Here is a 53,876-nt window from a genome sequence, read left to right as displayed (position 1 = left end):
CGATCGCTTTACCGGGCCGCCGCGGCTGGCCAACTGGATCTGCCGGGCAGACGACTTTGCCCCGCACCGCACCGTGACCGGCCCCGCCCATGCGCTGACGCGCGGGGACCTCAGTTGGCAGATCACCGTGCCAGATGACGGCGCGCTACCCTTTGACGGCGCGTTCCCGACCTTGCTGCAATGGGTCCCCGGCACCCGCCATCCCGCCACGCGGCTGCCCGACTGCGGTCTGCGCCTGACCCAGTTCGAGGTGCATCACCCCGCCGCTGGCGTCATTCAAGAGATCGTGCCAATTGCTGACCCGCGCGTGACTTTTGTGAATGGGATCAACGGCTTCCGTGCAGCCTTTGCGGGGCCGGACGGCGAAAAGGTGCTGACATGATCCGCCCCGCGACGGCCCAAGACGCAGAAGCGATCTGTGCAATCTGGAACCCCGAAATCCGGGACACGCTGGTCACCTTCAACAGCGTCGAAAAGACCCCCGCCGACATCCATACGATGCGCGCTGACAAGGGCGACGGCTTTCTGGTCTGCGCCGATCAGGTGGGCGACATCCTTGGCTTTGCCTTCTACGGCCAGTTTCGCGGCGGCATCGGCTATCGGCACACTGCCGAACATACGATCGTTCTTCACGCGGATGCGCGCGGGCGCGGGGCAGGGCGCGCGCTGATGGATGCGATCTGCGAACACGCACGGGGTGCGGGCTTTCACAGCCTCATGGCCGGGGTCAGCGCAGGCAATCCCGATGGCGTGGCCTTTCACGCGCGGTTGGGCTTTGTCCAAGTTGGTCACCTGCCGCAGGTTGGCCGCAAGTTTGATCGCTGGATCGACCTTATCCTGATGCAAAAGTTCCTTTAGGCTGCCCCCATGTCGATCTGGTCCCGCATTGCTGACGCTATCGCCGCCCTTGCCACGGGCGAGGGGCTGACAGCCGTCTTTGACAAACTCCGCACCAGCCCTGACCGCACCGTGGCCTTTACCATCGCAGTGATCGCGCTGGGGGCGAAAATGGCCAAGGCCGATGGCCACGTCACCCGGGACGAGGTTACCGCCTTTCGCGAGGTGTTCCACATCCCGCCGCAAGAAGAACCCAATGCCGCGCGGGTCTTCAACCTGGCCCGGACGGACGTTGCGGGCTTCGAGGATTATGCATCCCGCATTCGCAACATGTATCCACCCGGTGACCCGACCCTGTCTGACCTGATGGAGGGGCTGTTTCACATCGCCATGGCCGACGGCGAATACCATCCGGGCGAGGATGAGTTTCTGCACCGCGTGGCCGAAATCTTTGGCTTCGATGATGCCCGCTTTGCCCGCATCCGGGCGCAATTCGTGCCCGACGCCGAACGCGATCCTTATGATGTGCTGGGCGTGTCGCCTGACGCCGACATGGACACGATCCGCGCCGCCTGGCGCGCCGCCGTGCGCGACACCCATCCCGACCAGATGATCGCGCGCGGTGTGCCCGAAGAAGCGGTCAAGCTCGCTGAAAAGCGCATGGTCGCGGTCAATCGCGCTTGGGAACAGGTGCGCGAGCAACAAGGATGAGGATCGCCACCTATAATGTCGAATGGTTCAACAGCCTCTTTGATGACGATGGACAGTTGATCAATGATGGCGGCTGGTCATCGCGCTGGGATGTGACCCGCGCCGACCAGACAGCCGCCCTTGGGGCTGTGTTTCAGGCGCTTGATGCCGATGCAGTCATGGTGATCGAAGCCCCCGACACCTCGCGCTATCGCGATGGCAAAAAGGCGCTAGAAACTTTTGCAGAGGCTTTTGGCTTGCGCGCCGACACGGCGCTGATTGGTTTCCCGAACAATACCCAGCAGGAAATCGCACTGCTTTATGATCCGCGCAAGATCACAGCGGTCCACAAGCCACTTGAAGACGGCCCCGCAAACCCCCGTTTTGATGGGGAAATGCCCTTTGATCTTGATGTGGACGCCGCCCCCGAACCGGTGCGTTGGTCCAAGCCGCCGCTTGAGGCGGAACTGACCTATCAGGGCAATACCCTCAACCTCATTGGGGTACACGCCAAGTCCAAAGCACCGCATGGCGCGGGCAATGATGCCGAAGCGACCCGCATCGCCATCGCCAATCGTCGCAAGCAGTTGGCGCAATGCATCTGGCTGCGCAAACGGGTCGATCAACTGCTGGCCGCGGACGCACGCCTGATGGTCATGGGTGACTTTAACGATGGGCCGGGGCTGGACGAATACGAAAAGCTCTTTGGGCGTTCGGGCGTGGAAATCGTGCTCGGCGAAGGGCAACAGACCAAGCTTTATGACCCCCATGCCCGCTTGGCGCTGGGGCGGCGTATTGGGGCCATGCCCAGCACCGCGCGGTTCAAGAAAAAGGGACAGCCCTATTTGTCTGCACTGCTCGACTACATCATGGTCTCACCCAACCTGCGCGGGGCAGCACCGCGCTGGCAAATCTGGCACCCGTTCGATCACCCCGAATGCTATGCCGATGCCGACCTGCGGCAGGCGCTTCTGACCGCTTCTGACCACTTCCCGGTGGTCATTGATCTGGCGGATTAGGGCCACCTGACGCATTCCCCCTTTGGGATCGCCCGCGCACCTTCTATATTGACCTCATGAAACAGATCGCATGTGCACTTGCCCTTACACTCTCTGCCGCATCAGCCAGCGCGCAGGACACCGACGAAGGCCTTGATTTGATGGAAGAAGGGGCCAAGCTTTTGCTGCGTGGCCTGATGACCGAAATGGAACCGGCCCTGCGCGAACTTGAAGATTTCGCAGACGAAGTCGGCCCCGCCATGAAACTGCTTGCCGATGAAATGGGCCCCGCCCTGGCAGAGCTGATGGCCCAGATCGACGACATCCGCAATTACGACCCGCCCGAGATCTTGCCCAACGGTGACATCATCATCCGCCGCAGGCCCGACGCGCCGGTTTATGAACCCGGAGAAGAGATCGAGCTTTAGCCGCCTTGCCCCGTCGCACCACCGGTGCGGCGGCGAAAGCTGACCTTGACCTCTGCATCCAATGCGCCCGCCAGCCCATTCAGCCGTGACTGCGCCACCTCGCCAAACAAGGGCTTGGCATCGGGGTCCAACATCAGCTTGAGTTGGCGTGATTTCGGCTTCCAGCGGATCTCGCCGGGCGGGGTGTCGCCCGCCATCCACAACATCGCACCAAAGCGCATCGCGCGGCCCAGAATATCAGCCTCGCGGCGCTGATCCTCTGTCAGCAGGCTGAAGTATGGGTCCAGATGTGTGCCAATGCTCTTGTTGGTGTAGCGCGTCATTAGCGCCAGCCCCAGCATCACCCGTTCGGCATGTTTCAACCCGCCCAGATTGGCGCGGGTCACATTGTCGAACGCGACCTCGTGGCGGTAATCGGGGTGGCCGCGCCAGCTGACGTCATGCAGCAAACAGGCGGCCCGGATGATCCGTTTGCGTTGCCAACCCGCGCGCGGAAACAGCGGCATGACAAAGTGATAGAGCTTACGGCCAAAGCCCGGATTGCGCGCATCCTTGTTCTCCGCAAAGCGGCACGCTTCGATCAACGGGTCACGTTCGCGCAGGGCTTGCGGCATTTGTTCATACAGCATCCCCTCGCGGATGCCATAGGACGACACGGTGACATCCTTGGGCCTGAAGGTGCGCACCAACTCTTTCAGGACCAGCGATGCCAGCGGCACCAGCGACATCCGCTGTTCCGAGATGCTGCACCGACTGCGCAGGTCGGCCAGATCGCTGTCAGCGATGAACGACACCGTGTTGCCGATCCGCCGGGCCGTCATGCGGTACTCGTGCAGCACCGTCAGCGGGTATTGGCGGCGCTCCATGTCCACGCGGGCAATCGCGCGCCATGATCCGCCCACCAGAAACAGCCGCTTGCCGGTCTCATTGCCCATACGGTCATGCAGATCGCTGATGACCGTGCGAATATGCGCCTTGATCGCCTTTTTGCCGCCCTTGATGTCGCGCAGCTTCAGCGGCCCAAGGGGTGAGGTGACGCGCCGCCCCACGCGACCTTCGGCCAGATCGGCCAGTTCCATGCTGGACCCGCCGATGTCACAGACCAATCCGTAAGACCCCGGCCAGCCCAACAGCACACCTTGCGCTGACAGCCGCGCCTCTTCCTCGCCGTCAATGATCCACAGCTTGATGCCAGTCTCGCGCTCCACCTCGGCCCGAAACTCCAGCCCGTCGCTCGCCTCGCGCACTGCCGCCGTCGCCACAGCCGTCAGCGGCGTGATTCCCATGCCGTCGGCTAGGGCGGCAAACCGGCGGATCGCATTCAGCGCGCGCACTCGGCCCTCGGGGTTCAACCGTCCGGTTTCCGACAGGCCCGCACCAAGGCTTGCCATGATCTTCTCGTTGTAGAAGTAGGCTGGCGACCGTGCAGCACCATCAAACACCACCAACCGGACAGAGTTTGACCCCACATCAATCACGCCCACCCGGCTGAGTTTCTGGCTCGCGGGGTCGTCAAACAGCGGGCGGCCGAACGGGCCCCAGTCAATGGGCGCATCTGCGGTCATAATGGTGTGGCCCCTCGGGTTCGTGCGGGCCGACTTTGGCCGATGGGCGCGGGGGCGTCAATCAACTGACCCGGAAAATGGCGGTTTGCTAGTCCTCTGTATGGGTCAGTTTGGGCACATCGGATGCCCCTGCTGATCCGCGCCCCGACAGCGACGGATTTTCCATAAAGAAGCGGTGGCAGTTGAACGCAAATTCGCCTTCCGGCACTTCGGCCCGCGCAAAGGTGCCATCGGCCTTCATCACCCAGCTTTGCGCCACATCGGCCATATTGGCCGCCATGATCTGGCTGACGATCTGCGCCTTGACGGTTGCATTCTTGATCTCGACCAGCGTTTCGACGCGGCGGTTCAGATTGCGCCCCATCCAATCGGCAGAGCTGATGTAGACCTTGGCCTTTTTGCTAGGCAGGGTCTGGCCATTGCCAAAACAGACGATCCGGCTGTGTTCCAGAAACCGGCCCACAATGGATTTCACGCGGATATTCTCCGACAGCCCTTTCACGCCGGGGCGTAGTCCGCAGATCCCGCGGATCACAAGATCAATCTTCACACCAGCCTGGGACGCTGCATAAAGCGCGTCAATCACGTCTTCCTCGATCAGGCTGTTCATTTTGGCCCAGATCACCGCCGGTTTGCCATTCGCGGCATTGGCCGCCTCTTCAGCGATGCGTTCCAGCAGCGTGGATTTGAGGTTCAGTGGCGCAATCGCAAGGTTTTCCAGCGCATCAGGCTGGGCATAGCCTGACAGATAATTGAACACCTTGGTCGCATCCCGCCCCAACTTGGCGTCACAGGTGAAAAAGCTCAGGTCGGTATACACGCGCGCGGTGATCGGATGGTAATTGCCCGTACCGTAGTGGGTATAGGTCACCAGCCGGTCGCCCTCGCGGCGGACCACGGTGCTGATCTTGGCGTGGGTCTTGTAGTTCAGAAAGCCATAGACCACATGCGCGCCCGCCCGTTCCAGCCTGCGTGACTGGCGAATATTGGCGGCCTCATCAAACCGCGCTTTCAATTCCACCAGCGCTGTCACCGACTTTCCGTCCTCTGCCGCCTCGCACAGCGCCTCGACAATGGGTGATCGTTTCGAGGTCCGATAAAGCGTCTGCTTGATCGCCACGACATCGGGATCGCGCGCGGCCTGCGCCAGAAACCGGATCACCATGTCAAAGGTCTCATAGGGGTGATGCAGCAGCATATCCTTCTGCCGGATCGCGGCGAACATATCGCCCTCAAAATCCTGCACCCGTTCCGGCACGCGCGGGGCGAACGGCGGCCACAGCAGATCAGGCCTGTCATCCAGCACCAGCTCGCTCAGGTCCGCAATCCCGATCAGCCCATCCACCTCGACCACTTCGTCGTCGGTGACGCGTAATTCCTGCATGATCATCCGGCGCAGCCCGGCGGGTGCATCGGCACTGATTTTCAGGCGCACAACTTCGCCTCGGCGGCGGCGCTTCAGCGCGGTCTCAAACTCCCGCACAAGGTCCTCGGCCTCGTCCTCGACCTCCAGATCACTGTCGCGCAGCACCTTGAACGCGCATTGTCCTTTGACCTTGTGACCGGGATAAAGACGGCTGACATAAAGCAGCAGCAGTTCTTCCAGCGGCAGGAACCGCGCAACGTCACCCGGCAAACGGACAAAGCGGTCGATCTGTGCGGGCACCGGCAGCAGCGCGCGCAGCGGCAGCTTGTCCTTGGTGCGTTCCAACTGCAGCGCCAGCGCAAAGCCTGCGTTGGGCAAGAACGGAAACGGGTGCGCAGGGTCAATCGCCAGTGGCGACAAAACCGGGAACACCTGATCCAGAAAGACGTCATCCAGATAGGCCATGTCCGCTTCGGTCAGGCCGTCGCGGCCCATGATGTGGATGTCAGCGGCGGCCATTTCCTCTGCCAGCGCGCGATAGACATCCTGTTGCCGCGACAGCAATGCGCGCGCATTCACATCAATCAGCGCCAATTGTTCAACCGGGGTGCGCCCGTCGAGACCGGGCATCGTGTTGCCCTCATGGGCCAACTCGCGCAGGCCCGCGACGCGCACAGTATAGAATTCGTCCAGATTGGTGGCCGAGATCGACAGGAACCGCAGCCGTTCCAGCAGCGGAACGCGCGGATTCTCCGCCTCTTCCAGCACCCGCCAGTTGAAAAACAGCCAACTGAGTTCCCGGTTCACATAGCGTTCCGGGGTGGTCACATCGATATCAAGGTCAACAGGGGCGGCAGGCGCTCCTTGTAGAAAATCAGCTTGCATCATCGGGCTTTCATCACTGCAAACCATTGCAGTTTCATGACATTATCACGCAAGCGGCGTGTCTTTGTCCAGCAACTCGCCTGCCAGTTTGCGGCTGATCGGCTTTTTGCGGCGCAGGGCCTCGGCGTCCAGCCGTGCGACGATATCGGCCGCGGCAGCAAAGGAGCGTTCGATCCGCAGCGACAGGTAATCAACCACCGCAGGCGGCGGCATGATCTGGCGGTCGGCGAAAAGCTTCATCAGCAGCGCTTGCAACAACGCATCATCGGGGTCACTGATTGCCACCGGCGTGGTGGCCTGCATCCGGCTGGCCAGATCGGGCAGGGCGATGTCCCAGCGGCTGGGCGGTGTCTGGGCGGTCAAAAGCAGCGGCAGCCGTGCGGCGCGCAGGTTGTTGTGCAAGTGAAACAGCGCCTCTTCGCAGGCGCGGGGCAGGGTGTGGATATCCTCGACCACCACCGGGCCGTTGGGGTGCACATCGTCCAGATCACGCGCGTTCATGATCCGCGCGCCGTGACCGGCCTGAAACACCCGCGCCAAATGGCTCTTGCCCGCGCCCGCAGGCCCTACAAGGCACAGCTTGCCCTCGGGCCAGCTATCGGGGGCCTCCAACATGGCAAAGGCCTGCGCATTTGCGTTCGAGACAAAGAAGTCCTCTGGCCCAAGGGCCACGCCCGTGGGCCAGTCAAAAATCAGCTGTTCAGGCATCCGGGTCCTTGCCCGCTTGCCCCCGGTAAAGCGTGCTGCGCTGGTATTGCCCGATGGCAAAGCGCACCAGCACCCCGATCATTGCCGCCAGCGGCACGGCGACCAGCAGTCCGACAAAGCCGAACAAGGCACCAAAGACCGACAGCGCCAGCAACAGCCAGACTGGGTGCAGCCCCACGGATGTCCCGACCAGTTTGGGCGTGAGGATATTGCCCTCGACGAACTGGCCCGCCTGAAAAATCAGATAGATGCCAATCACATAGAACCAGTTCACGCCCGCCACAGCGCCATCGACACCGTTGGCCACATCCGCGGCAGACCCGGTCCAAGTCTGAAAGATCGCGACACCCACCGCCAGCGCGCCACCAACAATGGCCCCAACATAGGGGATAAATGTCACCAGCCCCGCAATCGCGCCAATCACGATGCCAAAGTTCAGCCCCGCAATCATCAGTGCTGTGGCGTAAAAGACGCCCAAAATCAGGCACACCGTGCCTTGTCCGCGAATGAAACTCGCCAGCGTCGCATCCATCTGCCGCGCCAGATCGCGGATCACGGGTGCGTGGTCGCGCGGCAGCAACGCATCAATCCGCGCAGTCATGTTGTCCCAATCCACCAGCAGATAGACCGCCACCACAGGCACGATCAGGAACAGGACCACCACGTTCAAAACACCGGAAAAGGATGACAGAACCGTGCTCAACAGCTCACCACCTCGGCTTTGCAGGGATGCGGCGATGTTGTTCAGCTGCTGCCGGATCGCGCTGTCCTCGACCATCAGCTCGGGGAAGCGTTCGATCAGCCAATCGCGCAATTGCTTGAGGTATTCAGGTGCCGCCGCCACAAGGGCCGACCCTTGGGTGATCAGCGTCGGGATGATCAGCAGGACCAGCACAACAAAGATAAGCAAGGCCACCACGGTGATCACCGCCACCGACAGGGCCCGCGACAACCCCCAAGATTCCAGCTTGTCCGCAATCGGATCAAGGCAATAGGCAATCGCCCCGCCCAACACAAACGGCAGGATCACATCCCCCAGCGCCCAAAGCACCACCAGAAATGCCACCGTGGTGATGCCCCAGTACTTGGCTTGATCTTTCATCGGCAATGCCATCTGCGACCCCTTTGCTTGCGTTCTTCCTAGATGCGGCAGGTGCGGCGTTGGTGCAAGGGGGTAGGCCGGGGTTTACCCCGGCGCGCCCTTTGGATAGCGCACATAGGCAAAGCGCCCGCCCTCGGGATGCCAGCACGGCACGTTGATGCTGCCTTGCCCGCCGTTGAACGCCGCCAGCGCGCGGATATTGCCGCCCGTCGCGTCCATCAGGCGCAGCTCCACCGGCAAATCGCCGGGGTGGCCTGTCGTGCCTTCGGGATAGGCCAGATATAGCACGTCGCGGCCATCCGGGCTGGGGTGCGGAAACCATTTGACCCGTTCGTCATCGGTCATTTGTTGCAGATCGTCACCATCGGGCCGCATCCGCCACAGGTCCGCACCGCGCCCGTGATGATCCGAGTTGAACCAGATCCAGCGCCCGTCGGGCGTGTAGTCCGGCCCGTCCCGGTGGCCGGGTCCATCTGTCAGGATGACTTCATCTGTGCCATCTACCGCACTGGTACATATGTGAAAAATGCCTTTCCGCCTGCCGACATAGGCAATCCGCGCGCCATCCGGTGACCAGCCGTGCCAATAGCTGGGTGCCAACGGCGTAACCCGCTCTGGCGCGCCGCCGCCAATCGGCAAACGATAGATGATCGAGGTGCCGCGCCCCGGACTGTCCGAAATCATCAGCTTCAACCCATCGGGCGAAATCCCGTGGTCATTGTTGCAATGGGTGCAGGCACCGGTGTCGATCCGCTGCAGCACCTCAGGTGCGGCCAGATCGACCCGCAAAATCTGCCCGCCGCTATTGATCACCAAAAAGCCGCCGCAAGGCGACCAGTTCGGGGCCTCAAAGTGCACATCGGCGCGGTGGATCACATCCTCCGCGCCGGTGGCCGTGTCGTGTATCACAAGTTCAGAGATCATCCGCCCTTCATGGCGCATCCCTGTCAGGCGGGCAATATCCCCGGCTTAGTGGCAGGCCGGGCGCGTGCCGGGCAGCAGCACCTTGTCGATCACGTGGATCACGCCGTTGTCGGCCTCGATATTGGCGATCACCACATTGGCGACCTCGCCTGTGCCATCCGCAATGGTCACGCCGGAATGGCTGGTGATGCACAAACGTTCAGTGGCAAGGATCGGCTTATAGTAATTGGCCCCTGCGGCGAAATGCTCTGCCGTCAGCTTGCGGTCATCCACATGATAGAGCAGCACATTGGTCAGCTGATCCTTGTTCTCGGGCATCAGCAATGTTTCAACCGTGCCTTCGGGCAGGGCGGCAAAGGCGTCATTGACCGGGGCGTAAACGGTGAACGGGCCGGGGCCGGACAGGGTTTCGGCCAGACCGGCAGCGGTCACGGCAGCAACCAGCGTGCTGAACCGTTCGTCGCCTGCAGCGATATCAACGATTGTGTTGGCCGATGCGACCGTGGCGGCAGCGCCAAAGGCGGCGGCAAGGATAGTTGTGCGGAACATGATGTGTCTCCCTCTCGGTTGAACAAGCTTTTTGCTTGCTGTCAGGGATTACGCCGCAACCGTCCATTTGGGTCACTGTTGTCACGCAGGTGTCAGAACACTGTCATGAATGATCTGACCCGCGATCTGCGCCGTAACGCGCGGGCGCAATCACTTGGCGCAGCAGGCTGATCTTGTGAAGGGCAAGGCGATGCCCTAGGACTTGGCAAACTCCAGCTACAGGTTCCCGCCCATGCGCCTTTCCCGCTACTTCCTGCCCGTCCTCAAAGAAACCCCGCGCGAGGCGCAGATCGTCAGCCACCGCTACATGCTGCAGGCGGGCCTGATCAAACAGGCCAGCGCCGGCATCTATTCCTGGCTGCCGCTGGGCTTCAAAATGCTGCGCAAGCTGGAAAACATCGTGCACGAAGAACAGGCCAAGGCAGGTCATATCGCCATGCTGATGCCGACGCTGCAATCGGCGGACCTGTGGCGCGAAAGCGGCCGCTATGACGGTTATGGCGAAGAAATGCTGCGCATGAAAGACCGGCACGACCGCGACATGCTGTTTTCGCCAACGGCTGAGGAAATGTTCACCGACACCTTCCGGTCTTACGTCAAATCCTACAAAGACCTGCCGCTGACGCTCTACCAGATCCAGTGGAAATTCCGGGATGAGGTGCGCCCGCGGTTCGGCGTCATGCGCGGGCGAGAGTTCCTGATGAAAGACGGCTACAACTTTGACCTCACCAAAGAAGACGCGCTGCACGCCTACAACCGCCACCTTGTGACCTACCTGCGCACCTATGAACGCATGGGGCTTCAGGCGATCCCGATGCGTGCTGATAGCGGGCCCATTGGCGGCGACTACACCCATGAATTTCTTGTGCTTGCGGACACCGGTGAATCAGAGGTCTTCTACGACAGCGCCGTCACCGACATCTCGCTCGGTCAGCGCGACGTGAATTTCGACGACGTGGATCAATGCCAGTCGATCATGGACGAATTTACCTCGCTCTACGCCCGCACAGATGAAACCCACGAAGAAGACCTGTTCAACGCCATCCCAGAGGATCGCCGCCGCGTCGCCCGTGGCATCGAAGTGGGGCAGATTTTCTACTTCGGCACGACATACTCTGAACCCTTGGGTGCTACCGTCGATGACGGCAAAGGCGGCCAAACTCCCGTCCACATGGGCTCTCACGGCATCGGCGTTTCCCGCCTGCTTGGGGCCATTATCGAGGCGAGCCATGACGACAAGGGTATCATCTGGCCCGAAGGCGTCACGCCCTTCCACTGCGGCATCCTTAACATGCGCTCCGGCGATGATGCCTGTGACGCCGCCTGCGAAGACCTCTATGCGCAGCTTACCAACGCAGGTCTGGAACCGCTCTATGACGACCGTGACGAACGCGCCGGGGCCAAATTCGGCACGATGGACATGATCGGCCTGCCGTGGCGGATCACCGTCGGTCCGCGCGGGTTGAAAGAGGGCAAGGTCGAACTGACCAGCCGCCGCACCGGCGAAAGCACTGAAATGTCCCCCGCCGATGCGGTGCAGCGTATCGTAGACATCTACGCCGCGCTCTAGGCCGGGCTTCAGACCGGCATCACCGGCTTTTGCCCGATCAGAAAGACTGACGCATCAGGCCGGGGCCGGAATTCATCGACAATCTCCAGCCCCGCAGCCCGATGGGCCGCGATCAGGTCATCGCGCTTGACCAGCAGCACCTTGGGGATCAGCCCCAGCTTGCCGATCCATGGCACGACCTTTGGCATCAGCCCGGTCATATCCCCCATGCACACGGTTGAGGTGACGACGTAGCCCCCCGGTTTCACCTGACCCGCCAACGCCGCCACACCAGCGCCGGCATCATCCAGCAGATGCAGCAGCGACAGGCCAAGCGCCATATCGTACTGCGGTGTGGCGGGCAGGTCCGCAAAGCTGCCGATGCGGAAATCCACATTGCTGATCCCCCGGCTTGCAGCCTTGTCGCGGGCAATGCCGATCATCGCCTTGGAAAAATCCAGCGCGTCAATCTTTGCGACCTTGGGCGCGTGATACAGCGCCGTGGTGCCGGTGCCGCAGCCCATTTCCAGCAGGTGCATTTCGGGGCGCAGTAGCGCCTGGGTCATCGCCAGCTTGCGCTCATAGCTGGGTTGATCCGCAACCGGGTCGCGGGCGTATTTTTTGGCAATGACGTTCCAGAATGTTTCGCGGGCCATAGTGGGGCCTCCTTATGTGTGGATCTGAATGGGGGCAGGGCGGTTGATCCGGCGGATCACCCATTCGCCTGCGGCAATCGACAGCGCCCATGAGGCGACGACCGTCAGATCGGACATCACGCCAACGGGCGGCTCGCCGGTGATCAGGTAGATCGGGAACAGGATGAATGCGATCAGCGACTGGCCCATGCCAATGGCATAGGCGCGGATCATCCAGGCGCGGTGGCGCGGGATATCGCGGTCCATGACCGCGCGGATCGCCAGCGCCAGCGCCACCAGCAAGACTATCCCGCCCAGCATCCGGGCCACATCTATGATCAGCGTCGATGACCCCGGAAAGGCCAACAGCAGCCGCAACCCCGACAGGCCCAGCACAACGCCTGCGGCCACAAAGATGCGCCCCAAAAACTTGTGCAAGCGCCCGAACCGCTGCGCCAGCGCGCGGCCAAACTGCAACGGCCCCAGCAGGCCAAAGGTGGCCCCAGCGGCCGCATGCAGCCAATAGGGCAGCGGCTGCGTCATCAGATAGGCCACGTCCTGTGGCGTTGTCCCGGCGGGAATTTGCACCACCCGGACCCCGGCCATCACGGTGGGGATGGCCGTCAGGAAAAGCAGAAGTGCAGGCACAGAAATGGCGTTCACGGAACGGCGTCCCATGTTGGTCTCCTTTATAAAACAGTTGGTTAGACGCTAGTCTTCAGGTGCGTCGTATTGAAAAACCTCTTCAAGCGGCTTGTCGAAAGCCTTGGCAATCTTGAACGCCAGCTCCAACGTGGGCGAGTATTTGGCGTTCTCGATTGCCACAATCGTCTGGCGCGTGACACCCACGGCCTCTGCCAGACCCTTTTGCGTCATCTCACCGGTTTCAAAGCGAAGCCGGCGGATGGTGTTGCTGATCGGCGGCGCGCCCATCAGTAGCCGCGCCGGTAGAAAAAGAGTTTGACCAGATTGCCCGCAACGTCTGAAAACCACGCCGCCAGCAACATCAGGTTCAGGGTCTGCAGCGCGGAATATCCCAGCGCCAGCAAGACGACCGCAATGATCCAGCCCGTTGAAAACACAGCCTGCGTCACCCGCATTCCGCGCAATCCAATATGGCGATCCCGCTCATCCTCTTTCATCGTCAAATCGTCACCCCCGGTGAAGATGCCGTAGACGATATTGGCCAGAATGACAGTGACGATCACCATCACAATCGCCATCGGGATATATGTCAGCACCCGCCGCGCCCATGTTTGCAGGCCCTCCGGCCCGTCAAAAGCGCCCAACACGGTGGCATCATAAATGCGCGTGCCAAAGATCAGCATGACGGCCAGGCTGACCAGCAGGTAGACCCATGTGTTGCGTTCCTCAAATGCCATCGCTCTTGTCCTTCCGCGAATCGATGTGTCTGGTTTGTTGTACCTTATGTATGTTTCATTTTACCCCATGTCAAATAAACCGGACACGATGAATTTGCCAGATAGACGGACTGCCCGCGGTGCGGCATAGTGCGGAAAAACAAAATAGACCTGAGGCACGACATGGTTCTGAACATGCGGACACACGCGCGATCTGCGCGTGAATGGCGCTGATGCGGCGCGCTTTGGCACTGGCGGGCGGCGTTGCGGGGGCTGCGGTCCTGTCGCAATACCCCGCGTTTTCGCAGCAATACCTGCAACGGCTGGCCGGGCAGGTCGATGCGCTGACCGTTGTGGTCAAGGACTTTGACGCCTCGGCTCTGGCCTCTGGCCTTGGTCGGCAAGAGGCGCTGGACCAGATGACCGGCACCGCATTCCTGCAAGCGCGGGCCACGGACATGCGCCAGACTTTTGTGCGTCACGCGCGCCTGTCCGACAATCTGACCGCCCTGCGCGCGGCCACACCGATGGAACGGATCGCCATGCCGCAACGCATGTCCGACCCCGCGACGCTCGCGGCTGCCTGGGCCGACTTTGAACCGGCGATGCCGCTTTCCGCGCCCGGTGCGGTCACGGCAGGTGCGGGCTTTGTCACCGGCTGGGCGGGCATCGCCGCACTCTTGGCGTTGATCACCGCCCCCTTTCGCCGCCGCAAGGCCCCCGCACGGCAAGAACCGCGCGTGGCCCGCCCGGCACCGCAACCCAACCTTCCCAAACTGCAAGGAGTCCGCAGATGAAAGCTTTGATTACATGGGGCGGCTGGGACGGCCATCAGCCCGACAAGGTCGCCGCGATCTTCCGCGACATCCTGGTCGGGGCAGGGGCAGACGTCACCGTCACCGACACGCTTGATGCCTTTGATGACCCCGACTACCTGCAAACCCTCGACCTGATCGTGCCCGTCTGGACGATGAGCAAGACAACCCGCGAAGCTGCCACCAATGTGTCAGAGGCCGTGGCCCGTGGCACCGGCCTTGCGGGCTGTCATGGCGGCATGTGTGATGCGTTCCGCGACATGCCACTTTGGCAATTCATGACCGGCGCCAATTGGGTGGCCCACCCCGGCGGCGACGGCGTGAAACACCGGGTGCAGATCACTTCGGATGATCCTTTGGTCGCGGGCATCCCCGATTTCGATGTCGCGACAGAGCAGTATTACCTGCACACCGACGCCGCCAACACAGTGCTCGCCACCACCCGCACCGATGTGGTGACCTGGTATCACAGCCCCAATGGCCCGGTGGACATGCCCGTGGCATGGACCCGCCACTGGGGCCACGGCCGCGTCTACTACAACGCGCTGGGCCATCAGGCCGACGTCATCGCCGAGGGCCCCGCGCACGAAATGCTGCGCCGTGGATTGATCTGGGCTGGGTCCGGGCAAAAGGGTCAGGATGTCAGCGCCCTGCAATCCCCCGGCAATCACTGGTAGCCGCGAAAAAGCGAAAAATTTTTTGAACCCCTGTCGATTTGGGCGGGCCTGCCGCGTCTGGTATGTAAGGGGCGCGCGGTTGCGCCCTGCAGACAAGGAGAAACAAAATGCAATTTATGTGCTTGATCTATTCCGCCGAAGGAACTGGCCCGCAGCCCGGAACACCCGAATTCGGCCCCTTCATGCAGGGCTATCAGGATTTCACCAAAGACATGCAGGACAGCGGCAAGATGGTCGCCGGTGACGCGCTGCAATCCGTTTCAACCGCTACCACAGTCACCGTGCGCGACGGCAAGACCGAAACGATGGACGGCCCCTTTGCCGAAACCAAAGAACATCTGGGCGGCTACTACCTGCTCGACTGCGCTGATCTGGACGAGGCACTGAAATACGCAGCACAGATCCCGACCGCGCAATATGGCCGGATCGAGGTGCGCCCGGTTGTCGTCTGGGACAACTGATCGCTGATGCCGCCCCCATCTCAACACGCCATCGAAGCTGTGGTGCGCAAGGATTGGGGGCGCATTCTGGCATCGCTCGTCAAGACGTTGAGCGACTTCCAACTGGCCGAGGATTGCCTGCAAGACGCGCTCGTCTCAGCCCTGACGCACTGGGCGCGCAACGGTTTGCCGCGCGCGCCCGATGCCTGGCTGATCACCACCGCCCGGCGCAAGGCCATTGACCGGCTGCGGCGTGCGGCCACGCATAACACCCACGCAGCCGAGCTGTCTTATCTGGCGGACCTTGCCAATGAACCGATAGAGGATGTCGTGATCCCCGATAAACGGCTGGAAATGATCTTTACCTGCTGCCATCCCGCAATCGAAGGGCAGGCGCAGGTCGCCCTGACCCTGCGCACGCTTGGCGGGCTGACCACGGATGAAATCGCCCATGCCTTTCTGGTCAAGCCCGACACAATGGCCCAACGTCTAGTGCGCGCCAAACGCAAGATTGCGGCCGCTGGCATTCCTTACGCGGTGCCTGACGCGGACGTGCTGCCCGCGCGGATCGACGCCGTGTTGTCGGTTATCTACCTGATTTTCAACGAAGGCTACAGCGCCACCGCCGGAACCGACCTGACCCGCCCCAGCCTCTCGGACGAGGCGATCCGCCTCGCGCGGGTGGTGGCGGGTCTGATGCCACGGGTCGCCGAAGTGCGCGGCTTGCTGGCGCTGATGCTGCTGCACGACAGTCGCCGGGCCGCGCGCACGGACAGCCATGGCCAGATGATCCCGCTTGAGGCGCAGGACCGCAGCCTCTGGGACCGCGCCAAAATTGACGAAGGCACGCAAATCATTCGCGCGGCCCTGCTGGAACAGCTCATCGGCCCCTATCAATTGCAGGCCGCGATCAGTGCCGCCCATGCCACGGCACCCGATTGGGACAGCACCGATTGGCAGGACATCGCCGGGCTTTATGGCCTGCTCTGGAAGGTGCAGCCGACGCCCGTGGTGCAGATCAACCGCGCGATTGCGGTGTCCTATGCCCAGGACCCCGCCGCCGGACTGGCGCTGTTGGCGCAAGTACAGGACGACCAGATCGCCAGCTACCAACCCTATCACGCGGCCCTTGCTGATCTTTCTGCACGTGCGGGCGACATCGCGGCGGCGCATGACGCTTATGCCCGCGCCATCGCCTTGTCGCAAAACGCGCAGGAACGCGGCTTTCTGACCGCGCGGCAATCGGCGCTGGGCCGCACCCTGCATTAGGGTCAGGACCCTCGGCAACCTCCGGCTAAATCACCCCGGTCTGCATTGACCCGCGCGCCCGCATCCCCCAATGTCCGCGCGAGCAGACAAAAGGCAGCAAATGGCCCGCACCGCCCCTTTCGCAAAATTCGAATGGATGATCGCCTGGCGCTATATCCGCGCCAAACGCGCCGAAGGTGGCGTCAGCGTGATGACCTGGATCAGCCTCGTGGGCGTGACCCTCGCCGTCTTTGCCCTGATCGCCACACTGGCCGTGCGCTCTGGCTTTCGGGCCGAATTTGTGGACACGATCCTTGGCTCCAACGCCCACGTCACCGTCTATCAACAGACAGAGATTGCAGGCACCACGCAGGTCAGCCGGCTGATCACCGACTATGACCAGCTGACGACCGATCTTGCCGCAATCCCCGGTGTTACCCGCGCCGCCCCGCTTGTGCGCGGGCAGGTCCTTGCCAATCGCGGCAATCAGAACACGGCGGCTGACGTCTATGGCATAGCACCTGCGGACCTGCTGACCATTCCGCGCATCGCCAATCCCGAAGACAGCATCGGCGACATCGCCAATTTCGCGGACGGCATCGCGATGGGCTCTGGCGTCGCGCGCGAATTGGGCGTGACGGTCGGCGACCGCGTGCGCCTGATTTCACCCAATGGCGCGCGCACTGCGATGGGCACCGCGCCGCGCACCAACGCCTATGACGTGGTCTATATCTTCACTGCCGGGCGCTATGACATCGACCGCACCCGCGTCTACATGCCGCTGCCAGAGGCGCAGTTGTTCTTTAACCGTGACGGCGTCGCGGACGAGATTGAGGTTATGGTCGCCGACCCTGACGCCATCGACGACCTGATCCCCGCGATCTTTGACGTGGGCGGGCAGGGCACGCTGGTCTGGACATGGCGTGACAGCGCAGGCGCGTTTCTGCGGGCACTTGCGGTAGAGGATAACGTGATGTTCGTGATCCTCTCGATCCTTGTGCTGATTGCCTCGATGAACATCATCTCGGGCTTGATCATGCTGGTCAAAAACAAGGGCCGCGACGTCGGCATCCTGCGCACGATGGGCCTGACCGAAGGCTCGATCCTGCGCATTTTCTTTATCTGTGGGGCGGGCATCGGCACCGTTGGCACGATCTTGGGTGTGATCATCGGCTGCCTCTTTGCGATCTACATCGACCAGATCTTCAGCTTCGTGAACTACATGGCCGGTGGCGGCGTCTGGGACCCGTCGATCCGGGGCATCTACGCGCTGCCTGCGGAATTGCACCTTTCTGATGTGCTGAAATCCGTGGCCCTGTCGCTGGGTCTCTCCTGGATCGTCACGATCTTCCCCGCCCGTCGCGCCGCGCGGATGAACCCGGTCGAGGCGCTGCGGTATGAGTGATGTGCTGACCCTCACCGGCCTGACCAAAGGCTACAACCACGGAAAACCCTCCGAGGTGACCGTGCTGCAAGGCGCAGACCTGACCGTGGCGCAAGGAGAGGTCGTGGCCCTTGTCGCACCCTCAGGCGCAGGCAAATCCACGCTTTTGCACATCGCGGGGCTGCTGGATACGCCGGATGCGGGCAGCGTGGCGATCGGTGGCACCGATATGACAAAACTATCTGACCGCAAACGCACCGCTGTGCGCCGCGCTGATGTCGGGTTTATCTACCAGTTTCACCACCTGCTGCCGGAATTTACCGCGCTTGAAAATATCGTGCTGCCACAGCTTGCCAACGGCGTGGATGCCGCCGCGGCAGAGGCCTATGCGCTCGATTTGCTGGACCGCGTCGGCGTGCAGCCCCGCGCCAGCCACCGCCCCGCGGCCCTGTCAGGTGGCGAACAACAGCGCGTTGCCTTCTGCCGTGCGCTGGCCAACCAGCCCAGCCTGCTGCTTGCGGATGAACCCACCGGCAACCTTGACCCGGCGACCTCGGACCGGGTGTTTGATGCGCTGATCGCACTGGTGCGCAGCACGGGGCTGTCGGCGGTGATTGCCACCCATAACCTCGATTTAGCTGCGCGGATGGACCGGACGGTGCGCCTTGTCGACGGACGTCTCAATTAGCGGGCCTCGATTATTCGTCGAATAATCGCCACCGACAAAAGGAAACCACATGCCCCAAGTCACCCCCGCACAGATCCATACCGCCACCCATGCAGCCCTCGTGGCCCATGGGGCCAGCGATCACGCAGCCACCCTTGTGGCCCGCGCCACCGCCGATAGCGAGGCGCATGGCAATACGATCTGCGGCCTGTCTTACGTGGAAAGCTACTGCGCCGCCCTTGAAACCGGTCGCGTGGATGGCACCGCCACGCCTGTGGTCAGCACGCCGCGTCCCGGCGCGGTGACCGTCGATGCAGCACAGGGCTTTGCGCAACCGGCGTTCGACGCGGGCCTGCAATCTGCCGTCGCCGCCGCCCGCACCAATGGCATCGCAAGCCTTGCTGTGGCGCATAGCCACACCTGCACCTCGCTTGGCTATTTCACCGCCCAGATTGCGGCTGCTGGGCTGGTGGGCCTTGGCTTTACCAATGCCTCCCCCGTAGTTGCCCCACCGGGTGGCGCGAAGCCCGCCCTTGGCACCAACCCCATCGCACTCTCCGTGCCCGGTGACGGCAAAATGGCGCTGCACTTCGACAGCTCCACCTCTGCCGCCGCTCTGGGTGCCATCAAAGAGGCGAAAGCCGCAGGCACGCCGATCCCTTCCGGCTGGTGCGTTGACGAAAACGGCGATCCCACAACCGACCCTGCCGCCGCCTTGCGCGGTGGCATCCTGCCATTGGGCGGGGCCAAGGGTTTCGGCTTTGGTGTCATGGCAGAGGTGATGGCCGCCGCCCTGACCGGTTCGGTCAATTCGGTCGATGTGGCAGGCCTCAAGCTGGGCGACGGCCCGCCCCATGATCTGGGTCAGTTCTACGTCCTGATCGACCCCGGCACCCACACCGATCATTGGGCCGCGCGCATCGCCCGGCTGGCAGGGGCGGTCTCGGATCAACCCGGCGCGCGCCTGCCCGGATCAACGCGGGTTCCGATGGACACCGTCGCTGTGCCCGATGCCCTGTGGGACCGGATCACCGCACTGGCCTAGGCCTTCTGCGTCACGAACACCCCAGCCGCCATCAGCGCAATCCCTGCTGCACGGGTCAGCGTCAGCGGTGACACCTGTGCTGTGAACAGCCCGAAATGGTCAATGGCAGCCGCTGCAATCAACTGCCCCAGCAGCACAAAGAACACCGCATTGCCCACGCCAATGATCGGCGCGATCCAGGTGATCGTCAGCACATAGAACGCAATCAGCACCCCACCCAGAAACAGATGCCTTGGCGCCATTCCCAGCTTGGCCACCGCCCCCGGTGCTGTCAGCGCCGCAGTCGCTGCCGCCACTCCAAAGGCCACCGCAAACAGCACCGTCGCGGCCACTGCAGGTGATCCGATCGTGCGCCCCAAGGCCGCGTTCAACGCCGCCAAAACCGGCACCCCGATCCCGGCCAGCAGCATGATGCCCGCATATTGCATATCGTCCCCTCCTTGGTTGACCCGCACACTGACGCAGCCCATGATCTGGATCAAGGCGGGGACCTCACCACCTGCTAGTCTTGCGGCAAAAGGAGCTTTCACAATGCGCCCCATCACCTTGATCCCCCTGATCGCGCTCGCCGCCTGTGTCCAGGACGCGCCGGTCGACGGCAAACTGGCCTTCATGGACAATTGTGCCGCCTGCCACGGGGCATCTGGACAAGGCGACGGCCCGCTTGCGGCCAACCTGACCCCCACACCCCCCGATTTGACTCGCATCGCTGCACGCAACGGCGGGGTCTTTGATCGTGCCTATGTGGCCAGCTTCATCGACGGGCTGGACCGGGGACAGCACAACGCGGATGTGATGCCAGAGTTTGGGGCAGGGGACCTTGGCCCGCTGGTCACCACGGACGAAGACGGCGTGCCTGTGCCGATCCCGCTCAAGCTTCTGGTGCTGACCGACTACGTCGAAAGCATCCAGCAGTGATGCAGGTGTAGGCCGGGGTTCACCCCGGCGCACTTATTCAACCAAGGCCACATCCACCCCCGGCATCTGGCCCGAGATTTCCAGAAAAATCTTGCGCTGCACGGCCGCGCCAAAGGTCTCGCGGCTTTCGGCCGTGACCATAAAGGCACCGGGGCCGCCGATGATCCGCGCCTGATATTCCGCCTCCAGATTGGCGCCCGCGCGGCGCCCGCTGTCGGGCCGCAGGATCGGCAGCGCATTGATGACCGTGCCGCGGGACAAGACCTCTTGCCGTGCCTCTTCAATCGGTGGCCCGTTTGAATTGCCGATACTGTCGCCGGAAAAGTCGATCACATGGCGGAAGCCGTCAAACTGGTTGATGTCGATTTGCCGCTGCCCTTCCAGCAAGGCCGCCCCAATCGCATTGCGCCCGAACACCTGCCTTGGTCCTTCCAGCTTGGCGGCAAAAGCCGCCGCCGCCTCTGGCCCGTCAATCAGCGTCCACTCCGCGACCACCGCCTGATTGATCGCCCATTCCACATAAGCCACCGCAATATGCCCGTAGGCTGTGTCGGCAATTGCCGCCAATACCTCGGGGCTTTGGATTGCATCCGCATAGCCCTGTCGCTGAAACGCAAGCTCGGCCTCATCAATCGACCCCGACCCATCCGCCAGAAACACCAGTTCCAACGAGGTTTCGACCATTTGCGCCTGCGCGGCACCGGCCCACAGGCAAAGGGCAACTGTCATCCGCATGAATCCAAACATAGCTTCATTTCACCCCGTGACAATCGCGTGACGCGGGCGTGAGGGGCGGCGAAACCGATCCGCAACCTGCTACGTGTCTTCCAACACCTCGGAATGGAGAGACCGAACATGATCAAATACGCCGCCCTCAGCCTTGCCCTTGTTGCCACACCGCTGGCCGCTGGCCCCGTCAGCTTTGCCAATGGCTGGCAGGAACAGAAGCTGTCGCTTTTCTCAAGCAACGACTACAACTTCGGCAATACGCTCTCGATGGTCTCAAACGGCTCTGTCAGCATCGCCTGGACCCGCCTGCCGCAGTCCGAATGGGGGGCAAATGCCGCGTCCTGGGCCTGGACGGTGGACCAATCGGTGCCCGCCACGGATCTGTCGCGCAAAGGCGGCGATGACCGGAACATCAGCGTCTATTTCGTCTTTGTTCCGGCTGAGGTGGCCCCGTCGCTGTCAGGTGCCGGCATCCGCAGCCTCTTGGGTCGCGACGATGTGCGGGTGATCCAATACGCCTGGGGCGGCAACCACAGCCGGGGACAAGTGATCAAATCGCCCTATGGCCGTGGCGGCGTGACGATCCCCCTGCGCCAAGCCAGCACCGGGTCACATAGCGAAAGCGTCGACCTCGCCGCGGACTACGCCCGCGCCTTTGGCGGCACCAAAGGCGCGCTGATCGGCATGGCCGTATCTGGCGACAGCGATGACACCGACAGCGTGATCCGTGCCGCGATTGGTAATATGACGCTCCGGTAATCCTTACTTTACGTAAGCCCATGTCATGCGCCAAGCTACCCTCGTATTATCGGGGGACACATTATGGCTTGGCGCGCGGCATCGTCACTGACGAAATTCATTCAGCAAATCAACGATCTGGCACCGGACCGGTCCAAGAAATCAGACGGCACCGTGGGCGACGCCGCCCACCAATCGCGCCAAAGCGACCACAATCCCTGGATCAAGGACGGCCCCTCCCGCGTGGTTTCTGCCGCTGACATCACCCATGATCCCGACAAGGGCTGCGACTGTCACTTGATCGTGCAATCGCTGATCGAAAGCCGCGACAAGCGGATCAAATACATCATCTGGGACAAGAAAATCTGGCGGTCCTACGACAAACCCACGGTGCAGGCTTGGGACGCGCAAGAGTATCGCGGCTCCAACCCGCATACCAAGCACCTGCACCTTTCGGTGAACAGCCAAAAGAAGCACTACGACAATATCGACCCATGGGATGTGACGCCGCTGGCGCGCTCTGCCATCGACATCGTGATCGGTAACATCCTGGCCGAGGCGGGGCTGGACCCGCAAATCGCATGGGGGGCGATGGTTTCACCCAGCTTCAAAGCCAAGGTGATCTCAATCTGCAACGGCTTGCAGATCGACCCCAACGACCTGATGGCGGTGATGGCCTTTGAAAGCGCGCGATCCTTCGCGCCGGATGTGGAAAACCCGCTGTCGGGGGCCGTGGGTCTGATCCAGTTCACCAAGAAAACCGCCGAAGGCTTGGGCACCTCAATCGACGCCCTCAAAGCCATGACCGCCGAAGAACAGCTTGATATCGTTGAGCAATACTTTCGCCCTTACCACGGGCGCCTGAATGACATCTTTGACGTCTACATGGCCGTGCTCTGGCCCCGCGCCGTGGGCAAGATGAAAAGCTATGTGCTATTCGAATACCCCTCGCGGCAATACAAATGGAACAAGGGGCTGGACGCCAATACCGACGGCGCAATCACCAAAGCCGAAGCCACCGCCCATGTGCTGGCACTGCTGAACGAGGGCCTACAATCGGATCGCGTGGGGTAGGGTGCGTGATCTCACGCACCACCGTAGGCCGGGCTTCAGACCGGACCACTGTCCCAACCCATGCCGCCCCCCGTAGGCCGGGGTTCACCCCGGCAAGCGCAACCGATCAAGAATCACAACGATCAAAGGCGACGAACTCCATCTCACCCCATCCCGCCCGGCGGCACCGGCGGGCATCGCCCGACCTCCCCCCGGAGGGCGATTTTGCAACGTTTCAAACAGCGGAACAGTCGGACCTTTGGATATGACGGATCAAGCTGCGAAGTCACAAACGCCCACCAGGTCGGGCGATGCCCTCCACAAGTTCAACGTGCCCGCTCAGCAAGGGGCTAATCATAACCCGCGCAAAAAAAGTTGATGCGTTCGATCAACAGAGAGTCCTCATCATAGCCAAGTGAAGCGAGGTCCAGCGCCGCAATACAGCCCTGGAATTGGGCTCCACTGCTCGCCTTTGAAAGATCGTTGATTTGCACGCGCACTTCTGTCGTGCCGTCAATCGTTGCCTTCACCCGAATGAGTGATCCGCTACGATGGCTCACACGTGCCAAAACCTCCTGACCAATCCGCGGAAGCGTTATGACATCCTGCTCCGACTCCACAAAGAAAACCAAGATGTCTGCCTCTCCGGGCGCAAACCAAGCATCACTTGAAAGTTGAATCCTTCCGTCAGGGTCAACTTGATCCAGCGTTTCTTCAAATGATGCCGGAGGGTGGTTCACCAGAACTTTCAGTGTTTCGGCAAATAGGGCTGATGAACAGGTGATAGCGCAGACAGTCGTTAGGCATAGGAAGCGATTTCCCCTAAACATCCAACTCTTCCACAAACCGCGCGTTCTCCTGAATATACTGGAACCGCAACTCCGGCTTCTTGCCCATCAGGCGCTCCACCAGGTCCGCCGTCTCACCCGGTTCATCGTCGGACACCGACACCCGGATCAACTTCCGCGTCTTGGGGTCCATCGTCGTCTCTTTGAGGTCCTTCGCGTCCATCTCGCCCAGACCCTTGAACCGCTGCACGTCGATTTTGCCCTTGCCGCCCAGACCCTTCTCCATCATCGCGTTCTTCTCGGCATCATCGGCCACATAGATACGCTTCGCCCCTTGGGTCAGCCGATAGAGCGGCGGGCAGGCCAGATACAAATGCCCCGCATCAATCAAGGGTCGCATTTGGGTAAAGAAAAACGTCATCAGAAGCGAGGCGATATGCGCCCCGTCCACATCCGCGTCCGTCATGATGATGATCTTGTCATAGCGCAGATCATCCAGATTGAACTTTGCCCCCATGCCGACACCCAAGGCCTCGCAGAGGTCGGAAATCTCTGCATTCGACGTCAGCTTCGACGAGGCCGCGCCCAGCACGTTCAGGATTTTCCCGCGCAGCGGCAGCAGGGCCTGAAAATTCCGGTCCCGCGCGCCTTTGCCAGAGCCACCCGCGCTGTCGCCCTCAACGATGAACAGCTCCGTCCCTTCGCGGGACTTCGATGAACAATCGGTCAGCTTGCCGGGCAGGCGCAGCTTTTTCGTCGCACTCTTGCGGGCGGTTTCCTTTTCCTGACGGCGGCGCAGCCGTTCTTCGGCTCGCAGCACCAGAAAGTCCAAAATCGCACCGGCCGATTTGGTGTCCGCCGCCAGCCAGTTGTCGAAGTGGTCGCGCACGGCGGCGTCGACCATCCGGCCCGCTTCTGTCGTGGCAAGCCGATCCTTGGTCTGGCCCACGAACTCCGGCTCGCGGATAAAGCACGACACCAAAGCACAGCCGCCTGTCATCAGATCATCGCGGGTGATGATGCTGGCCTTTTTGACATTTGTCAGCTCGCCATAGGCCTTGATGCCCTTCAGCACCGCCCCCCAGAACCCCATCTCGTGGGTGCCGCCTTCGGGCGTGGGCACGGTGTTACAATAGGACTGGATGAACCCATCGCGCGACGGCGTCCAGTTGATCGCCCATTCCACCTTGCCCGGAACGCCGAACTTTTCCTTGAACTCCACCGATCCGGCAAAGGGGCTGTCGGCATAGGTGGTCGCCCCGCCCAGCGTCTCGGCCAGATAATCCGACAACCCGCCGGGGAACTTGAACACCGCCTCTTGCGGGGTCTCGCCATCGTCAATGTCGGTCTTCCAGCGGATTTCCACGCCCGAGAACAGATAAGCCTTAGACCGCGCCATCTTGAACAGGCGCGCGGGCTTCAGTTTCAGCGACCCGAAAATCTCTCCGTCCGGGTGGAACGTTACATTGGTGCCGCGCCGGTTCGGGGCCGCGCCCACCTTTTGCAGCTTGCCTTGCGGCACGCCGCGGCTGAACTCCATCGCCAACAGCTCTTTGTTGCGGGCCACCTCCACGCGCAGATGGTCCGACAGCGCATTCACCACCGAAGAGCCAACCCCGTGCAACCCGCCAGAGGTTTCATAGGCGTCACCATCAAACTTGCCGCCCGCGTGCAGGGTGCAGAAAATGATCTCAAGCGTGGATTTCTTGGGGTCGGACGGATGCGGATCGGTCGGGATGCCGCGCCCATTGTCGCGCACCGTGACAGAGCCGTCTGCGCTCAGCTCGATCTCGATCCAAGAGGCGTGGCCCGCCACAACCTCATCCATCGAGTTATCGACGATCTCGGCCACCAGATGGTGCAGCGCGCGTTCATCGGTGCCGCCGATATACATGCCGGGGCGCAGGCGCACGGCCTCCATCTGTTCGAGCACCTGAATGCTGGATGCGTCGTAGGAAGACCCCCCTTTGGGGGACAAAAGATCGGCCATGTCGCTGCTCTTTTTAGCTGTTGTTTCTTGGCGTGTCGCATCATCGCAGAGCAAGCGGGGCAGGGCAATCGCTATCCGGTTCCACACCGCCCCGATTGACCTGCGGCGCTCAGGGCATACACTCGGGTTCATTCAAGTCAGCGTATTGGGGACGGTGGTGCGACATTCATTCATCTACATGACATTCGTCGCGCTGGTCTGGGCAAGTGGCCTTGCGGCGCAGGACAGCGCGCCGATCAGATACCCGGTCGAGGGCAACTGGGCCGTCCGCTGGCACGATGTGCAGGACGAAGACACCCCGTCCGAATTGCGGGTCACCGTGTTCCATGACCGGGTTGAACGGTGTGACGGCGACCGGATGGCAAACTGTCAGTTCGGGACCGTCGTGCAGCGCGGACATCTCAACCTGAACTACCTGATCGCCGGGGGCGGGTCCTATTTTGTGCGCGGGGTGCAAGCCAACCCGGCAGGGGCTCAGATGGACATCACCCATGCCCATGGGCTGCACGGCCATTGGGGCGGCACTGAAGCGGTCAGCATGTCGGGGCCGAACACGATGACCGGGCAATGGCAGTACAATGACACTGCCGGGCAATCCACATGGCAGCGCATCGTGCCGTTGGTGCAGCGTGTCACCGTTTTGAACCCATCCGGCCTGTCGCATATGCGGGCCAGCGAAAGGGTCTCGGACCGGCACGTCAAAATGGTTTTTGACGCCAGCTTGCCCGCCTGGTCACTGGATCAACCATTCCCCGATCAGCGCCCCTGGGTCACGGTGCGGATCACCGGGCGAGACTTGTGGGGGTTCCAGACCGCAACCTTGCTGGGGGACACGACCGGAATCGAGGTCAGCCCACCGCGTGTGGCGCGTGACCCGGCAGGACAGGATTATCTGGAGGTTGACCTGACCTTCTGGCCGGGCGCCCGCGCGGGACGGCATGTGCTGGACATCAGCGGCACCCCGGTGATCCTTGATCTGGAACTGAATGCCGGCGACCTCATCGGGCGGGCCAGCATTGACGTAGGGCCTGCGACTGCGGCGCGGCCCTATGCCGCTTCACCCGACACGAACCCAATGGTGGTGCAGCATGACTTGACCGCCACGCTGGAGGATGTCGGCAGCCGCCCCTTTACCGAAGTAGAGGCGACGTTCCGCACCACACATCCGCTTGTCTTGTTGGGCGCGCAGTCTTGCCAGAACACCGGGCCGCTGACGGTCGTTTGCCGCGCATCGGGGTCCGGCGGGCGGTTCAACTTTGGGTTTTCCTATGCCATTCAACCGGTTGCGGGGCATCAATCCATTGCCTCCCGGATCACCATGCGCGCCCGCGCGCTTGACCCTGTGACCGGCACTTGGGTCAATGCGGGTCGCAGCTTTGGCACGGTCCACGTCCGCAACTGCGACGCAGCACTCCGCAATGAGCTGGCGCAGATGCTGCCCGCGTCAGAGCTGCAGGCCATCGCCGCAGGCGCGCTGCAACCTGTCGCGGATCTACCGGGCAAGCGGCTGTTCCCCGGCCCGCGCGACGATGACGATGCAGATCCAGCCCTAACGAGCCGGGTTGAAATCCTCACCAACACGCTGGCGTCCAACAAGGGTCTTGATGCCTGGCTCTTTGCGCAGGCCCGCGCCGCCCCCAGCGTGTTTGCCCGCTTTGATACGCTCAGCACCCGCGCGCGTGGCCTGCAAAGCTGCACCGCGGATCAAGCCCTGACCGACGACATTGCGGCGGCCCGCGCGCTGCTGGACGACCTGCGACGCAACCGTGCCGAGATACAAAGCACATATCTGGGCGTGGCCGAAATGGTGACCTTCAACGAAAAGATAGTCGAGGACAGGCTCAGGGGCTTTTCGGGCTGGCTCCCGCCGACCCTGCGTACGGTTCTTGGCGTCGGTGGCTCTGCGGAAAAACCCCGCGTCGGGTCCAACATTTTTGAACGTGTGCTCCATGAATTTTCCCAGAACGGCTTCGGATGGGCGCTGACAGAACTGGGCCTTGTGTCCGCGACGGTTCTGGAACAAACCGCCGAAATCCTGAAAGTATCTTCCGGCGCGAAAAACCTTCTGCGGGCACCGTCCTTTCTTGGTGGCGTGATGGTCACCGCGCAGGCAGAGATATCAGTGGTCGACATGTGGATTCTGTTGGAGCTTCAAGGGCGCGCCGACAACATCAAAGCCTGGATGGAGGCAGAACCCTACACCCGCGCACTGCTGGCCCGTTATGACGCGCTCGACGAAAGCTACGGCGCGGCCCTCCGCCAGATGGAAGCCGCGTCCAACGCCTGTACTTGCCGCTACTGATCAGGCGGACCTGCGGTGGGGCAGATTGATCTGGTATCGGCTCGGGTGACGTTTACGGCAATCCAGCCCCACGGCGAATCCGGTGTCCCGGACAATCGTCCCGATTCGGGCCTGATTGTGGCACTGTTGGCAGGGGCGAAACAAAGCGGGGTGCCACAGGGGCCTCTGTCGCCAAGACCGCGAAAATAAACATCAAAACCTGTCTAAAGAGACAAGGTGCCTTCAGGTAAGGCCTTCGATAAACCTATGGGTGTAGTGAGGGTGACGAGTGTTATGTTTGGTCGTTGACGACCGCGGCGACACCTCGGTGTCGTCGCAGCCCGTTACAAGTTGACTGTTAGTACTTGCTGGTATCCATGTTTGGTGATGATGCGGCCCGTGTGTGAGGTGCCGCATCACGCCACCAGCCTATTCCGCCTGTTTTGTCTCAAACCGCAGCCCCGCCGCCGTGCGGTTGCCAAAGCCTGTCCAATAGGTGTGATCCTCGGTAAATGCGCCATCGTCATCGACGGCCCAGACACCATCAGCGGCATTAGGCTGCAGCATCAGGTAGTCGGCCTTTTCGGTGTCGCCTTTCAAATGCAGATCCAGATAGGCGGTGACAAAATGCGCGCTGACATTGTTCATCCGCACATTGTCCCACACCGCATCGGCGTAATGCTCAAACGGCGCCCAGCCCAGCGTCTCATTGACCGCATAGCTTTCGGCAGGGGCGGGCATCGGCGCGCCTGCGTTGTGGTTGGCCGCCTCAAACGTCAGCAGATGCCGCGTGATGCCGGTGGCTCCGTCAAAGATGCCCCGGATTGCCTCATACCCTGACACATCGTCCACCTCGCCTGCGATCAGCATCAGTGGCGTGTGGATGTCCGACAGACCAGAGGCGTCCCAGAACCCCGCATTGTTGCCCCACGGACCAAAGGCCACAAAGGCTTTGACGCGGTCATCGCGTAGGCTCTGATGTTCGGTGGTGCCCATCATGTTGCGCTCCAGCAGCCCCTGCGGCGCGCCCCATTCATAGGCGGTGGCCAGTTGCGTGACACCGGCACCCGCATAGATCAGCGCGCCATAGCCGCCCATAGAATAGCCCACCACAGCGGCGTTTTCGGCATCGGTAATCGCGCCGATCTCGTCCTTCAATGCCGCCATGCGGTCGATCACATAACGCTGGTCCCACGGCCGGTTCACCAACGTGGACCCAAACGCCGCCTGATCGGAATATGTGCTGTCTTTGTGGTCGATGCTGACCACAACGTATCCCTTGGACGCCAGATTCTCGCCCAGCCAGCCCATCAGCCAGCGGTTGCCGGGGTAGCCGTGGCTCAGGATCACCAACGGATAGCTCCCTTGGGTCGCAGGCACCGCTCCGCGCGTGGCGTAGCCTTCCAGCATCACCGTTGTGGTCCCATCGCGGATCACCGCTTCGTGCTGGCCGCCGGGCACCGTGTTGTCCAATGCCGGATACCAGATTTCCACTGTCAGCGGTCTGTCAGCGCGTGCAATCTCGCCCTCTGGTCCGGTGTTCACCACATCGACCTGATCCGTCATCGTGAACACCCGTGTGGTCACACCCACGGCCATCTCGCCATAATCAGCAAGCGCAGGGGCATCGGGTCGGATCGTGTCGATCCGGTTCTGCGCCGCGGCCGTCCCGGCAGCCAACGCCGCAGTCAATGCCAATGATGTCAAGGTCTTCATGCGGTTCTCCTTTGGTGGGGATGGACGATCCCGGCTGCGGGCGCTTGCACATGCGCCTGACGCCACTAGGCTAGCCCAGAACAACAGCGGAGCGCCAGATGCGTGTATTTTTCACCGGCGGCAGCGGCAAAGCGGGCCGTCACGCCATTACTTACCTCATGGAACAGGGCCATCAGGTCCTGAATGTGGATCAGGTGCCATCGGGCCTTGATTGCGCCGAACTGCTGGTGGATCTGTGCGATGCCGGGCAAGTGATCGGCGCGATGTCGCAATTCACCGACTTTCCCGAACTCGACGCCGGAACCGGGGTGCCGCGCTACGATGCCGTTGTGCATTTCGCCGCCGTCCCGCGGGTGATGATCGGCACCGATGGGGAATGCTTTCGGCAAAACACAACCTCCGCCTACAACGTCATTGAGGCCGCGACCAAACTGGGCGTGCCCAAGATCATCTTTGCCAGCTCTGAGACGACATATGGCGTCTGTTTTGCCGATGGCGTGGTCAAGCCAAGCTATATCCCCGTCGACGAAGAACACCCGACCGTGCCCCACGACAGCTATGCGATGTCCAAGGTCTGTAACGAGGCGACGGGCCGTTCATTTCACGCCCGAACCGGGGCGGATATCTATGGGTTGCGCATCAACAACGTGATTGAACCTCATGAATACGCTGAGAATTTTCCAGCCTTCATGTCCGATCCCGCCAGCCGCAGGCGGAATATCTTTGGCTATATCGACGCGCGCGATCTGGGTCATATGGTTGACCGCTGCCTTGCAACCGATGGGCTGGGCTATCAGGTCTTCAACGTCGCCAATCCCGATATGTCTGTGGGCGTGACCACCGATCAGATCATCGCCGATCACTATGCCGATGTGCCCGTCAAGCGCGCCCTTGGCCCGGACGAGACATTCTATGACATCACCAAGGCTCGTACGCTTCTGGGCTTTGATCCCAAACACTCCTGGCGCGAGGTGCTGGGATGATCGCCGCCTGCGCCTGTGGTCAACTGACGGCACAGGCCAGCGGCGATCCCCTGCGCGCAGTTGTCTGCCACTGCCACGCATGTCGCACCCGCACCGGCAGTGCGTTTTCGCTCAATACCCGGTTTGCGTCCGATGCGGTCACCATGCAGGGCACCTCCAAAGCGTTTACCCGCACCGGCGATGAAGGCTCACAGATCACCTACCACTTCTGTCCCGACTGCGGCGTGACGGTCTGGTACCTCAATGACCAGATCGACGGTGTGATGATTCCCGGCGGCGCGCTTGCCCCCGCTGATCTGCCTGCACCCACGCTATCGGTCTATGATGTCCGCCGCCCCGATTGGCTGCGGCTTGCAGGGATGGATGTGATGGACTGATGGCCTTTCCCAGCTACGATCTGTCCCGTTTTGCCGCTGACCCGTCCTCTGCGCGCGAGGTTGACGCGATTTGCCGCGACACCGGCTTTCTGGTGCTGACCGGCCACGGTGTGGCGCCGCAGGTGATTGATGACGTCTGGACCGCCGCTGCCGCCTTCTTTGCGCAAGACCCTGCAACCAAAGCACAGGTCCGCGCGCCATATCCGGGCTATCCCTACGGCTGGCTTGGCCCCGACAGCGAAGCATTGGCAAAATCAAAAGGTATGGACACGCCGCCGGACCTCAAGGAATCCTTTAACGGCGGGCCTTTATGGGTGCCTCTTGATGCGCCTGCCGATGCGCTGAAGTTCTGTTACCAACCCACGCTCTGGCCCGATCTGCCCGGGTTTCAGGACGCCTGGACGGCCTATTACGCCGCGATGGAAACGTTGGCCGCGCGCATCATGCAGGTCTTTGCCGTGGCGCTGGGCCGCGATGCGGATTTCTTTGCGCCATTTATCGGCAACCCGATCTCGGCCCTGCGCGCGCTGCACTATCCTGCCACCGGCGCTGCGGCGCAAAAGGACCAGCAGCGGGCCGGGGCGCATACCGACTACGGCAGCCTGACAATCCTTCTGCCGCAACCCGACCGGCGCGGGCTGCAGGTGCAGATCGCCGGTGACTGGGTCGATGTGCCAACACCGCCGGGGGCCTTTGTGATCAACATCGGCGATCTGATGGCGCTTTGGACCAATGACCGCTGGGTCAGCACGCTGCACCGCGTGGTGGCGATCCCAGATCAGCCTGCCCGGCAATCGCTCGCCTTCTTTCATCAGCCTGATTGGGACGCCGAAATCGCACCGCTTGACTCTACCATACGGGAGCGTATGGTGCGTTCCGGACCCTACCTGATGAACAAATTCAAGGCGACCGGCACATGACCCTGACCACAGCCCCACTGCCCGATGACGCGTTTCTGCACCGCTACGCGGAACGCGATGACTGTTATGCCGATTGTTACATGACCGATGCGCAGGCCCCGGATCTGGCGACCTGCATCCGCGCGTTTTACACCACGCCGCTGTTTCGCGCCGAACGGCTGATCCTTGGCGTGGTTGGGATGTCCAGCACCGACGCCGATGTGGATGCCTTGGCCGCCGGTACCGCTGATACCTTTGCCGCCTGGCGGGTCGAGGATCGCGCGGATCATCAGATCCTGCTGTCCGACAAACGCGGCTACACGCGCTCGTGGCTTTATCATCAGCCCGGTTGCCTGTTCTTTGGCTCGGCGGTGACACCGCCGGAACCGGACGCGCCGCTGGGCGTCATGGTCAACGCGCTGATGCCGTTTCACAAGGTTTATAGCCGGGGTCTTTTGGGCAGCGCCGCCCGCCGCCTCGCCTGACGGCCATCCATCACGACACCAGCAACACATCCGTAGGCCGGGGTTCACCCCGGCGCCGCGCTCAGGCTTCAGCGATCCCGATCAACATCTCATTAAGCGGCCAAAGCGTCGTGAAGGCCTTGGTCAGTTGCGCCTCCAACGGTCCCGACTCTGGCAGGTCCAGATGGCCGACCACGCCCTTCATCCGCAACAGCCGCGCGCCCGCGTGGTCCTTGTCAAAGGGCGGGGGGACGCGCTTCAGTTCAGGGTCGCGAAAATGCACGCCCTTGCGCTCCAGCCCTGTCACAACCCCCGCAATCCGATCCGTATCCAGATCGACAAACTTGCGCCAATCCGCCAGCACTGCCTTGTCGAACCCCATCATGCCAGCGCCCGCGGTGATGTAATCCAGCCCGACACCGAAAAAGAACACCGCATCCTGCCGCGCGCCTGTGTCCAGCCGCCACAGCATGTGCAGATGCGTGGTGTAGGGCGTCTTGTCCTTGGAAAACCGCACATCCCGGTGCGGGCGAAAAAGCTTGGGCACGGCCTCCAGCCCGCTCAGCGCTTTCAGCTTCGGTTGCATCTGGTCCAGCAGCGCCAAAGCGGGCGTTTTCAACTTTGCGTCATAGGTCGCCTTGTTGTCCTGCCACCAGTCGCGGCTGTTGTTCTGGGCCAATTGCCCCAGAAAGTCTCGTGCATCCCCAATCAGACTATTCAGCTCCGACATCACATTCCCTTTCGTTCCGCGGAATGTTGCCGCAGCGCGCTGCGACTGTCCATTGCCAGTGCCGTCCGGCTGGCCTATCTGCTGACATATGCGCACACCGCTTTGCATCGCCGCATTGGCCCTGACACTGACCCCGCCGCCGGCGCTGGCGCACCCGCATATCTTTGTGGGGGCCGAAGTCACTGTGGATTTCTCCGGCAGCACGCCGGTGGTGCGTCTGGCCTGGGTCTATGACGACTATTTTTCGCTGTTGATCACCGCTGATCTCGGCCTTGATCTGGACGGTGACATGCGCCTGACCCCGGCAGAGGTGCAGACGCTCGCGGCCAGCGTCACCGCTTGGCCGCCCGATTTCCAAGGCGATCTTGAGGTCATGCAGGGCGATACCTTGCTGGGACTGGCGCCCAAGCAAGACCATACCATGACGTTCGAAGATGGCCTTGTGCGCGAAATGCACAGCCGCGCCGTCACGATCGCTGACCCTGCCGCACCGCTGAACATCCGCGTCTATGACCCGTTCTACTACGTGGCCTATCAACTGGCCGCCCCGGTGCAGATCACCGGGCGCGATGATTGCACCGCTGCGATCACTCCGCCCAATCTCGACCGCGCCTATTCGCTGGTCGAAGAACTGCTTTATGGCCGCCCCGCTGGTGATGTCGGCCCGGACGAAGAGTTTCCCGAAGTCGGCGTTGAATTTGCTGAGACGATTACTGTGACATGCGCCGCGCCGCTCTGATCTTAATGGCCGTGCTGGTCGCGCTTGCGGTCTGGCTGTGGGGCATGGGCGGGGCCGATCAGGTCAGCCGCTGGGCGGCAGCGACCCAGCGCGAGGTGCAGAATGCCATGGCCGGTGCCCTGCGCGCCTTGCAAGCAGGCCAACCCGGTGCCGTGTTCACGCTTTGGGGCCTGTGTTTCACCTACGGCTTTGTGCATGCGGCGGGGCCGGGGCACGGCAAGCTGTTGATCGGCGGCTACGGCCTTGGCGCACGGGTGCCTGCCGCGCGTCTGGCCGGGCTGGCGGTGGCCTCTTCTCTGGCGCAGGCCGTGACCGCCGTGGTTCTGGTCTATGCCAGTGTCTGGGTGCTGGGCTGGGGGCGCGCGCAGATGACCGGTGTGGCCGATCAGGTGATGGCCCCGCTCAGCTATGCGCTGATCGCAGGCGTTGGGGTCTGGCTGATGCTGCGCGGGCTGCGCAAGGTGCGGCGGTACTGGGCCGCGCCGCAAGCCGCCGCTCAGCCCAACCACGCCCACAATCACGCTCACGCGCATGCCCACGATCACCACGCTCACGCGCATGCCCACGATCACCACGCTCACACGCATGATCATCACGACCACGCGCATGATCACCACCACCACCACACCGACGGCATCTGCGACACCTGCGGCCACGCCCACGGCCCAACCCCAGACCAGGCCGCTTCCGTGCGGTCGCTCCGCGATGCGGTTGTGCTGATCGGCAGCATTGCCGTGCGCCCCTGCACTGGGGCGCTCTTTCTGCTGATCCTCACTTGGCGGCTGGGCATCGACTGGGCGGGCATTATCGGCGCGCTGGTGATGGGCCTTGGCACGGCTTCGGTCACTGTCGTGGTGGCCCTTGCCGCCGTTGGCATGCGCGAAAGCGCACTGGCGCAGGCCGCATCGTCGCGCAGCACCGCGCGGCTTTTGGCGGGGGTCGAGGTGCTGGCAGGTCTGCTTGTTGCGGTCCTCGCGCTGCAATTGCTGGCCCGCACAGTCTAGGCTTTACCTGCCTCAAAACCGGGCATAGGGGTAGGGGATGCAACCCACCGCCCAGACATATCCGCAGCACTTCTCTGCCGTCCTGAAACTGGGCCTGCCGCTGATTGCGTCCAATCTGGCGCAATTTGCGATCCACATGACCGACACGATCATGCTGGGCTGGTACGATGTGACAGCCCTTGCCGCTGTGACCATCGCGGCGACCATGTTCTTTGTGCTTTTTATCGTCGGCGCAGGCTTTGGCGTGGGCGTCACAGCGCTCGCCGCCGCCGCGGCCGAGGTGGATGACACTCAGGCCGCGCGGCGCGCCACCCGCATGGCGATCTGGTTGTCGGTCTTTTACGGCGTCGCGGTCTCTATTCCCTTCATCTTTTCCGAAGCCATCATGCTCGCCATCGGGCAAGACCCGGTTGTGGCCGCCGCGGCGCAAGACTATCTGCATATCGCCGTGCTGGGCATGATCCCGGCGCTGCTGGTCATGGTGCTGAAATCCTTTCTGGCGGGGGTCGAACACACCGCGATCATCCTGTGGTCCACAATCATGGCCGCGGTGCTGAACGCTTGCGTGAACTACGTGCTGATCTTCGGCAACTTCGGTGCGCCAGAGCTGGGGATCCGCGGTGCCGCCATCGCCTCTGTCCTGTTGCAGATCGTGACGGTTGTGGTGCTGGTGCTCTACGTCCAACGCCGCCTGCCGCAGTTTGAGCTTTTCCGCAACGCGCTCCGCCCCGACCCCGAGGTGATGGCCCGCGTCTTCCGTCTGGGCGTGCCGATTGGCCTGACCTCTCTGGCCGAAGGTGGGCTGTTTGCCGCCTCTGCGGTGATGATGGGCTGGATTGGCGCGCTGGAACTGGCCGCTCATGGCATCGCGATCCAATGGGCCAGCATCATGTTCATGGTCCATATCGGCCTGTCCCAAGCGGCGACCGTGCGCGCAGGCCGCGCACTGGGCCGCCGCGATGAACCTGGCCTGCGCCAGGGCGGGATTGCCGCGATTGTGCTGTCGGGCGGCTTTGTTGTGTTGACCATCACGCTCTTTCTGGCAGTCCCGGATGTTCTGGTCAGCGCCTTCATCGACCCTGATGAACCAGCGCGTGATGCGCTTTTGTCCGTGGGCGTGTCGCTGATCATCGTGGCCGCACTCTTTCAGGCAGTCGATGCGCTGCAGGTTATGGCGCTGGGCCTGTTACGCGGCGTGCAGGACACAGCCGTGCCCATGGTGATTGCCGTCATCAGCTATTGGATCATCGGGCTGCCGGCCAGCTATGTCTTGGCCTTCACGCTTGGTTATGGGCCGGTCGGGCTTTGGCTGGGGCTTGTGATCGGGTTGAGCGTTGCCGGTGTGCTTTTGTCCTGGCGGTTCTGGCGCGGCACCAGCCGGATTGCGCAGGCGGCCTAGTCGGCGTCGTTCTCCTTGCCCAGCAGACGCTCCGATTTCTTGCGGACCAGCAAGGTGCGCAGATCATGCATGGCCAGCAACAGCCGGTCTGTCACCTCTTCCAGCTGCGCGTCTTCGGCCTTGGACTGGACCCATTGCGTTGTCAGGTTCAGATAATCGACCGCCCGGTGAATATCATCCATGTCCCGCTGTGCGAGAAGGGCGACACGCTGGTTCAGCCAGTCCTGAATGGCGGCAATGTCATCGTCTGAAAGGGTGTGATCGCCATGCGGCTTGACCTCTCCATTCTTGACGTTGACGACCGCCACCTGGTTTAGCTCGATCCGCCGCTGCCGGTTCTCGGTATCCACGCGGAACACCGCCGCGCCGTTTTCGCGGATCCGGAAGTAGTAGTCTGGCAGGTCTTTTGTCATGCGCGCCTCAGGCTTTTGTGAGAGGTTAACAGTGCGGTGCCAACGGCGAAACAGACTTTTGCAAAAGTCTGTCAGCAAATCCTCAAAGAGGATTTGCCGCCAATTTCTTTGAAGAAATTGCCACCCCACGCCGGGCCATAATCTTTGCGGTCACAGACGCCGCCCTTGCGTCGTCACGCGCGGCATCGCTCACGCTGAAGTGCGGTCATTCACATACAGCACGACCCGCCGTTCATTGCCGCAACGGGCCACCGAAAAGCCGTTGCGCAACAGCAGGTTGGTCACCTGCGGTAGGGTGCTTTCCTGTTTGAGACCGCGTTCGAACCCCACATCAGCAGTGACGTAGTCAAAGCAATCCAGAACCCCCATCGCGCCGTCCAAGATTTCCGGCTCTGCGCCCTCGGCCTCGAGTTTGAGCAGCTTGTAGCGCTGACGCGGCAGCACCTCGTCTAGGCGTTTGGTCCTGACCTTAACAACCTCGCTTGATCCATCAATTGGATGGATAGACGAATCCGCTGTCCCGGATTTCACATAGAATTCAAGCTCCTGGTCGCTTTGATGCCAAAGTGCGACGTCATGGGCCCGGGCCTGTTCATAGATCCCCAGACTGGCAATATTGGCCGACAGCGTTTGAAATTCGCGCGGCGAAGGTTCAAAGGTATCCAGCGAAAAACGTTTGCCAAACTGACGCAAAGCAAGCGAGAAATCCCCGTCGTTGCCGCCGGATTCAACGATATGATCACCGTCTTCAAAGGCAATGTCATCGAGCAGGTACTCATGCGCCAGTACTTTGCCGCGATGGGCCAATCCTTGGGTAAAATACCGAAGGCGCGCAGGCGCGGTAAAGCGATAGACCGGATCCTGCGATGCAACGTAGTCGTCGCGCGCCTCGTCGTAACCAATCGCGATTTCAGGGTCAAAGTAGGTCTGAACAAAGTTTGTCGCGGCCTGTGCAAAATCCGCGCCACTCAGCGCGATGGTTTGCGCAAATTCATAGCCCCGCACTCCGTCCTTGCGGGCATCTTTTAAGCGCCCAAAGCGTGCCTGCCAGATCGCAGGTGAAAAATGACGTGAAAATGGTAGTGCCGTCCTACGCATGAAAAAAACCCCACTGCCGAACCAAAGGATGCTTATTGATCTAAGGCAGCATGAGAGATTACGTTTCACCTGGCAATACGGCAGGGTGCCCTGCGGCACTGTCGCCAAAGCCTTTCAAAGGCTTTGGAGAAAACCCTTCAAAGGGTTTTGCGCTTCACACCAACCCTTCGCAGAATCCCTTGATCCGCGCGCAGGCCTCTGCCAGCGCATCGTCGCTGGTAGCGTAACTGACCCGGAAATGCGGGCTCAGGCCGAAGGCTGCGCCAAAGACCACGGCGACACCGGTTTCCTCCAGCAGGGCGGTGGCAAAGGCTTCGTCGTCGGTGATCGCGGCACCACCGGCAGAGGTTTTGCCGATGCAGCCTGCAATCGACGGATAGACATAGAACGCGCCTTCGGGGCGCGGGCAGGTGATGCCGGGGCAGGCATTCAGCCCGTCCACCACCAGATCGCGGCGGCGTTGGAACAGGGTGGCATTGGGGGCCAGAAAGTCCTGCGGACCGTTCAGTGCCTCAAGCGCCGCGTGCTGACTGACCGATGAGGGGTTCGAGGTGGATTGCGACTGCACCTTGCGCATCGCGCGGATCAGCACCTCTGGCCCGCCCGCATAGCCGATCCGCCAGCCGGTCATCGCATAGGCCTTGCTGACCCCGTTGATCGTCAGCGTCCGGTCGTAAAGCTGCGGTTCCACCTGCGCAGGCGTGCAAAACGTGAAATTTCCAAACGCCAGATGTTCATACATGTCATCGGTCATCACCCAGACATGCGGATGCCGCAGCAACACATCTGTCAACGCCTTCAGTTCCGACCAGCTGTAGCCTGCACCGGTGGGGTTGCTGGGGCTGTTGAACAGGAACCACTTGGTCTTGGGCGTGATTGCCGCGTCAAGTTGTTCCGGTGTGATCTTGTAGCCCTGATCCAGCGCGCCTGCGATGAACACCGGTGTGCCGCCCCCTAGCAGCACCATATCGGGATAGCTGACCCAAAAGGGGGCTGGGATAATCACCTCGTCACCGGGGTTCAGGGTGGCCATGAAGGCGTTATAGAGCACCTGTTTGCCGCCGGTGCCCACGTTGATCTGGGCGGGGGCGTAGTCCAGAGCATTGTCGCGTTTGAACTTGGCGCAGATCGCCTCTTTCAGGGCCGGGATGCCGTCCACGGCGGTGTAACGGGTGTGGCCTGCATCAATCGCGGTCTTGGCGGCGGTGCGGATGTTTTCGGGCGTGTCGAAGTCCGGCTCGCCCGCGCCCAGCCCGATCACGTCACGCCCTGCAGCGCGCAGCTCTGCTGCTTTGGCCGTCACTGCAATGGTGGGCGAAGGTTTCACGCGGTCCAGTGTCGCAGACAGGAATGGCATCGTCGTCTCCCGGTGGTCAAAGGCTGTTGTGCGTGTCATAGGGTCACCCAGAACCCCATTGCAAGCGACAAGGAGCCCCAGATGCCCGAAGACGAAACGCAGGACGGTTGGTATTCAGACGACATGGCAACTTTCGGTGACCGGCTGGCAGCGGCGCGCGAAAGCGTGGGCATGTCGGTCGAAGACGTGGCCAAGCGTCTGGGGGTGAAGCCTGCGACAATCGCCGCATGGGAAGAGGATCGCAAGGAACCGCGCGCCAACCGGCTGACCATTCTGGCGGGCATGATGGGGATCAGCCTGTCCTGGCTGATGACAGGCGTAGGTGAGGGGCCCGAGGGCGGTGATGAGGCTCCGGATGTCACACCCGAGGTCAGCGACCTCTTGGCGCAAATGCGCGCCACGCGCGCGCAGATCGCACGCGGAACAGACCAACTGGCACGGCTGGAAAAGCAGCTGCGCAAGGCACTGACTGTCGCCGCATGACCGAACCGCGCGAGGTGATGGTCAAGCGGCTGGCGATGCGGTCCATGCGGCGCGGGATCAAGGAAATGGACCTGATTCTGATGGATTTTGCGGACCGGCATCTGGCGGGCATGTCAGCGGAGGAGCTGGCGCTTTATGACCGACTGTTGGCGGAAAATGACCATGATATCCTTGCCTGGATCATGGGCAAGGCGCCGGTGCCGGATGATTATTCAGGGCTGATGGCGCGGATTGCCGCAGGTGCGGCGGGTGTTGCAAAGCCGGGGTCCGCTTAACGTTTCCTTGGGCTTTTTCGTTCATTCCGGTCTTGCGGTGGATTCGGAGAACAAGATGACCTTGCATACGAACCTGAAACAAGTCCCGGCCGAGGCAGAACTTTCGGCAGCCAATACAGCCTTTATGGCCAGCTATCTGGACAGTTTGACCTTGGTCGAGCGTCTGCACCGATTGTTGCTGGACGTCATCAAGGATGAATTTGAACGGGTCGGGGTGCTGGAAATCAACGCTGTACAGGCCCTGCTGCTATTCAACATCGGCGATAACGAGGTGACAGCGGGTGAGCTGAAAACCCGTGGCTATTATCAAGGCAGCAATGTCAGTTACAACCTCAAGAAGTTGGTGGACAACGGCTATATGCACCACCAGCGCAGTGAGGTGGACCGCCGCTCTGTCCGGGTCAGCCTGACCGCCAAGGGCCGCGAAATTCGCCTGATCGTGGGAAAGCTGTTTGCCACCCATGCCGATGGGCTGGTGACTCGTGGTGTGATGGACCAGCAGGGGATTGATGACATTATCACCTCCCTGCGGCGGATGGAACGCTATTGGACCGAACAGATCCGCTATATCTACTGATCCGCGCATCCTATTAGATTGCGCGGCTGCGCCGCACGACATACTGCCGCTGGTGGCCCTGTTGCAAAGGGCCCCGGCGGTTTTGCGCTTGGATCGGTGGAAGCCTCCGGCGGGGATTATTTTGGCCAGAAGAAGTGAAGGACCTGCGCATCGTATCTGTCGGCGGTCTGGATGTGGGCGTGCAGCGCCTTGGGTGGTGTTAGGGGGCTTGTGATGTGGCGGGTGCGGATTGCGAGGTGGCGAGCGTTTCCAATTCCCGCAAGAGCTTGCGTTCCATTGCCGCGGCGTAGTCACCATAGCCCAGTGCCACTTCGACAAAGGCATCCGGGCCGCGCAGCACGTAAGCCTCAAAATAAGCGGTCAGTTCCTGGATGCCCGCACCCCAGTTTCCGCCCGGGCGTTCGGCAATGCCGACAACAAGTCCGTTGACCGTGACATCGCCCATCCCATCGGGAAGAATGATGCTTTGGGGCAGGGGGCCGGTGTTGGCCTTGCCATCACCCGACAAATCCAGCGTGCGTTTCCAGCAGTCCGGCTGCGCTGCCAAAAGATCAAGCCCGGTCTGGAGTGCGGCACCAATTGCCGTCGTGGGGCTTTGTGCCGGGCGCGGGCGGCTTTGCAGCACACCCAGAACCCCGGCAAGTGCTGCGCGATCCGCAAGCTCTGTCCAGGGCACGATCACGACCTGCTCTGCCGGGCCTGACCATTCAAAGACTGCTATCCGCACCGGTGCGCTGCCCGGTTGAAACAGGATATCCTGCACCGCCGGGCTGCTTAGCGCCTGCGCCAGCCCGTCTCGCTGCAGCTGATATTCATGTGCATCGACCGAGCCCGAGATATCCAGCCCCAGGGCCAGTGCCTGCCGGCAAGCCGCCTGTGCCGGGGCCGCCACCAGCGCCAGTAAGGGCGCCAATGCCTTCATCCGCCGCTGCCAACCCTGGGCGCACCACCCAGCACCATCGCTGACAGCTCTCGGATCAGCTTGCGTTCCATCGCGCTGGCGTAGTTTTCAAACCCATTGGCGATTTCCAGAAAAGCGCCGGGGCCGCGCAACACCTGCGCGCGGTAGTAGGCGATCAGGTTCACCTCGGCCTCGTATTCGCCGGCGTTGACCACCAGCCCGTTGACCGTGACGCCATCGAAATCAAAGGCGGCATAGGCCTCTGCCGGACCAAAGCCATCGTTGTTTTCGCCGTCCCCCGCCAGATCAACCGTGCGCGACTGGCAACCATCAGGGGCCGCATCCAACCGGACGGCGGCATGTCCCAGCGCATGGCCCATGGCCGTGGGAAAGTCGTTGTGACTGCGGCTTGACCCTGCGATCCGGGCCGCTGCGGCCGCCAGATCTTCGGGCGTTTCGATCAAAGTCCAGCCCAGCAGATCCTCTTGATTGTATCGCCCCGACCATTCAAACACTGCCAGCGCCACCGGATCAGCGCTGGCGAAAAACGCCGCCTGCACATCGGGGGCCACCAGTGCCGCCGCCAATCCGCCGCGCTGCAACGCATCCTCTTTGGCGTTCACCGAAGAGGACACATCCATCGCCAGGATCAGCGCCAGCCGACACGCCTCTGCCCCGCCGGGCCAAAGCGCCAGAAGGGCCGCAGCCCTTACCAATGGCCGGTGTTTTCCATGCTGGCCCAGGGTTCTTGCGCGGGCAGGCTTTCGCCCTTCTGCAGCAATTCGATCGAGACATTGTCGGGCGACCGCACAAAGGCCATATGCCCATCGCGCGGTGGCCGATTGATCACCACGCCATTGTCCATCAGATGCTGGCACAGCGCGTAGATATCATCGCAGGCATAAGCCAGATGCCCGAAATGGCGGCTGTCAGAGGGCAGGCCGTCATCACCATCCCAATTGTAGGTCAGCTCAACCGGGCAATCCTCGTCACCGGAGGCGGCCATGAAGATCAGCGAAAACCGCCCGCCTTCATTGTCGTGACGGCGGATTTCTTCCATGCCGAGCAGACGGAAAAAGGCTTGCGTGGCCTCCAGATCCTTCACCCGGATCATGGTGTGCAGATATTTTAGTGACATGCTTGGTTCCTTTGCTGGTTGCGCCAGAAACTAGCACAGACGTGGCGAAGGCCAAGCGGTCAGAACGAGGAAACGAAATTCAGCCCGATGTTATTGGTGTCGCGCGTAAACCGGCTGATATTGCTGGTCGACTTTTCGGCCGACAGGCTGACAACCGGGCTGAACCCGGCGTATTGGATGTCGGGGAAAGTGATATCAAGCCCCAGCGACCGCACCTTGTCTTCGCGCCCGCCCAGCACCGGGATCAGCCCGACGTTGTAGGCCGGAAACTCTTGCTTGCTCAGCCCGGCAGAGACAGAAAACTGCGCAGGTCCAAGGCGATAGCGGGGGCTATAACGCCCCTGAAACGACCACTGGGTCGAGGTTTGGTTGACCCGGTCACTGTCGCTTTGGGTCAGTCCCAGCGTCCCAGATAGCTGGCTGCCGTCCGAAAACTGATGCACCACCGTCGCCCGTGCGCCCTTGCGATCCACATCCGCCGTGGGCCCGTCTGCGCTGTCCTGCCGCTCTGCAAAACCGGACAGGATCAGGCGTTGCCGGTCGTTGAGCGTACGAACATAGCTTAGCGATACGCGGCCAAAAGCATAGTAGGGGTCACCCGCATAGCGGACTTGCCCAAGGGTCAGCTCGACCGTGCCAAGCGAGGCCCCGAAAATGCGGTCATACCGCAGGCCGATTTGTGCGATATCTGACGAAAAATCGCGATTGCCATTCAGTGGTTCGGGCGGCAAACCCTCGCCCCTGTTTGCGGCCTCAACACTTGCCTGGAATTCCGCGGCGCGGGCGTCGCGGGCCTCTTTTGAAAGCCGCACGCGCGTCGCATCATAGGAAAACGACAATTGCACCCGGCTTGTTGCGGTCTCGTAGGCGCGGTACTGTGTCGTGATCCCGTACCGTAGAATGATGCCTGACAGCGCCTGCGCGTCTACGGAATTCGCCCCGCCAAATTCGGCGATTTCAGCCAAAACCGTGTTTTCGTCGAGCGGAGTCAGCCGCAAGTAGTCAAACGTCAGTTGCGCGTCCTGCGTCCCGCCATTCACATTCCCCGATGGTGTGACCGAAAAGTTTAACTGTGTTGACCACGGATTAACCCGCGCCACCTGCTGTGCATCCGCGATTGTCCGCTTGGTCTCGGCTTCGTTCGGCGCATGGATTAGCGCCCGGCGCAGCCAGAGCGACGACAGGGTAAAACGCCCCTCGTTTGCAGCGGCAAGTGCTGTCTGGCGCGCAGCACCATACCGTTGCACCTGCGAGGTCGACAGGGCAAAGGCGCGCTGACCTGCCTTGCGTCCGTCTTCCGCCCGTCCGACCTGAGGCAGCGCATTTGCCAATATCAGATAGGCGTCGCGGTCGTTCGGATTTGCCTGCAGCAGGGCCGTGGCGATATCAATCGCCAGCTGCGGATTGCCCTCAAGCGTGGCCCGCGCCGCAATCTGCCGGGCCTCATCAAAGGGGATATCAACTGTGGTTTGTGCGGTCGGCGCCGTCGCCCAAAAGACCGCGCAGATCAGTGCTGCGGCCTTACGGATTAACATTGTCGCAGATCGCCGCATCTCCGCTGTTGCCGCATTTGGTCAGCACAAACAGGCCTTGCTCGGCTTCATTCTCAACCGTCGGAATGAATTCCTCGATAAAGATGCCGCCCGCAATGCCAGAGGCCTGAACACCACCAAACGTACCCGCCCAGCTGCCAATCTCGGTCTGACCCGGATCTTCGACCGTGCCAAGGAATTGTCCGTTCTCGTCAAACTCCGTAACAATCAGCACCACGTTGTCCAGCGGTGCATTGCCGAAATCAACAACCTCGCGGTTGTAGATCAATCCGTTCACGGTGTTGTCCGAAAAGTCCGCGTTGATAAAGATGTCGCCCGTCACCCGTGACGCCTGTCCGGGGGCCAAGGCCGGATCAACACCAGCCGGGAAAGGCAGCGCCTCGTTTGGGCGAGGTGCATCAAGGTTCAGCATGCCCACATAGTCCCCGGCATAGGACACAAGCCCATTGTTGGGCTGCGATGGCGTATGCGCAGAATAGGCCCCGTTCTGTTCAAAGTAGGTGCCAGAGAAGAACTTGTTGAACTGCCCGCCATCCATCACCAGCACGCCGGTTACACCACTTTTGGTCTGGGCCATGCCGATGAAAATCCGGTCAAGCGGGTCTTCTTGCTGACTGAACGCGCGGTAGCCGGGCACATCCAATGCCGCATTGCGCTCATAAATCGCGTCCGTCGGCGTGGAATCAAGTGAGGTAATCTGCACCGACAGGAAATTCCCGCCCGCCCGATACGTCGCCGTTTCCAGATTGCGACCAACGGCCTCGGGAATACCCGCCGCTGAAACCGGCTCTGCATCCTCGTCCTCGACAGGGACCTCATCGCCAATCGGTGCAAACGTAAATGGCTGCGCATTGTCACAAGCGGCAAGCAATGCCAGCAGCGCGGCAGTGGTCAAAAGACGGTTCATCGGTCGGATACCTGTCGTGGGTTCAAAAAATCAACATCATCATCCGTGCCCCACCGGGGCAAGTCAATCGCCAACACAGAACCCCATCGGTTTTCTTTTCCGCATATGGAGGTTTTGCCGCGCCCTGCGTCTAGATATAGTGTCCGACGACTCAGCACCCCACAGGAGTAGCCCATGCCCGTCACCGACACGCAACAGGCCGAAATTGATCTTTTGCGCCAGCAGTCCAAACCGACCCTGCGCGCGGTGTCCGAGGGCATGGAAAAGCACCTCTATCTGGCCCACGATGTGCTCGACCACGGATTCGTCCGGGTCATTGACTACATGGGCGATGATGCCGCGATCTGTCAGGCCGCCCGCGTCAGCTACGGCAAAGGCACCAAGTCCGTCTCAAATGACACCGGCCTGATCCGCTACCTGATGCGGCACTGGCACTCCACCCCGTTTGAGATGTGCGAGGTCAAGCTGCACGTCAAACTGCCCGTCTTTGTCGCCCGCCAGTGGATCCGCCACCGCACCGCCAACGTCAACGAATACTCTGCCCGCTACTCGATCCTTGACCGTGAATTCTACATCCCCGAACCTGACAAACTCGCCGCGCAATCGGTCGTCAACAATCAGGGCCGGGGCGAAGCCCTCTCAGGCGAAGAGGCCGCCCGCGTGCTGCGCTACCTCAAGGATGACAGCGCGCAGGCCTATGACCACTACGAGGAAATGATTTCCGACGAGGGGCAACAAGGCCTCGCCCGTGAACTCGCCCGCATGAACCTGCCCGCCAATATCTACACCCAATGGTATTGGAAGGTGGACCTGCACAACCTCTTCCACTTCCTGCGCCTGCGCGCCGACGCCCACGCCCAATACGAAATCCGAGTCTATGCTGACGCCATCTGCAACATCGTCGCCGACTGGGTCCCCGCCGCCTATGCCGCCTTCGAAGACTACCGCCTCGGCGGCGCGGTCCTCTCCGAAAAGGGCCTGCAGTGCTTGCGCCGGATGCTGGCAGGCGAGGCGGTCACGCAAGAGACGTCGGGGATGAGTAAGGGCGAATGGCGGGAGTTTGAGGCACTTCTTTAGCACCTCAATTCGTCAGAAATGAAATTGATGAGGACACTATGCAAAGGTTGTTGCCTGTTTTGACATTTCTGGCACTCGCGAGTGTCGCCTCTGCCCAGGACACCACCAAATCCTTTGGCGAGGTGATCGGCCATCCCGCTCGAATTATTGTTTATCAAACAATTCGTGATTTTGATCAGCAGCTTGCAGCGCTGGATACCAATCACACTTGGATCGAAGGAAGCGAAGACTGGAACCCACTTTCTCAAAGTGACGTGGTCGTTTCCTTCCTCGAAAATGTCGGGGCAACTGACTCACTGCCAGATATCGTAAAGCGGGTCTTGGCGACGCAGGAGGTTTCAGATACCGCTGCAAATCTTCGCGTTGATGTCAGTATTGGCGGTCGGGATCAGATGTTTTTCTACGTCTTTATGGACCGGTTTGGCGATCGATCTTTCAGAACCGTTTCTTGTCTGATGGCGGCGGAAGTCTTCGGTGACTTGTCCGGTGCGACACGCGACGCAACCAAGCTGCGAAGGCAGGCCTGTGATTCACCGAGCTAGCAAGCGCTAAGGCGGGCCTTCATCGTACAGTTCCCCCGCAAAGACGAACTCATCTGTTTCCTGGCCGGTCTGTTTCCCAGCCGCTGCAACACAGCTACCTATTGGCGCGCATTGTTCAACCAGTCACCAATCTGGCTCAGGTTGGTGGACACGCCGAAACCAACCGTCATGGTTTCTCCAAATGCATCTACCAGACTGTAGGCCGGGGTTCACCCCGGCAAACACCATCTCAACCCAACACAACCAGCAGGGTCAAACCCGCCCTTCGGACTCCGCCCGTTCGGCCCTGAGTTGATCCCGCAGATCAATTCCGAGACGGGCCGAAATCCCGCCACCACGACGAAAACGGCCAATCGCGGACATCTTCCACCAACCCATGCTTCACCGGATTGTGCCAACAATACGCACATGGTTCCGAAAGTCCGCCTCATCCCGAATGTGATCGGCTTCGCCGCCGGGGCTCCGCCCGTTCACGGCTGAAGCGGTCCACTGGACCGCTTCCTAGACGCCGTTCACCCCAAAACCGTTTCTGCCACACCGACGTTTCATCCTTGGGTAGGTCGGGGTTTACCCCGACTCTCCGACGTCCGCCAACCACACCAAACGCCTGCCTTTGACGGGGCGGCGGGGTAAACCCCGCCCTACCCAAGGCTGTCGAAAACCGCGCCTTGATCGCACCGACCCGCTGCCCATAGGCCTTGTCCCCGGCGGGCAAGGACCAGACGCAATGCATGTGATCGGGCAGCACAACCCAAGCATCAATCCCAAACGGGTGCTCCGATTTGGTCCGCGCCACCGCGTCGCGCAACAGATCAATATGGCGCACCAATGTATCCGTCCCGCGCGCGGCCAAGTTGACCGTCAGAAAGACGCAGGCTCCGGTGACATCTGGGCGGCGGTATTTCGACATCGCCGCACCCTGCCAAATCAGGGTTAATGATCTCTGAAACGCGATGCCGCCCCGCTTGCGCTTCGCGTGTTAACAAAGTCTGAAAATCGTGGGGATGCGGATTACTGGAGTGTTAACGCCGGACACCAGCCGGGCCGGCGTTTTCGCAACAAAATCAAGCGAGGCGCACCCGCGCGCCGCGCAGCTTAATCGTGCGTTCATACTTGCGCATGCCCGTGATGTGTATGCGATGTGTACGGGGTGTGCATCCCACCGCAGCGGCGTTGCGTTAACCCTAATCGACCGCTGAAAGGTTACCGGCCATCTTGCGCCCGTCGCGCCCTTCGACCAGTTCATAGGCGATCTTCTGGTCGTCAGCGAGGCCGGTCATCCCCGCCTGTTCGACGGCCGAGATGTGCACGAACACATCCGATCCGCCTTCGTCTGGGGCGATAAAACCAAAGCCCTTGGTGGTGTTAAACCATTTGACTGTGCCCGTCGGCATCTTGAATTCTCCTTGTCACAACCGAATTGCGGTCCCTTCAACATTAGGGCATTTTCACAAAAGGCAAATGACAACGGCGTGGGCCTGTGCAAATTTGCGCCAACTGCTGAAAAAGGGGGCGAAAGTGCGATTTTTTGGGCTGAAATCCTGTGACACCTGCCGCAAAGCGTTGAAATCGCTGCGCGCCGCCGGGATTGACCCCAAGGTGATCGACGTGCGGGCCGACGGGTTAACAGATGATGACATCACCGCAATCGTTAACGCCTTCGGTGCGGCAGTTATTAACAAAGCTTCGACCACGTGGCGAAATCTTAACGAAGACGAGAAAGCTAATGATCCCAGTGACTTGCTGCGCGATCATCCGACCCTTATGAAACGCCCCGTGATCGAAGATGACGGTTGGACGATGGGCTGGAAAGCTGACGTTCAGGCAACGCACCTTGGAACCTAACCCTTTGGCACCTATGTATAAAATATGAGAAACGCAGCTTCTGTCCTGGGCCTGATTGCGGGCCTGATCGGGATCATCGTGGGCCTGTTTGGCTATGGTGCAACCGAACTCGCCGCGCGCGCGCCCGAAGTGGCCGATGCGCTTGATCTGTTTGAAAACCCAGCATTTATTCGCTTTGCTAGCTTCGTCGCACCGCTTCTTGCAATCGCCGGTGGCGCAATGGCCAAGGATCGCGCTTTGTGGGGCGGGATCGCGATGTTGTTGTCCTGTGCGGCCTTCTACAGCGCCTTCGGTTTCAACGTCGGAACGATGTTTCCCATTGGTTTCGCGGGCTTAGGCGGCGTTCTTGCAATCGCCTCTAGACAACCGGATCAGCCCCGCGCCCATTGATCAACCGGTCAAGCGACAGCCAGCCGGCACCTTTGAAGACCAGGATCAGCAACAGCAGCACCCAAAGGCTGCGTTGATCCATAATTAACGAATCTGAGCTACCATCGAACCACGTCCCAGCTTCGGCGCCGTGACCAATGATGTCGGTCAGGCTTTGCACGACCACAAATCCGATCATCCCCAGTGCCGCGGGCCGCGTCAGCAGGCCGACAATGATCAGAACCGGCAGAATGAACTCTGCCCATGTTCCCGCCAGCACGATGATGGTGCTGTAGCCGGGCAATTGGCTGACATCATAGCCGACAGCTTCCATCTGTTTGGGGAAGATCTGCGCGTAGGCCCCCAGTGATGGCGTCCACAGGCCCGCGATCCCGTCGCCCAGCTTGGTCAGGCCGGAATTGATGTAATACATGAACAGCACACCGGCAAAGACCAGCCGCGCCAAGAGCGGCAAAAGACTGTCGCCAAGCCGGTTCAGTGACCGATAGGTGCGGTCAATTAAGGTAAACATATCAAGGCCTTTCAGGATATTTCGGTCAGCGCGCCCTGGCGCAGCAACAGACCCAGCATAGCGCCCAGGTCAAATTCCGGCCCCGCCTTGGACATGGCCACGCCAAGCGCGTGACCAGCCTGCAACGCGGCCAGAAATTCGGCGTCGGCATCGCTGATCAGATGCTGCGTGGGGTCAAATGCAGTGCGGGTAATCAGCACGTTTTCACCCTGTTTGACCGGTTTTGGCGCATCAGTGATCATGTTGGCCTGCCACAGACCGTAGATCGGATGGCTGGACCGGATCACCCGGATCGCGGGAGATAGGGTCAACTTGGTCCCCATCAGCGCATCGGGCGCAATGGCGGACAATGCGTCGGCTGACACAGGTGCTGCGTCTGCTGCGTGATAGCTTTCGCGCATCGCGATTTCCAATCGCGCCACATCGGGCAGATAGGGCAGGGATTGTGCCGGGCCAAACCGTTTGAGAAACTGCGGCATCTTATCGCCATAGTACATCATCAATGCGGTGTCAGGCAGGTGGGTGCGTAGATAAACGCCTGACATTGCACGAAAAAACGCATCACCGACCAGCTTGTAGATCACCGGAAAGGCGCTGATCAGCGCATCGGTCAGGCTGACGGCAACATTGTTGCGGTAGACATCAAACCGCTTGGACGTGGGCGCACCAGTGCCATCTTGCAGGCCTTCGGGTGCGGGCAAGCTGGGGTCCAGTATCCCCGCCGTAAACTCCGTTTGCGTGACGATCATGCGGGCACCAGGTCCAATGCGGCAGCGGCGCGGTCAACCTCAGCGGCCAGCACCGGCCATTCAGGCACATCGGTGTCCCATTCGATCAGCAAGGGCCGGGGGCCGGTCTTGGCGAGCGTATAGTCCAGCAGCGCCCAAACCGGATCTGCCACTTCGCGTCCATGGCTGTCGATCAGCAGCGGCGCGCCGTGATCGTCGTGGTCTTCATCATGGCCGCCCAGATGGATTTCACCCACCTTATCAAGGGGAAAGCTGTCGATATAGCCCTGCGGGGTGAAGCCCAGATTGGTGGCGCTGACGAAGACATTGTTGACGTCGAGCAACAGGCCACAGCCGGTGCGGGCCACAACCTCGCGCAGGAAATCGGTCTCGGACATCTCGCTTTCCGCAAAGGCGAGGTAGCTGGACGGGTTTTCCAGCAGCATCTGACGGCCCAGCACATTCTGCACCTCATCAATGTGGTCCGCGACGCGGGCCACGGTGGCGGGCGTATAGGGCAGGGGCAGCAGGTCGTTCAGGAAATGGCTGTCGTGGGTGGACCACGCCAAATGTTCCGAAAAGCTGGCCGGGTTCAGCCAGCCCACCAGATGTTTCAGACGGGCAAGGTGGTCCGGATCAAGGCGGCCTTCGCCGCCGATCGACAGGCCAACACCATGCACAGAGATCGGGAATTGTTCGGAAAGGTGGCGCAGTTGCGCAATCGGGCGGCCACCGTCACCCATATAGTTTTCGGCGTGGACCTCAAGCCAGCCCAAGGGGCCGGGTGACGTGGTAATATCGCTGTAATGCTGGGGTTTGTAGCCGACACCGGGTTTGGCTGGCAGAGTGTTTTGCGGCGCATCAAACATCGGTTCGGACCTTTGGACGTCAGGGTAGGGTGGGCATTTTGCCCACCCTGTTAGCATACTTATGCAGGCAGGTCGCGGTCTTGTGCTTCCAGCGAACCCATGCGTGCAGAACCGTCAGCCTGTGCAGGCAGTTCCATGTCAGCACATGTGCCAGCAGGCACCAGGGTCCAGGCGTTGCCCTGATAGTCAACAGTGGATGTACCGGCGCAAGTTGTGCCGGGGCCAGCAGCACAGTCGTTTTCGCCAGCCAGCGAGACACCGTAGCACTTTTCGTTTTCTTGTGCGGTTGCGTTTGTGGCGACACCGGCAACAGCGGTAGCAACAGCAGAAGCAACGAGCAGAGTGTTGGTCATCTTAGACATGAGGAGTTTTCCTTTTGGACTTTGGTTCAGTTCAGGTCGTATCCCATCAGGGGATGACCAAACACTAAACGTGGCAGCCCTGCGCAATCCACTCACAGAGGCGTGGGTCACGCGTCGGTGAGGTCAAGTGAGCCGAATTTGGCCTGCGACAGGCGGTCACAGGCGAAAAAGGGCCGAAAATGACAAACCCGCTGTGCTGGACGGCGGGTTTGTTTCAATTTCGGGCTTTGGTTTGTAACACTCTGGCGGGTCGCGAAAATGGCGCTCACGGATTGTTACAGGCCGGCCTTAGCGCAGATCAGGTGGTGTTGCTTCCAGCTTCAGCGCCGCCGTGACGGCCTCAATCCCATCGACGCTGGATTGCTTTTCGCCCAGCCGCCGCATGGACACGGTCCGCTCTTCCACTTCGCGCGCACCAATGGCCAGGATCACCGGCACCTTGCCGACGGAATGTTCGCGGACCTTGTAATTGATCTTCTCGTTGCGCAGATCAGCCTCGGCCCTAACGCCAGCGGCTTTGAGCATCTCGACCACTTCCAGCGCATAATCATCTGCGTCGGACACAATCGTCGCCACAACCACCTGACGCGGGGCCAACCAGAACGGCAGTTTACCGGCGTGTTCTTCGATCAGGATGCCGATGAAACGCTCAAATGACCCCAGCGTCGCGCGGTGCAGCATGACGGGGCGGTGCTTGTTGCCGTCCTCACCGATGTAATCCGCGTCCAGCCGTTCGGGCAGCACGAAATCTACCTGATGGGTGCCGCACTGCCAGTCCCGGCCAATGGCATCGGTCAGCACGAATTCCAGCTTCGGCCCGTAGAACGCCCCTTCGCCGGGGTTCAATTCAGGCTCAATGCCTGCCGCGCGGGTCGCGGACAGCAACGCCTGTTCGGCCTTGTCCCACGTCTCGTCCGTGCCGGCCCGTTTTTCAGGGCGGTCGCTGAATTTGACCTTGAATTCAGTAAACCCAAGGTCGCGGTACATGGACGACAGAAAGTCGATGTAGACAGCTGTCTCAGATTCGATCTGGTCTTCGCGGCAAAAGATGTGCCCATCGTCCTGCGTGAATCCCCGTACCCGCATGATGCCATGTAACGCGCCGGATGGTTCATAGCGCGCGCATGATCCGAACTCGGCCATGCGCAAGGGCAGGTCGCGATATGATTTCAGGCCTTGATTGAAAATCTGCACGTGACAGGGACAGTTCATCGGTTTCAGCGCATTGACCCGCGTGTGTTTGGGATCATTGACGCGTTCGTCAAAGTTCTGGGCGTTTTCACCGTCTTCTGTCCGGCTCTCGTCCACCTCAACGATGAACATGCTTTCCTGAAACTTTTCCCAATGGCCGGATTGCTCCCACAGCTTGCGGTCCACGACCTGCGGTGTGTTCACCTCGACATAGCCGCCAGCGCGTTGCTTGCGGCGCACAAAGTCCTGCAACTCGGTATAGATTGTCCAGCCGTTGGGGTGCCAGAACACCTGACCGGGGGCTTCTTCCTGCATGTGGAACAGACCCATTTCGCGGCCCAGCTTGCGGTGGTCGCGTTTGGCGGCCTCTTCCAGCCGGTGCATATGCTGCTTGAGACCTTCCTTGTTGGTGAAGGCCGCACCATAAATCCGTTGCAGCATCGGGCGGTTTGAATCACCGCGCCAATAGGCCCCGGCAATCGACATCAGCTTAAAACAGTCACCGGGCACCTGACCGGTGTTTTGCAAATGCGGACCACGGCAGAGGTCTTGCCAGTCGCCGTGCCAATACATGCGCAGCGGCTCGTCGCCGGGAATGGCGTCGATCAGTTCCACCTTATAAGGCTCGCCCGCCTCCTGATAATGCTTGATCGCGCGGTCGCGGTCCCAAACCTCTGTCCGGACCTCATCACGCTTGTTGATGATCTCTTTCATCTTCTTTTCGATCGCGGCAAGGTCTTCGGGCACAAACGGCTCTTTGCGGTCAAAGTCATAGTACCAGCCGTCCTTGATCACCGGGCCGATAGTGACCTGCACATCGGGCCAAATCTCTTGCACAGCGCGGGCCATGATGTGCGCAAGGTCATGGCGCACCAGTTCCAGCGCCTGATCTTCGTCCTTCATCGTGTGCAGGGCGATGTCGGCATCCGCCTCAATCGGCCACTGCAAATCCCAGTGCTGACCGTTCACGGTCGCACT

General features: G+C 61.2%; 62 protein-coding genes (2 of these 62 cut by a window edge). 31 read left to right on the top strand and 31 right to left on the bottom strand.

Going from position 1 to position 53,876, the window contains the following annotated elements:
- The 5 genes in view from AB3Y40_RS11435 to AB3Y40_RS11415 are tightly spaced (at most 56 nt apart) and all read left to right on the top strand, a layout consistent with a single transcriptional unit that may run on beyond the window.
- A protein-coding gene (locus tag AB3Y40_RS11435) for a VOC family protein (RefSeq protein WP_369438916.1) crosses the window boundary here: on the top strand, window positions 1–382 show its 3' portion. It extends 212 nt beyond the left edge of the window; the window shows 382 of its 594 coding nt (coding positions 213–594); its start codon lies off the left edge, out of view; the stop codon is at window positions 380–382.
- The gene (locus AB3Y40_RS11430) at window positions 379–858 is read left to right on the top strand and encodes a GNAT family N-acetyltransferase (RefSeq protein ID WP_369438915.1); all 480 of its coding nucleotides are present in this window, start codon (window positions 379–381) and stop codon (window positions 856–858) included. The genes AB3Y40_RS11435 and AB3Y40_RS11430 overlap by 4 nt, the downstream gene beginning before the upstream one ends.
- A gap of 9 nt (window positions 859–867) precedes the next feature.
- Window positions 868–1,548, top strand: coding sequence for a TerB family tellurite resistance protein (locus AB3Y40_RS11425; RefSeq protein ID WP_369438914.1), 681 nt, complete (start codon window positions 868–870; stop codon window positions 1,546–1,548).
- Complete coding sequence (locus AB3Y40_RS11420) at window positions 1,545–2,546, top strand: endonuclease/exonuclease/phosphatase family protein (protein ID WP_369438913.1); 1,002 nt, start codon at window positions 1,545–1,547, stop codon at window positions 2,544–2,546. Before AB3Y40_RS11425 ends, AB3Y40_RS11420 begins: the two co-directional genes overlap by 4 nt.
- A gap of 56 nt (window positions 2,547–2,602) precedes the next feature.
- On the top strand, window positions 2,603–2,953 hold the full coding sequence (locus AB3Y40_RS11415) for a hypothetical protein (protein ID WP_369438912.1): 351 nt from the start codon (window positions 2,603–2,605) through the stop codon (window positions 2,951–2,953).
- On the opposite strand, the gene AB3Y40_RS11410 is transcribed toward AB3Y40_RS11415, so the two are convergent.
- From AB3Y40_RS11410 to AB3Y40_RS11385, 6 genes are all read right to left on the bottom strand, one after another.
- Window positions 2,950–4,518 (bottom strand): Ppx/GppA family phosphatase, encoded by a 1,569-nt coding sequence (locus tag AB3Y40_RS11410; protein ID WP_369438911.1) that lies wholly within the window; start codon window positions 4,516–4,518, stop codon window positions 2,950–2,952. The genes AB3Y40_RS11415 and AB3Y40_RS11410 overlap by 4 nt on opposite strands.
- An 88-nt stretch (window positions 4,519–4,606) precedes the next feature.
- The gene (locus AB3Y40_RS11405; RefSeq protein ID WP_369438910.1) at window positions 4,607–6,772 is read right to left on the bottom strand and encodes an RNA degradosome polyphosphate kinase; all 2,166 of its coding nucleotides are present in this window, start codon (window positions 6,770–6,772) and stop codon (window positions 4,607–4,609) included.
- Window positions 6,773–6,814: 42 nt separating this feature from the next.
- The gene (locus AB3Y40_RS11400) at window positions 6,815–7,477 is read right to left on the bottom strand and encodes a P-loop NTPase family protein (RefSeq protein ID WP_369438909.1); all 663 of its coding nucleotides are present in this window, start codon (window positions 7,475–7,477) and stop codon (window positions 6,815–6,817) included.
- On the bottom strand, window positions 7,470–8,591 hold the full coding sequence (locus AB3Y40_RS11395) for an AI-2E family transporter (RefSeq protein WP_369438908.1): 1,122 nt from the start codon (window positions 8,589–8,591) through the stop codon (window positions 7,470–7,472). The genes AB3Y40_RS11400 and AB3Y40_RS11395 overlap by 8 nt, the downstream gene beginning before the upstream one ends.
- A 72-nt stretch (window positions 8,592–8,663) precedes the next feature.
- Window positions 8,664–9,503, bottom strand: a complete 840-nt coding sequence (locus tag AB3Y40_RS11390; RefSeq protein WP_369438907.1) for a TolB family protein — start codon at window positions 9,501–9,503, stop codon at window positions 8,664–8,666.
- A 45-nt stretch (window positions 9,504–9,548) separates the two neighbouring features.
- Window positions 9,549–10,052 carry a fasciclin domain-containing protein gene (locus tag AB3Y40_RS11385; protein ID WP_369438906.1) on the bottom strand — a complete coding sequence of 168 codons (504 nt, stop codon included), beginning with the start codon at window positions 10,050–10,052 and terminating at the stop codon, window positions 9,549–9,551.
- 232 nt (window positions 10,053–10,284) lie between these two features.
- On the opposite strand from AB3Y40_RS11385, the gene proS reads away from it, so the two are divergent.
- On the top strand, window positions 10,285–11,622 hold the full coding sequence (gene proS / locus AB3Y40_RS11380) for a proline--tRNA ligase (RefSeq protein WP_369438905.1): 1,338 nt from the start codon (window positions 10,285–10,287) through the stop codon (window positions 11,620–11,622).
- Window positions 11,623–11,630: 8 nt separating this feature from the next.
- Here the strand turns inward: proS and AB3Y40_RS11375 are convergent, their stop codons facing one another.
- Genes AB3Y40_RS11375 through AB3Y40_RS11360 form a run of 4 tightly spaced genes read right to left on the bottom strand, consistent with a single transcriptional unit; the run spans window position 11,631 to window position 13,618 of the window.
- The gene (locus AB3Y40_RS11375; RefSeq protein WP_369438904.1) at window positions 11,631–12,257 is read right to left on the bottom strand and encodes a methyltransferase domain-containing protein; all 627 of its coding nucleotides are present in this window, start codon (window positions 12,255–12,257) and stop codon (window positions 11,631–11,633) included.
- 12 nt (window positions 12,258–12,269) lie between these two features.
- Window positions 12,270–12,914 (bottom strand): DUF2306 domain-containing protein, encoded by a 645-nt coding sequence (locus AB3Y40_RS11370; RefSeq protein WP_369438903.1) that lies wholly within the window; start codon window positions 12,912–12,914, stop codon window positions 12,270–12,272.
- Window positions 12,915–12,947: 33 nt separating this feature from the next.
- Window positions 12,948–13,169: a helix-turn-helix transcriptional regulator gene (locus AB3Y40_RS11365; protein WP_369438902.1), complete on the bottom strand. Its 222-nt coding sequence runs from the start codon at window positions 13,167–13,169 to the stop codon at window positions 12,948–12,950.
- Complete coding sequence (locus AB3Y40_RS11360) at window positions 13,169–13,618, bottom strand: hypothetical protein (RefSeq protein ID WP_369438901.1); 450 nt, start codon at window positions 13,616–13,618, stop codon at window positions 13,169–13,171. The genes AB3Y40_RS11365 and AB3Y40_RS11360 overlap by 1 nt, the downstream gene beginning before the upstream one ends.
- A 203-nt stretch (window positions 13,619–13,821) precedes the next feature.
- Here AB3Y40_RS11360 and AB3Y40_RS11355 point away from each other — a divergent pair, with 203 nt between their 5' ends.
- From AB3Y40_RS11355 to AB3Y40_RS11325, 7 genes are all read left to right on the top strand, one after another.
- A complete protein-coding gene (locus AB3Y40_RS11355) occupies window positions 13,822–14,394 on the top strand; it encodes a DUF2937 family protein (RefSeq protein WP_369438900.1) in 573 nt (190 codons plus the stop codon).
- Entirely contained in the window at window positions 14,391–15,089 is a 699-nt protein-coding gene (locus tag AB3Y40_RS11350; protein WP_369438899.1) for a ThuA domain-containing protein, read from the top strand. The genes AB3Y40_RS11355 and AB3Y40_RS11350 overlap by 4 nt, the downstream gene beginning before the upstream one ends.
- Before the next feature lie 107 nt (window positions 15,090–15,196).
- A complete protein-coding gene (locus tag AB3Y40_RS11345; RefSeq protein ID WP_369438898.1) occupies window positions 15,197–15,550 on the top strand; it encodes a YciI family protein in 354 nt (117 codons plus the stop codon).
- 6 nt (window positions 15,551–15,556) lie between these two features.
- The gene (locus AB3Y40_RS11340) at window positions 15,557–16,798 is read left to right on the top strand and encodes an RNA polymerase sigma factor (protein ID WP_369438897.1); all 1,242 of its coding nucleotides are present in this window, start codon (window positions 15,557–15,559) and stop codon (window positions 16,796–16,798) included.
- Between the two features lie 100 nt (window positions 16,799–16,898).
- A complete protein-coding gene (locus AB3Y40_RS11335) occupies window positions 16,899–18,182 on the top strand; it encodes a lipoprotein-releasing ABC transporter permease subunit (RefSeq protein ID WP_369438896.1) in 1,284 nt (427 codons plus the stop codon).
- Entirely contained in the window at window positions 18,175–18,849 is a 675-nt protein-coding gene (locus AB3Y40_RS11330; RefSeq protein ID WP_369438895.1) for an ABC transporter ATP-binding protein, read from the top strand. Before AB3Y40_RS11335 ends, AB3Y40_RS11330 begins: the two co-directional genes overlap by 8 nt.
- Before the next feature lie 49 nt (window positions 18,850–18,898).
- The gene (locus AB3Y40_RS11325; protein WP_369438894.1) at window positions 18,899–19,873 is read left to right on the top strand and encodes an Ldh family oxidoreductase; all 975 of its coding nucleotides are present in this window, start codon (window positions 18,899–18,901) and stop codon (window positions 19,871–19,873) included.
- On the opposite strand, the gene AB3Y40_RS11320 is transcribed toward AB3Y40_RS11325, so the two are convergent.
- A complete protein-coding gene (locus tag AB3Y40_RS11320) occupies window positions 19,870–20,301 on the bottom strand; it encodes a DMT family transporter (RefSeq protein WP_369439643.1) in 432 nt (143 codons plus the stop codon). The genes AB3Y40_RS11325 and AB3Y40_RS11320 overlap by 4 nt on opposite strands.
- A 103-nt stretch (window positions 20,302–20,404) precedes the next feature.
- Between AB3Y40_RS11320 and AB3Y40_RS11315 the strand changes: the two genes are divergently transcribed.
- Window positions 20,405–20,791: a c-type cytochrome gene (locus AB3Y40_RS11315; RefSeq protein ID WP_369438893.1), complete on the top strand. Its 387-nt coding sequence runs from the start codon at window positions 20,405–20,407 to the stop codon at window positions 20,789–20,791.
- A 33-nt stretch (window positions 20,792–20,824) separates the two neighbouring features.
- On the opposite strand, the gene AB3Y40_RS11310 is transcribed toward AB3Y40_RS11315, so the two are convergent.
- The gene (locus AB3Y40_RS11310; protein ID WP_369438892.1) at window positions 20,825–21,526 is read right to left on the bottom strand and encodes a DUF1194 domain-containing protein; all 702 of its coding nucleotides are present in this window, start codon (window positions 21,524–21,526) and stop codon (window positions 20,825–20,827) included.
- A 120-nt stretch (window positions 21,527–21,646) separates the two neighbouring features.
- Here AB3Y40_RS11310 and AB3Y40_RS11305 point away from each other — a divergent pair, with 120 nt between their 5' ends.
- Together AB3Y40_RS11305 and AB3Y40_RS11300 are read left to right on the top strand one after the other, a co-directional pair.
- Entirely contained in the window at window positions 21,647–22,279 is a 633-nt protein-coding gene (locus tag AB3Y40_RS11305; protein WP_369438891.1) for a DUF3047 domain-containing protein, read from the top strand.
- A 63-nt stretch (window positions 22,280–22,342) separates the two neighbouring features.
- Complete coding sequence (locus AB3Y40_RS11300; RefSeq protein ID WP_369438890.1) at window positions 22,343–23,332, top strand: transglycosylase SLT domain-containing protein; 990 nt, start codon at window positions 22,343–22,345, stop codon at window positions 23,330–23,332.
- A 329-nt stretch (window positions 23,333–23,661) separates the two neighbouring features.
- Here the strand turns inward: AB3Y40_RS11300 and AB3Y40_RS11295 are convergent, their stop codons facing one another.
- Together AB3Y40_RS11295 and AB3Y40_RS11290 are read right to left on the bottom strand one after the other, a co-directional pair.
- Complete coding sequence (locus AB3Y40_RS11295; RefSeq protein ID WP_369438889.1) at window positions 23,662–24,051, bottom strand: hypothetical protein; 390 nt, start codon at window positions 24,049–24,051, stop codon at window positions 23,662–23,664.
- Window positions 24,052–24,133: 82 nt separating this feature from the next.
- Entirely contained in the window at window positions 24,134–26,089 is a 1,956-nt protein-coding gene (locus AB3Y40_RS11290) for a DNA gyrase/topoisomerase IV subunit B (RefSeq protein ID WP_369438888.1), read from the bottom strand.
- Window positions 26,090–26,246: 157 nt separating this feature from the next.
- Between AB3Y40_RS11290 and AB3Y40_RS11285 the strand changes: the two genes are divergently transcribed.
- Window positions 26,247–28,391, top strand: coding sequence for a hypothetical protein (locus AB3Y40_RS11285; protein WP_369438887.1), 2,145 nt, complete (start codon window positions 26,247–26,249; stop codon window positions 28,389–28,391).
- A 408-nt stretch (window positions 28,392–28,799) separates the two neighbouring features.
- Here the strand turns inward: AB3Y40_RS11285 and AB3Y40_RS11280 are convergent, their stop codons facing one another.
- Entirely contained in the window at window positions 28,800–30,086 is a 1,287-nt protein-coding gene (locus AB3Y40_RS11280; protein WP_369438886.1) for an alpha/beta hydrolase family protein, read from the bottom strand.
- Window positions 30,087–30,184: 98 nt separating this feature from the next.
- On the opposite strand from AB3Y40_RS11280, the gene AB3Y40_RS11275 reads away from it, so the two are divergent.
- From AB3Y40_RS11275 to AB3Y40_RS11260, 4 genes are read left to right on the top strand one after another with little or no spacing between them, the layout of a single operon-like run.
- Complete coding sequence (locus AB3Y40_RS11275) at window positions 30,185–31,069, top strand: NAD-dependent epimerase/dehydratase family protein (RefSeq protein WP_369438885.1); 885 nt, start codon at window positions 30,185–30,187, stop codon at window positions 31,067–31,069.
- Window positions 31,066–31,446, top strand: coding sequence for a GFA family protein (locus tag AB3Y40_RS11270; protein WP_369438884.1), 381 nt, complete (start codon window positions 31,066–31,068; stop codon window positions 31,444–31,446). Before AB3Y40_RS11275 ends, AB3Y40_RS11270 begins: the two co-directional genes overlap by 4 nt.
- Complete coding sequence (locus tag AB3Y40_RS11265) at window positions 31,446–32,366, top strand: isopenicillin N synthase family dioxygenase (RefSeq protein WP_369438883.1); 921 nt, start codon at window positions 31,446–31,448, stop codon at window positions 32,364–32,366. Before AB3Y40_RS11270 ends, AB3Y40_RS11265 begins: the two co-directional genes overlap by 1 nt.
- Entirely contained in the window at window positions 32,363–32,830 is a 468-nt protein-coding gene (locus AB3Y40_RS11260; protein WP_369438882.1) for a hypothetical protein, read from the top strand. Before AB3Y40_RS11265 ends, AB3Y40_RS11260 begins: the two co-directional genes overlap by 4 nt.
- Before the next feature lie 61 nt (window positions 32,831–32,891).
- Here AB3Y40_RS11260 and AB3Y40_RS11255 read toward each other — a convergent pair whose 3' ends face one another.
- Complete coding sequence (locus AB3Y40_RS11255) at window positions 32,892–33,539, bottom strand: TIGR02453 family protein (protein ID WP_369438881.1); 648 nt, start codon at window positions 33,537–33,539, stop codon at window positions 32,892–32,894.
- A gap of 88 nt (window positions 33,540–33,627) precedes the next feature.
- Between AB3Y40_RS11255 and AB3Y40_RS11250 the strand changes: the two genes are divergently transcribed.
- The 3 genes from AB3Y40_RS11250 to AB3Y40_RS11240 are packed head-to-tail and all read left to right on the top strand — an operon-like array spanning window position 33,628 to window position 36,681.
- On the top strand, window positions 33,628–34,278 hold the full coding sequence (locus AB3Y40_RS11250) for a DUF1007 family protein (RefSeq protein ID WP_369438880.1): 651 nt from the start codon (window positions 33,628–33,630) through the stop codon (window positions 34,276–34,278).
- Entirely contained in the window at window positions 34,260–35,282 is a 1,023-nt protein-coding gene (locus AB3Y40_RS11245; RefSeq protein WP_369438879.1) for a nickel/cobalt transporter, read from the top strand. The genes AB3Y40_RS11250 and AB3Y40_RS11245 overlap by 19 nt, the downstream gene beginning before the upstream one ends.
- A 37-nt stretch (window positions 35,283–35,319) precedes the next feature.
- Entirely contained in the window at window positions 35,320–36,681 is a 1,362-nt protein-coding gene (locus tag AB3Y40_RS11240; RefSeq protein WP_369438878.1) for an MATE family efflux transporter, read from the top strand.
- Here AB3Y40_RS11240 and AB3Y40_RS11235 read toward each other — a convergent pair.
- The 3 genes from AB3Y40_RS11235 to AB3Y40_RS11225 form a co-directional block, all read right to left on the bottom strand.
- Window positions 36,678–37,094, bottom strand: coding sequence for a hypothetical protein (locus AB3Y40_RS11235; protein ID WP_369438877.1), 417 nt, complete (start codon window positions 37,092–37,094; stop codon window positions 36,678–36,680). The two genes, AB3Y40_RS11240 and AB3Y40_RS11235, sit on opposite strands and share 4 nt — an antisense overlap.
- Before the next feature lie 189 nt (window positions 37,095–37,283).
- Window positions 37,284–38,099: an FkbM family methyltransferase gene (locus AB3Y40_RS11230; protein ID WP_369438876.1), complete on the bottom strand. Its 816-nt coding sequence runs from the start codon at window positions 38,097–38,099 to the stop codon at window positions 37,284–37,286.
- Between the two features lie 247 nt (window positions 38,100–38,346).
- Window positions 38,347–39,549: a pyridoxal phosphate-dependent aminotransferase gene (locus tag AB3Y40_RS11225; protein WP_369439642.1), complete on the bottom strand. Its 1,203-nt coding sequence runs from the start codon at window positions 39,547–39,549 to the stop codon at window positions 38,347–38,349.
- Window positions 39,550–39,630: 81 nt separating this feature from the next.
- Between AB3Y40_RS11225 and AB3Y40_RS11220 the strand changes: the two genes are divergently transcribed.
- From AB3Y40_RS11220 to AB3Y40_RS11210, 3 genes are read left to right on the top strand one after another with little or no spacing between them, the layout of a single operon-like run.
- Complete coding sequence (locus AB3Y40_RS11220; protein ID WP_369438875.1) at window positions 39,631–40,032, top strand: helix-turn-helix domain-containing protein; 402 nt, start codon at window positions 39,631–39,633, stop codon at window positions 40,030–40,032.
- Window positions 40,029–40,307: a succinate dehydrogenase assembly factor 2 gene (locus tag AB3Y40_RS11215; protein ID WP_369438874.1), complete on the top strand. Its 279-nt coding sequence runs from the start codon at window positions 40,029–40,031 to the stop codon at window positions 40,305–40,307. Before AB3Y40_RS11220 ends, AB3Y40_RS11215 begins: the two co-directional genes overlap by 4 nt.
- Before the next feature lie 55 nt (window positions 40,308–40,362).
- The gene (locus tag AB3Y40_RS11210) at window positions 40,363–40,884 is read left to right on the top strand and encodes a MarR family winged helix-turn-helix transcriptional regulator (protein WP_369438873.1); all 522 of its coding nucleotides are present in this window, start codon (window positions 40,363–40,365) and stop codon (window positions 40,882–40,884) included.
- A 199-nt stretch (window positions 40,885–41,083) separates the two neighbouring features.
- On the opposite strand, the gene AB3Y40_RS11205 is transcribed toward AB3Y40_RS11210, so the two are convergent.
- From AB3Y40_RS11205 to AB3Y40_RS11185, 5 genes are read right to left on the bottom strand one after another with little or no spacing between them, the layout of a single operon-like run.
- Window positions 41,084–41,806, bottom strand: coding sequence for a DUF1194 domain-containing protein (locus AB3Y40_RS11205; protein ID WP_369438872.1), 723 nt, complete (start codon window positions 41,804–41,806; stop codon window positions 41,084–41,086).
- Entirely contained in the window at window positions 41,803–42,501 is a 699-nt protein-coding gene (locus AB3Y40_RS11200) for a DUF1194 domain-containing protein (protein ID WP_369438871.1), read from the bottom strand. The genes AB3Y40_RS11205 and AB3Y40_RS11200 overlap by 4 nt, the downstream gene beginning before the upstream one ends.
- Window positions 42,495–42,923 carry a VOC family protein gene (locus tag AB3Y40_RS11195; RefSeq protein WP_369438870.1) on the bottom strand — a complete coding sequence of 143 codons (429 nt, stop codon included), beginning with the start codon at window positions 42,921–42,923 and terminating at the stop codon, window positions 42,495–42,497. The genes AB3Y40_RS11200 and AB3Y40_RS11195 overlap by 7 nt, the downstream gene beginning before the upstream one ends.
- Before the next feature lie 59 nt (window positions 42,924–42,982).
- Window positions 42,983–44,458, bottom strand: coding sequence for a surface lipoprotein assembly modifier (locus tag AB3Y40_RS11190; protein ID WP_369438869.1), 1,476 nt, complete (start codon window positions 44,456–44,458; stop codon window positions 42,983–42,985).
- On the bottom strand, window positions 44,445–45,383 hold the full coding sequence (locus tag AB3Y40_RS11185) for a hypothetical protein (RefSeq protein WP_369438868.1): 939 nt from the start codon (window positions 45,381–45,383) through the stop codon (window positions 44,445–44,447). The genes AB3Y40_RS11190 and AB3Y40_RS11185 overlap by 14 nt, the downstream gene beginning before the upstream one ends.
- 174 nt (window positions 45,384–45,557) lie before the next feature.
- Between AB3Y40_RS11185 and thyX the strand changes: the two genes are divergently transcribed.
- Both thyX and AB3Y40_RS11175 read left to right on the top strand, forming a co-directional pair.
- Complete coding sequence (gene thyX / locus AB3Y40_RS11180; RefSeq protein WP_369438867.1) at window positions 45,558–46,460, top strand: FAD-dependent thymidylate synthase; 903 nt, start codon at window positions 45,558–45,560, stop codon at window positions 46,458–46,460.
- A 59-nt stretch (window positions 46,461–46,519) separates the two neighbouring features.
- A complete protein-coding gene (locus AB3Y40_RS11175; RefSeq protein ID WP_369438866.1) occupies window positions 46,520–47,002 on the top strand; it encodes a hypothetical protein in 483 nt (160 codons plus the stop codon).
- A gap of 427 nt (window positions 47,003–47,429) precedes the next feature.
- On the opposite strand, the gene AB3Y40_RS20415 is transcribed toward AB3Y40_RS11175, so the two are convergent.
- Together AB3Y40_RS20415 and AB3Y40_RS11170 are read right to left on the bottom strand one after the other, a co-directional pair.
- Window positions 47,430–47,912 carry an REP-associated tyrosine transposase gene (locus AB3Y40_RS20415; protein WP_459553980.1) on the bottom strand — a complete coding sequence of 161 codons (483 nt, stop codon included), beginning with the start codon at window positions 47,910–47,912 and terminating at the stop codon, window positions 47,430–47,432.
- A gap of 274 nt (window positions 47,913–48,186) precedes the next feature.
- Window positions 48,187–48,396 carry a cold-shock protein gene (locus AB3Y40_RS11170; RefSeq protein WP_369438865.1) on the bottom strand — a complete coding sequence of 70 codons (210 nt, stop codon included), beginning with the start codon at window positions 48,394–48,396 and terminating at the stop codon, window positions 48,187–48,189.
- 124 nt (window positions 48,397–48,520) lie between these two features.
- Here AB3Y40_RS11170 and AB3Y40_RS11165 point away from each other — a divergent pair, with 124 nt between their 5' ends.
- Both AB3Y40_RS11165 and AB3Y40_RS11160 read left to right on the top strand, forming a co-directional pair.
- Complete coding sequence (locus AB3Y40_RS11165) at window positions 48,521–48,847, top strand: arsenate reductase family protein (protein ID WP_369438864.1); 327 nt, start codon at window positions 48,521–48,523, stop codon at window positions 48,845–48,847.
- Window positions 48,848–48,871: 24 nt separating this feature from the next.
- Window positions 48,872–49,237, top strand: coding sequence for a hypothetical protein (locus AB3Y40_RS11160; protein ID WP_369438863.1), 366 nt, complete (start codon window positions 48,872–48,874; stop codon window positions 49,235–49,237).
- Here the strand turns inward: AB3Y40_RS11160 and AB3Y40_RS11155 are convergent.
- The 5 genes from AB3Y40_RS11155 to thrS form a co-directional block, all read right to left on the bottom strand.
- Window positions 49,206–49,748, bottom strand: coding sequence for a DoxX family protein (locus tag AB3Y40_RS11155; RefSeq protein WP_369438862.1), 543 nt, complete (start codon window positions 49,746–49,748; stop codon window positions 49,206–49,208). The genes AB3Y40_RS11160 and AB3Y40_RS11155 overlap by 32 nt on opposite strands.
- A gap of 11 nt (window positions 49,749–49,759) precedes the next feature.
- Window positions 49,760–50,497, bottom strand: a complete 738-nt coding sequence (locus AB3Y40_RS11150) for an HvfC/BufC N-terminal domain-containing protein (protein ID WP_369438861.1) — start codon at window positions 50,495–50,497, stop codon at window positions 49,760–49,762.
- Window positions 50,494–51,345, bottom strand: coding sequence for an MNIO family bufferin maturase (bufB, locus tag AB3Y40_RS11145; RefSeq protein WP_369438860.1), 852 nt, complete (start codon window positions 51,343–51,345; stop codon window positions 50,494–50,496). The genes AB3Y40_RS11150 and bufB overlap by 4 nt, the downstream gene beginning before the upstream one ends.
- Before the next feature lie 59 nt (window positions 51,346–51,404).
- Entirely contained in the window at window positions 51,405–51,707 is a 303-nt protein-coding gene (locus AB3Y40_RS11140) for a BufA1 family periplasmic bufferin-type metallophore (RefSeq protein WP_369438859.1), read from the bottom strand.
- Window positions 51,708–51,995: 288 nt separating this feature from the next.
- Window positions 51,996–53,876 carry the 3' portion of a threonine--tRNA ligase gene (gene thrS / locus AB3Y40_RS11135; RefSeq protein WP_369438858.1) on the bottom strand. 114 nt of this gene lie beyond the right edge of the window, so only the last 1,881 of its 1,995 coding nucleotides appear in the window; its start codon lies off the right edge, out of view; its stop codon occupies window positions 51,996–51,998.

Source organism: Yoonia sp. R2331 (assembly GCF_041103235.1).
GTDB lineage: Bacteria > Pseudomonadota > Alphaproteobacteria > Rhodobacterales > Rhodobacteraceae > CANMYO01.
Note: the sequence above shows the minus strand (reverse complement) of the source record. Positions and strands in the feature narration are given on the sequence as shown.

Coding starts and splice junctions, on each gene's coding strand:
- AB3Y40_RS11330 (WP_369438895.1), top strand. CDS start 18,175: ATGAGTGATGTGCTGACCCTCACCGGCCTGACCAAAGGCTACAACCAC.
- AB3Y40_RS11350 (WP_369438899.1), top strand. CDS start 14,391: ATGAAAGCTTTGATTACATGGGGCGGCTGGGACGGCCATCAGCCCGAC.
- AB3Y40_RS11290 (WP_369438888.1), bottom strand. CDS start 26,089: ATGGCCGATCTTTTGTCCCCCAAAGGGGGGTCTTCCTACGACGCATCC.
- AB3Y40_RS11405 (WP_369438910.1), bottom strand. CDS start 6,772: ATGATGCAAGCTGATTTTCTACAAGGAGCGCCTGCCGCCCCTGTTGAC.
- AB3Y40_RS11245 (WP_369438879.1), top strand. CDS start 34,260: ATGCGCCGCGCCGCTCTGATCTTAATGGCCGTGCTGGTCGCGCTTGCG.
- AB3Y40_RS11170 (WP_369438865.1), bottom strand. CDS start 48,396: ATGCCGACGGGCACAGTCAAATGGTTTAACACCACCAAGGGCTTTGGT.
- AB3Y40_RS11275 (WP_369438885.1), top strand. CDS start 30,185: ATGCGTGTATTTTTCACCGGCGGCAGCGGCAAAGCGGGCCGTCACGCC.
- AB3Y40_RS11280 (WP_369438886.1), bottom strand. CDS start 30,086: ATGAAGACCTTGACATCATTGGCATTGACTGCGGCGTTGGCTGCCGGG.
- AB3Y40_RS11365 (WP_369438902.1), bottom strand. CDS start 13,169: ATGGGCGCGCCGCCGATCAGCAACACCATCCGCCGGCTTCGCTTTGAA.
- thyX (WP_369438867.1), top strand. CDS start 45,558: ATGCCCGTCACCGACACGCAACAGGCCGAAATTGATCTTTTGCGCCAG.
- AB3Y40_RS11375 (WP_369438904.1), bottom strand. CDS start 12,257: ATGGCCCGCGAAACATTCTGGAACGTCATTGCCAAAAAATACGCCCGC.
- AB3Y40_RS20415 (WP_459553980.1), bottom strand. CDS start 47,912: ATGTCGAAATACCGCCGCCCAGATGTCACCGGAGCCTGCGTCTTTCTG.
- AB3Y40_RS11395 (WP_369438908.1), bottom strand. CDS start 8,591: ATGGCATTGCCGATGAAAGATCAAGCCAAGTACTGGGGCATCACCACG.
- AB3Y40_RS11300 (WP_369438890.1), top strand. CDS start 22,343: ATGGCTTGGCGCGCGGCATCGTCACTGACGAAATTCATTCAGCAAATC.
- AB3Y40_RS11140 (WP_369438859.1), bottom strand. CDS start 51,707: ATGTCTAAGATGACCAACACTCTGCTCGTTGCTTCTGCTGTTGCTACC.
- AB3Y40_RS11415 (WP_369438912.1), top strand. CDS start 2,603: ATGAAACAGATCGCATGTGCACTTGCCCTTACACTCTCTGCCGCATCA.
- AB3Y40_RS11385 (WP_369438906.1), bottom strand. CDS start 10,052: ATGTTCCGCACAACTATCCTTGCCGCCGCCTTTGGCGCTGCCGCCACG.
- AB3Y40_RS11410 (WP_369438911.1), bottom strand. CDS start 4,518: ATGACCGCAGATGCGCCCATTGACTGGGGCCCGTTCGGCCGCCCGCTG.
- AB3Y40_RS11420 (WP_369438913.1), top strand. CDS start 1,545: ATGAGGATCGCCACCTATAATGTCGAATGGTTCAACAGCCTCTTTGAT.
- proS (WP_369438905.1), top strand. CDS start 10,285: ATGCGCCTTTCCCGCTACTTCCTGCCCGTCCTCAAAGAAACCCCGCGC.
- AB3Y40_RS11400 (WP_369438909.1), bottom strand. CDS start 7,477: ATGCCTGAACAGCTGATTTTTGACTGGCCCACGGGCGTGGCCCTTGGG.
- AB3Y40_RS11320 (WP_369439643.1), bottom strand. CDS start 20,301: ATGCAATATGCGGGCATCATGCTGCTGGCCGGGATCGGGGTGCCGGTT.
- AB3Y40_RS11225 (WP_369439642.1), bottom strand. CDS start 39,549: ATGCCATTCCTGTCTGCGACACTGGACCGCGTGAAACCTTCGCCCACC.
- AB3Y40_RS11425 (WP_369438914.1), top strand. CDS start 868: ATGTCGATCTGGTCCCGCATTGCTGACGCTATCGCCGCCCTTGCCACG.
- AB3Y40_RS11185 (WP_369438868.1), bottom strand. CDS start 45,383: ATGAACCGTCTTTTGACCACTGCCGCGCTGCTGGCATTGCTTGCCGCT.
- AB3Y40_RS11305 (WP_369438891.1), top strand. CDS start 21,647: ATGATCAAATACGCCGCCCTCAGCCTTGCCCTTGTTGCCACACCGCTG.
- AB3Y40_RS11335 (WP_369438896.1), top strand. CDS start 16,899: ATGGCCCGCACCGCCCCTTTCGCAAAATTCGAATGGATGATCGCCTGG.
- AB3Y40_RS11160 (WP_369438863.1), top strand. CDS start 48,872: ATGAGAAACGCAGCTTCTGTCCTGGGCCTGATTGCGGGCCTGATCGGG.
- AB3Y40_RS11345 (WP_369438898.1), top strand. CDS start 15,197: ATGCAATTTATGTGCTTGATCTATTCCGCCGAAGGAACTGGCCCGCAG.
- AB3Y40_RS11360 (WP_369438901.1), bottom strand. CDS start 13,618: ATGGCATTTGAGGAACGCAACACATGGGTCTACCTGCTGGTCAGCCTG.
- AB3Y40_RS11340 (WP_369438897.1), top strand. CDS start 15,557: ATGCCGCCCCCATCTCAACACGCCATCGAAGCTGTGGTGCGCAAGGAT.
- AB3Y40_RS11155 (WP_369438862.1), bottom strand. CDS start 49,748: ATGTTTACCTTAATTGACCGCACCTATCGGTCACTGAACCGGCTTGGC.
- AB3Y40_RS11235 (WP_369438877.1), bottom strand. CDS start 37,094: ATGACAAAAGACCTGCCAGACTACTACTTCCGGATCCGCGAAAACGGC.
- AB3Y40_RS11220 (WP_369438875.1), top strand. CDS start 39,631: ATGCCCGAAGACGAAACGCAGGACGGTTGGTATTCAGACGACATGGCA.
- bufB (WP_369438860.1), bottom strand. CDS start 51,345: ATGTTTGATGCGCCGCAAAACACTCTGCCAGCCAAACCCGGTGTCGGC.
- AB3Y40_RS11260 (WP_369438882.1), top strand. CDS start 32,363: ATGACCCTGACCACAGCCCCACTGCCCGATGACGCGTTTCTGCACCGC.
- AB3Y40_RS11190 (WP_369438869.1), bottom strand. CDS start 44,458: ATGTTAATCCGTAAGGCCGCAGCACTGATCTGCGCGGTCTTTTGGGCG.
- AB3Y40_RS11210 (WP_369438873.1), top strand. CDS start 40,363: ATGACCTTGCATACGAACCTGAAACAAGTCCCGGCCGAGGCAGAACTT.
- AB3Y40_RS11250 (WP_369438880.1), top strand. CDS start 33,628: ATGCGCACACCGCTTTGCATCGCCGCATTGGCCCTGACACTGACCCCG.
- AB3Y40_RS11205 (WP_369438872.1), bottom strand. CDS start 41,806: ATGAAGGCATTGGCGCCCTTACTGGCGCTGGTGGCGGCCCCGGCACAG.
- AB3Y40_RS11355 (WP_369438900.1), top strand. CDS start 13,822: ATGGCGCTGATGCGGCGCGCTTTGGCACTGGCGGGCGGCGTTGCGGGG.
- AB3Y40_RS11265 (WP_369438883.1), top strand. CDS start 31,446: ATGGCCTTTCCCAGCTACGATCTGTCCCGTTTTGCCGCTGACCCGTCC.
- AB3Y40_RS11370 (WP_369438903.1), bottom strand. CDS start 12,914: ATGGGACGCCGTTCCGTGAACGCCATTTCTGTGCCTGCACTTCTGCTT.
- AB3Y40_RS11255 (WP_369438881.1), bottom strand. CDS start 33,539: ATGTCGGAGCTGAATAGTCTGATTGGGGATGCACGAGACTTTCTGGGG.
- AB3Y40_RS11240 (WP_369438878.1), top strand. CDS start 35,320: ATGCAACCCACCGCCCAGACATATCCGCAGCACTTCTCTGCCGTCCTG.
- AB3Y40_RS11310 (WP_369438892.1), bottom strand. CDS start 21,526: ATGCGGATGACAGTTGCCCTTTGCCTGTGGGCCGGTGCCGCGCAGGCG.
- AB3Y40_RS11430 (WP_369438915.1), top strand. CDS start 379: ATGATCCGCCCCGCGACGGCCCAAGACGCAGAAGCGATCTGTGCAATC.
- AB3Y40_RS11215 (WP_369438874.1), top strand. CDS start 40,029: ATGACCGAACCGCGCGAGGTGATGGTCAAGCGGCTGGCGATGCGGTCC.
- AB3Y40_RS11270 (WP_369438884.1), top strand. CDS start 31,066: ATGATCGCCGCCTGCGCCTGTGGTCAACTGACGGCACAGGCCAGCGGC.
- AB3Y40_RS11195 (WP_369438870.1), bottom strand. CDS start 42,923: ATGTCACTAAAATATCTGCACACCATGATCCGGGTGAAGGATCTGGAG.
- AB3Y40_RS11150 (WP_369438861.1), bottom strand. CDS start 50,497: ATGATCGTCACGCAAACGGAGTTTACGGCGGGGATACTGGACCCCAGC.
- AB3Y40_RS11390 (WP_369438907.1), bottom strand. CDS start 9,503: ATGATCTCTGAACTTGTGATACACGACACGGCCACCGGCGCGGAGGAT.
- AB3Y40_RS11315 (WP_369438893.1), top strand. CDS start 20,405: ATGCGCCCCATCACCTTGATCCCCCTGATCGCGCTCGCCGCCTGTGTC.
- AB3Y40_RS11325 (WP_369438894.1), top strand. CDS start 18,899: ATGCCCCAAGTCACCCCCGCACAGATCCATACCGCCACCCATGCAGCC.